The 57,671-nt window shown below is 28.3% G+C and carries 61 protein-coding genes (1 of these 61 running past the window's edge); 46 read left to right on the top strand and 15 right to left on the bottom strand.

The genetic code is table 11. The annotated features are described in order from the left end of the window. The 5 genes in view from scpB to RYK99_RS00285 are tightly spaced (at most 19 nt apart) and all read left to right on the top strand, a layout consistent with a single transcriptional unit that may run on beyond the window. Positions 1–157: the 3' end of an SMC-Scp complex subunit ScpB gene (scpB, locus tag RYK99_RS00305; RefSeq protein ID WP_271987304.1), read on the top strand. The gene continues 392 nt to the left of window position 1, outside the view; only the last 157 of its 549 coding nucleotides appear in the window; its start codon lies beyond the left edge, outside the window; the stop codon is at positions 155–157. A gap of 9 nt (positions 158–166) precedes the next feature. Further along, a complete protein-coding gene (locus RYK99_RS00300; RefSeq protein ID WP_003145977.1) occupies positions 167–898 on the top strand; it encodes a pseudouridine synthase in 732 nt (243 codons plus the stop codon). Between the two features lie 19 nt (positions 899–917). Continuing rightward, positions 918–1,634: a response regulator transcription factor gene (locus RYK99_RS00295; protein ID WP_314989075.1), complete on the top strand. Its 717-nt coding sequence runs from the start codon at positions 918–920 to the stop codon at positions 1,632–1,634. 11 nt (positions 1,635–1,645) lie between these two features. Next, on the top strand, positions 1,646–2,947 hold the full coding sequence (locus RYK99_RS00290; RefSeq protein WP_314989073.1) for a MurT ligase domain-containing protein: 1,302 nt from the start codon (positions 1,646–1,648) through the stop codon (positions 2,945–2,947). 4 nt (positions 2,948–2,951) lie between these two features. Continuing rightward, positions 2,952–3,680, top strand: coding sequence for a type 1 glutamine amidotransferase (locus tag RYK99_RS00285; RefSeq protein ID WP_204642257.1), 729 nt, complete (start codon positions 2,952–2,954; stop codon positions 3,678–3,680). Between the two features lie 79 nt (positions 3,681–3,759). Here the strand turns inward: RYK99_RS00285 and RYK99_RS00280 are convergent, their stop codons facing one another. After that, positions 3,760–5,001: an aminotransferase class I/II-fold pyridoxal phosphate-dependent enzyme gene (locus tag RYK99_RS00280; RefSeq protein ID WP_314989070.1), complete on the bottom strand. Its 1,242-nt coding sequence runs from the start codon at positions 4,999–5,001 to the stop codon at positions 3,760–3,762. 321 nt (positions 5,002–5,322) lie between these two features. On the opposite strand from RYK99_RS00280, the gene clpX reads away from it, so the two are divergent. The 11 genes from clpX (at position 5,323) to prmC (ending at position 15,446) form a co-directional block, all read left to right on the top strand. Continuing rightward, complete coding sequence (clpX, locus tag RYK99_RS00275) at positions 5,323–6,531, top strand: ATP-dependent Clp protease ATP-binding subunit ClpX (protein WP_314989068.1); 1,209 nt, start codon at positions 5,323–5,325, stop codon at positions 6,529–6,531. 22 nt (positions 6,532–6,553) lie between these two features. Continuing rightward, positions 6,554–8,851, top strand: coding sequence for an endopeptidase La (lon, locus tag RYK99_RS00270; protein WP_314989066.1), 2,298 nt, complete (start codon positions 6,554–6,556; stop codon positions 8,849–8,851). 2 nt (positions 8,852–8,853) lie between these two features. After that, complete coding sequence (gene yihA, locus RYK99_RS00265; RefSeq protein ID WP_314989065.1) at positions 8,854–9,450, top strand: ribosome biogenesis GTP-binding protein YihA/YsxC; 597 nt, start codon at positions 8,854–8,856, stop codon at positions 9,448–9,450. A gap of 359 nt (positions 9,451–9,809) precedes the next feature. Further along, on the top strand, positions 9,810–10,082 hold the full coding sequence (rpsP, locus tag RYK99_RS00260; protein ID WP_003145074.1) for a 30S ribosomal protein S16: 273 nt from the start codon (positions 9,810–9,812) through the stop codon (positions 10,080–10,082). Between the two features lie 132 nt (positions 10,083–10,214). Continuing rightward, complete coding sequence (locus tag RYK99_RS00255) at positions 10,215–10,859, top strand: amino acid ABC transporter permease (protein WP_314989062.1); 645 nt, start codon at positions 10,215–10,217, stop codon at positions 10,857–10,859. 3 nt (positions 10,860–10,862) lie between these two features. After that, positions 10,863–11,492, top strand: coding sequence for an amino acid ABC transporter ATP-binding protein (locus RYK99_RS00250; RefSeq protein WP_314989060.1), 630 nt, complete (start codon positions 10,863–10,865; stop codon positions 11,490–11,492). A gap of 12 nt (positions 11,493–11,504) precedes the next feature. Beyond that, complete coding sequence (locus tag RYK99_RS00245) at positions 11,505–12,338, top strand: amino acid ABC transporter substrate-binding protein (protein ID WP_314989058.1); 834 nt, start codon at positions 11,505–11,507, stop codon at positions 12,336–12,338. A 253-nt stretch (positions 12,339–12,591) separates the two neighbouring features. Further along, complete coding sequence (locus RYK99_RS00240) at positions 12,592–12,837, top strand: type B 50S ribosomal protein L31 (protein ID WP_003145327.1); 246 nt, start codon at positions 12,592–12,594, stop codon at positions 12,835–12,837. A gap of 85 nt (positions 12,838–12,922) precedes the next feature. Continuing rightward, entirely contained in the window at positions 12,923–13,501 is a 579-nt protein-coding gene (locus RYK99_RS00235; protein WP_314989056.1) for a thymidine kinase, read from the top strand. A gap of 14 nt (positions 13,502–13,515) precedes the next feature. After that, positions 13,516–14,604 (top strand): peptide chain release factor 1, encoded by a 1,089-nt coding sequence (prfA, locus tag RYK99_RS00230; protein WP_003145535.1) that lies wholly within the window; start codon positions 13,516–13,518, stop codon positions 14,602–14,604. Continuing rightward, positions 14,604–15,446: a peptide chain release factor N(5)-glutamine methyltransferase gene (prmC, locus tag RYK99_RS00225; RefSeq protein ID WP_314989053.1), complete on the top strand. Its 843-nt coding sequence runs from the start codon at positions 14,604–14,606 to the stop codon at positions 15,444–15,446. Before prfA ends, prmC begins: the two co-directional genes overlap by 1 nt. Before the next feature lie 48 nt (positions 15,447–15,494). Here the strand turns inward: prmC and RYK99_RS00220 are convergent, their stop codons facing one another. Beyond that, the gene (locus RYK99_RS00220) at positions 15,495–16,127 is read right to left on the bottom strand and encodes a S24 family peptidase (protein ID WP_314989051.1); all 633 of its coding nucleotides are present in this window, start codon (positions 16,125–16,127) and stop codon (positions 15,495–15,497) included. Between the two features lie 562 nt (positions 16,128–16,689). Between RYK99_RS00220 and gpmA the strand changes: the two genes are divergently transcribed. Both gpmA and RYK99_RS00210 read left to right on the top strand, forming a co-directional pair. Next, positions 16,690–17,376 (top strand): 2,3-diphosphoglycerate-dependent phosphoglycerate mutase, encoded by a 687-nt coding sequence (gpmA, locus tag RYK99_RS00215; protein ID WP_314989049.1) that lies wholly within the window; start codon positions 16,690–16,692, stop codon positions 17,374–17,376. A gap of 6 nt (positions 17,377–17,382) precedes the next feature. Further along, positions 17,383–18,141, top strand: a complete 759-nt coding sequence (locus tag RYK99_RS00210) for a hypothetical protein (protein ID WP_314989048.1) — start codon at positions 17,383–17,385, stop codon at positions 18,139–18,141. Between the two features lie 62 nt (positions 18,142–18,203). On the opposite strand, the gene RYK99_RS00205 is transcribed toward RYK99_RS00210, so the two are convergent. After that, the gene (locus tag RYK99_RS00205; protein ID WP_314989046.1) at positions 18,204–20,540 is read right to left on the bottom strand and encodes an ATP-dependent RecD-like DNA helicase; all 2,337 of its coding nucleotides are present in this window, start codon (positions 20,538–20,540) and stop codon (positions 18,204–18,206) included. A 274-nt stretch (positions 20,541–20,814) separates the two neighbouring features. On the opposite strand from RYK99_RS00205, the gene RYK99_RS00200 reads away from it, so the two are divergent. The 26 genes from RYK99_RS00200 (at position 20,815) to RYK99_RS00075 (ending at position 42,003) form a co-directional block, all read left to right on the top strand. Next, positions 20,815–21,591 carry a Nif3-like dinuclear metal center hexameric protein gene (locus RYK99_RS00200; protein ID WP_314989045.1) on the top strand — a complete coding sequence of 259 codons (777 nt, stop codon included), beginning with the start codon at positions 20,815–20,817 and terminating at the stop codon, positions 21,589–21,591. Between the two features lie 15 nt (positions 21,592–21,606). Then, entirely contained in the window at positions 21,607–21,996 is a 390-nt protein-coding gene (gene mntR / locus RYK99_RS00195; RefSeq protein ID WP_271965333.1) for a transcriptional regulator MntR, read from the top strand. A 12-nt stretch (positions 21,997–22,008) separates the two neighbouring features. Continuing rightward, the gene (locus tag RYK99_RS00190; protein ID WP_314989044.1) at positions 22,009–22,941 is read left to right on the top strand and encodes a thymidylate synthase; all 933 of its coding nucleotides are present in this window, start codon (positions 22,009–22,011) and stop codon (positions 22,939–22,941) included. Positions 22,942–22,951: 10 nt separating this feature from the next. Continuing rightward, positions 22,952–23,443: a dihydrofolate reductase gene (locus tag RYK99_RS00185; protein ID WP_314989043.1), complete on the top strand. Its 492-nt coding sequence runs from the start codon at positions 22,952–22,954 to the stop codon at positions 23,441–23,443. Between the two features lie 3 nt (positions 23,444–23,446). Continuing rightward, a complete protein-coding gene (locus tag RYK99_RS00180) occupies positions 23,447–24,286 on the top strand; it encodes a DegV family protein (RefSeq protein WP_314989041.1) in 840 nt (279 codons plus the stop codon). Between the two features lie 15 nt (positions 24,287–24,301). Continuing rightward, the gene (locus tag RYK99_RS00175; protein WP_003146016.1) at positions 24,302–24,556 is read left to right on the top strand and encodes an IreB family regulatory phosphoprotein; all 255 of its coding nucleotides are present in this window, start codon (positions 24,302–24,304) and stop codon (positions 24,554–24,556) included. Further along, on the top strand, positions 24,557–24,985 hold the full coding sequence (gene ruvX, locus RYK99_RS00170) for a Holliday junction resolvase RuvX (RefSeq protein WP_271965337.1): 429 nt from the start codon (positions 24,557–24,559) through the stop codon (positions 24,983–24,985). 24 nt (positions 24,986–25,009) lie between these two features. Continuing rightward, positions 25,010–25,315, top strand: coding sequence for a DUF1292 domain-containing protein (locus RYK99_RS00165; protein WP_003146018.1), 306 nt, complete (start codon positions 25,010–25,012; stop codon positions 25,313–25,315). A 3-nt stretch (positions 25,316–25,318) separates the two neighbouring features. Further along, a complete protein-coding gene (gene mltG, locus RYK99_RS00160) occupies positions 25,319–26,449 on the top strand; it encodes an endolytic transglycosylase MltG (protein WP_314989036.1) in 1,131 nt (376 codons plus the stop codon). A 167-nt stretch (positions 26,450–26,616) separates the two neighbouring features. Further along, positions 26,617–27,366 (top strand): RsmE family RNA methyltransferase, encoded by a 750-nt coding sequence (locus RYK99_RS00155; protein WP_314989035.1) that lies wholly within the window; start codon positions 26,617–26,619, stop codon positions 27,364–27,366. Between the two features lie 13 nt (positions 27,367–27,379). Then, on the top strand, positions 27,380–27,703 hold the full coding sequence (locus RYK99_RS00150) for a DivIVA domain-containing protein (protein WP_314989033.1): 324 nt from the start codon (positions 27,380–27,382) through the stop codon (positions 27,701–27,703). A gap of 32 nt (positions 27,704–27,735) precedes the next feature. After that, on the top strand, positions 27,736–28,914 hold the full coding sequence (gene coaBC, locus RYK99_RS00145; protein WP_314989191.1) for a bifunctional phosphopantothenoylcysteine decarboxylase/phosphopantothenate--cysteine ligase CoaBC: 1,179 nt from the start codon (positions 27,736–27,738) through the stop codon (positions 28,912–28,914). Between the two features lie 32 nt (positions 28,915–28,946). Next, the gene (gene priA, locus RYK99_RS00140) at positions 28,947–31,310 is read left to right on the top strand and encodes a primosomal protein N' (protein ID WP_314989031.1); all 2,364 of its coding nucleotides are present in this window, start codon (positions 28,947–28,949) and stop codon (positions 31,308–31,310) included. Positions 31,311–31,473: 163 nt separating this feature from the next. Continuing rightward, positions 31,474–31,797, top strand: coding sequence for a YlxM family DNA-binding protein (gene ylxM / locus RYK99_RS00135; RefSeq protein ID WP_003146027.1), 324 nt, complete (start codon positions 31,474–31,476; stop codon positions 31,795–31,797). A gap of 11 nt (positions 31,798–31,808) precedes the next feature. Further along, positions 31,809–33,161 (top strand): signal recognition particle protein, encoded by a 1,353-nt coding sequence (gene ffh, locus RYK99_RS00130; RefSeq protein WP_048802637.1) that lies wholly within the window; start codon positions 31,809–31,811, stop codon positions 33,159–33,161. Positions 33,162–33,164: 3 nt separating this feature from the next. Next, a complete protein-coding gene (gene trmL / locus RYK99_RS00125; protein WP_314989189.1) occupies positions 33,165–33,641 on the top strand; it encodes a tRNA (uridine(34)/cytosine(34)/5-carboxymethylaminomethyluridine(34)-2'-O)-methyltransferase TrmL in 477 nt (158 codons plus the stop codon). 191 nt (positions 33,642–33,832) lie between these two features. Continuing rightward, entirely contained in the window at positions 33,833–34,306 is a 474-nt protein-coding gene (gene ybeY / locus RYK99_RS00120) for an rRNA maturation RNase YbeY (protein ID WP_314989028.1), read from the top strand. A gap of 2 nt (positions 34,307–34,308) precedes the next feature. Next, entirely contained in the window at positions 34,309–35,217 is a 909-nt protein-coding gene (era, locus tag RYK99_RS00115; protein WP_003146031.1) for a GTPase Era, read from the top strand. Beyond that, positions 35,201–35,932 carry a DNA repair protein RecO gene (gene recO, locus RYK99_RS00110; protein WP_314989026.1) on the top strand — a complete coding sequence of 244 codons (732 nt, stop codon included), beginning with the start codon at positions 35,201–35,203 and terminating at the stop codon, positions 35,930–35,932. Before era ends, recO begins: the two co-directional genes overlap by 17 nt. 13 nt (positions 35,933–35,945) lie before the next feature. Further along, a complete protein-coding gene (gene racE, locus RYK99_RS00105; protein ID WP_314989024.1) occupies positions 35,946–36,740 on the top strand; it encodes a glutamate racemase in 795 nt (264 codons plus the stop codon). A gap of 9 nt (positions 36,741–36,749) precedes the next feature. Beyond that, a complete protein-coding gene (locus tag RYK99_RS00100; protein ID WP_314989022.1) occupies positions 36,750–37,334 on the top strand; it encodes an XTP/dITP diphosphatase in 585 nt (194 codons plus the stop codon). Then, positions 37,324–37,536, top strand: a complete 213-nt coding sequence (locus RYK99_RS00095; protein ID WP_314989020.1) for a ferredoxin — start codon at positions 37,324–37,326, stop codon at positions 37,534–37,536. The genes RYK99_RS00100 and RYK99_RS00095 overlap by 11 nt, the downstream gene beginning before the upstream one ends. Positions 37,537–37,738: 202 nt before the next feature. After that, positions 37,739–39,856 (top strand): DNA translocase FtsK, encoded by a 2,118-nt coding sequence (locus tag RYK99_RS00090; RefSeq protein ID WP_399543929.1) that lies wholly within the window; start codon positions 37,739–37,741, stop codon positions 39,854–39,856. Positions 39,857–39,920: 64 nt separating this feature from the next. Next, positions 39,921–40,712, top strand: a complete 792-nt coding sequence (locus RYK99_RS00085; protein WP_314989017.1) for a hypothetical protein — start codon at positions 39,921–39,923, stop codon at positions 40,710–40,712. A gap of 116 nt (positions 40,713–40,828) precedes the next feature. Next, entirely contained in the window at positions 40,829–41,398 is a 570-nt protein-coding gene (gene pgsA / locus RYK99_RS00080; protein WP_204644351.1) for a CDP-diacylglycerol--glycerol-3-phosphate 3-phosphatidyltransferase, read from the top strand. Between the two features lie 56 nt (positions 41,399–41,454). Next, positions 41,455–42,003 carry a GrpB family protein gene (locus RYK99_RS00075; protein ID WP_314989016.1) on the top strand — a complete coding sequence of 183 codons (549 nt, stop codon included), beginning with the start codon at positions 41,455–41,457 and terminating at the stop codon, positions 42,001–42,003. 20 nt (positions 42,004–42,023) lie between these two features. Here RYK99_RS00075 and RYK99_RS00070 read toward each other — a convergent pair whose 3' ends face one another. From RYK99_RS00070 to RYK99_RS00030, 9 genes are all read right to left on the bottom strand, one after another. Beyond that, entirely contained in the window at positions 42,024–42,266 is a 243-nt protein-coding gene (locus RYK99_RS00070) for a hypothetical protein (protein WP_314989015.1), read from the bottom strand. Between the two features lie 62 nt (positions 42,267–42,328). Further along, positions 42,329–43,375: a tyrosine recombinase XerS gene (xerS, locus tag RYK99_RS00065; RefSeq protein WP_314989013.1), complete on the bottom strand. Its 1,047-nt coding sequence runs from the start codon at positions 43,373–43,375 to the stop codon at positions 42,329–42,331. A gap of 479 nt (positions 43,376–43,854) precedes the next feature. Next, positions 43,855–44,043 (bottom strand): 50S ribosomal protein L28, encoded by a 189-nt coding sequence (gene rpmB, locus RYK99_RS00060; protein WP_003144993.1) that lies wholly within the window; start codon positions 44,041–44,043, stop codon positions 43,855–43,857. A 117-nt stretch (positions 44,044–44,160) separates the two neighbouring features. Continuing rightward, positions 44,161–45,561, bottom strand: a complete 1,401-nt coding sequence (locus RYK99_RS00055) for a gluconate:H+ symporter (RefSeq protein WP_314989010.1) — start codon at positions 45,559–45,561, stop codon at positions 44,161–44,163. A gap of 78 nt (positions 45,562–45,639) precedes the next feature. Beyond that, the gene (locus tag RYK99_RS00050; protein WP_314989008.1) at positions 45,640–45,828 is read right to left on the bottom strand and encodes a hypothetical protein; all 189 of its coding nucleotides are present in this window, start codon (positions 45,826–45,828) and stop codon (positions 45,640–45,642) included. A 270-nt stretch (positions 45,829–46,098) separates the two neighbouring features. After that, the gene (gene efp / locus RYK99_RS00045) at positions 46,099–46,656 is read right to left on the bottom strand and encodes an elongation factor P (RefSeq protein WP_003145634.1); all 558 of its coding nucleotides are present in this window, start codon (positions 46,654–46,656) and stop codon (positions 46,099–46,101) included. A gap of 156 nt (positions 46,657–46,812) precedes the next feature. Continuing rightward, entirely contained in the window at positions 46,813–47,454 is a 642-nt protein-coding gene (trmB, locus tag RYK99_RS00040) for a tRNA (guanosine(46)-N7)-methyltransferase TrmB (protein WP_314989006.1), read from the bottom strand. Positions 47,455–47,466: 12 nt separating this feature from the next. Further along, positions 47,467–50,334: an insulinase family protein gene (locus RYK99_RS00035; protein WP_314989005.1), complete on the bottom strand. Its 2,868-nt coding sequence runs from the start codon at positions 50,332–50,334 to the stop codon at positions 47,467–47,469. A gap of 24 nt (positions 50,335–50,358) precedes the next feature. Continuing rightward, positions 50,359–50,871: an adenine phosphoribosyltransferase gene (locus RYK99_RS00030; RefSeq protein ID WP_204644343.1), complete on the bottom strand. Its 513-nt coding sequence runs from the start codon at positions 50,869–50,871 to the stop codon at positions 50,359–50,361. A gap of 278 nt (positions 50,872–51,149) precedes the next feature. On the opposite strand from RYK99_RS00030, the gene RYK99_RS00025 reads away from it, so the two are divergent. Then, a complete protein-coding gene (locus RYK99_RS00025; RefSeq protein WP_314989002.1) occupies positions 51,150–51,527 on the top strand; it encodes an iron-sulfur cluster biosynthesis family protein in 378 nt (125 codons plus the stop codon). A 66-nt stretch (positions 51,528–51,593) separates the two neighbouring features. Continuing rightward, entirely contained in the window at positions 51,594–52,127 is a 534-nt protein-coding gene (locus RYK99_RS00020) for a VanZ family protein (protein WP_314989000.1), read from the top strand. 87 nt (positions 52,128–52,214) lie between these two features. Here the strand turns inward: RYK99_RS00020 and RYK99_RS00015 are convergent, their stop codons facing one another. From RYK99_RS00015 to RYK99_RS00005, 3 genes are all read right to left on the bottom strand, one after another. Continuing rightward, on the bottom strand, positions 52,215–56,351 hold the full coding sequence (locus tag RYK99_RS00015) for an NEAT domain-containing protein (RefSeq protein WP_314988998.1): 4,137 nt from the start codon (positions 56,349–56,351) through the stop codon (positions 52,215–52,217). A 218-nt stretch (positions 56,352–56,569) separates the two neighbouring features. Beyond that, the gene (locus RYK99_RS00010; protein ID WP_314988994.1) at positions 56,570–57,196 is read right to left on the bottom strand and encodes a thioredoxin; all 627 of its coding nucleotides are present in this window, start codon (positions 57,194–57,196) and stop codon (positions 56,570–56,572) included. 20 nt (positions 57,197–57,216) lie between these two features. Then, positions 57,217–57,671: single-stranded-DNA-specific exonuclease C-terminal domain-containing protein (locus RYK99_RS00005; RefSeq protein WP_314988992.1), on the bottom strand; the 455-nt coding region annotated here is incomplete at its 5' end.

Genomic DNA, 57,671 nt, shown 5'->3' with positions numbered 1-57,671 from the left:
TATAGTATCGAATAAGACTTTGGATACTATTGGAAAACCTAAGTTATATGAAACTACAGACATTTTTTTAGATGTTTTTGGGTTAGAAAGTTTAGAACAATTACCAAAATCGGAAATTGTTAGTAATGAAGAGATTAATAAATTTTTACAAAATTAGGAGGATGACATGGCAGAAAGACTGCAAAAATTAATAGCTGCATCAGGATATACTTCAAGAAGAAAGGCAGAACAATTAATTCTTGATGGAAAAGTAAGTGTTAATGGTGAAGTCGTAAAAGAACTAGGTGTAAAAGCAGAACCAAGTGATATTATTATCGTAGAAGGTGTTCGTTTACTAAAAGAAAATAAGAGATACTATCTATTTTATAAACCTGAGAAGGTTATTACATCAATGTCAGATGAAAAAGATAGAACATGTGTAAAAGACTTCTTTGAGGATGTTAATGAACGTGTTGTACCTGTTGGAAGACTAGACTACGATACGTCAGGGGCACTTATAATGTCAAATGATGGTGAGTTTATTAATTTAATAACGCACCCTAAACATAAGATTAGAAAGACATACGTTGCGAAAATTAATGGTAAATTAGAAGATAATCACCTTAGAATTCTTCGTAATGGTGTGAGAATCGATAATTATAAAACTGCTAAGGCAGAAGTGAATATTGTAAAAAATAAAAATAAGAGTGGTAATACTTTAGTTAGATTAACTATCCACGAAGGGAAAAATAGACAAGTTAGAAGAATGTTTGAAGCTTTAGGATATGAAGTTATGAAACTTAAACGTGAATCTATTGAAGACTTAACATTAGAAGGTTTGAAAAAAGGTGAATATAGAACCCTTACAATTCACGAGGTTAAAAGACTTATTAATAAAGCTAAGAATGGTGAGAAGTAAAATTAGGAAGTGATGTATTGTGGCAGAAAGAATATTAATAGTAGATGATGAGGAAAGAATTAGAAAATTATTAGTAATGTATCTAGAAAAAGAAGGATATATTGTAGATGAAGCTAGTAATGGTCATGATGGTTTAGAACGTTTAAAATATATGGATTATTCTTGTGTGTTATTAGATGTGCAATTACCGATGTTAAATGGTAAGTCTATTCTATCTGAACTTAGAAAAACTAAGGCTACTCCTGTAATAATAATGTCTGCCCAAGCAGATGAACAAAGTAGGGTTGAAGGTTTTGAATTAGGTGCAGATGATTATGTAATTAAACCGTTTAGCCCGAGAGAGCTTATGTTAAGGATCAATGCTATTCTTCAACGTACAAAACGTAGTGTATTTTATACTCCGGAGCTATATACGAAGGATGTGTTAGTTTTCCCTGGTTTAATTATTGATGTTAATTCACATAAAGTAATTGTTGAGGATAGTGAAGTATTACTAACTCCAAAAGAATTTGATTTATTATTATTTTTAGCTAAATCTCCTGATAAAGCTTTTAAACGTAATGAAATATTACGCGCTGTATGGGATTATGATTTTTATTCTGATCTAAGAACTGTAGATACTCATATCAAGCGTGTAAGAAAAAAATTCGATAAAATTTCTCCAAAGGTTTCTCAGATGATTGTTACTGTTTGGGGAATAGGTTATAAATTTGATACATCACAAAATAGTCTATAAAAGGAGAAAACATGCTAGGATTTTATAGAAATTTAGCGAAATTAACTAGAACTGCTAGTAAAATTGCAGGGAAAAAAGGAACGGATCTACCGGGTAAAGTATTAAGAAAAGTAAATGATAAGGTACTAACAAAACTGGCTAGTGATTTTGATGAAATTGTATTCGTAACTGGAACAAATGGAAAAACAACTACATCGAATCTTATTGGACATACTTTAAAAACTGCTGGAGAAAATTTCATAAACAACTTTGAAGGAGCGAATATGTTGGATGGAATTATTTCAACTTTTGCTATTCAAGCTAAAAATAATACAAAGTTAGCAATTATAGAGATTGATGAAGGTTCAATTAGAAGGGTAATGAAATATATTACTCCTACTAAGTTTGTTATCAATAATTTCTTTAGAGATCAGATTGATAGATTCGGTGAAATTGATACTTTGATAGCGACAATAGGAGAACAACTAGAAGGAAAAAATATTCAACTTATATTAAACAGTGATGATCCTTTCGTTACAAGGCTTTCAAAATATGGTGAAGATAATATATACTTTGGCATTTCAAAAAATGCTTATAAATTTTCTGATTTTGGTATTTCAGAATCTAAATTCTGTCCTAATTGTGGAATGGAATTAATTTATGATCATGTTCACTATAGTCAACTTGGTTTTTACCACTGTTCTAAATGTGATTTTAAACACCAAGATGTTAAATATGAAGTAACTAATGCTACTGTAGAACCATTTATTAATATGACTATTAATGAAGATACTTTGATTGAAACAAAACTAGCTGGTGATTATAATATATATAATTTACTTGCAGCTTATTCACTTTTAAAAGAACTTGGATTACAAGATGAAAAGATAAAATACGGTTTAGAATCATATACTGCGACTAATGGACGTATGCAGAGTATTTCTTTAGCTGGTGGTTCAACAGTTTTATTAAATCTGGCAAAAAATCCTGCTGGATTGAATGCTTCTTTAGCAATTGCTAATTCGATAAAAGAAGAAATAAACTATCTATTAGTATTAAATGATAATGGTGCTGATGGTATCGATATATCATGGATTTGGGATACTGACTTTGACATACTGAACGGACAAAAGATAAATAATATTGTCTGCTCTGGTAAACGAGCAAAAGAATTAGCGTTGAGATTGAAGTATACAGGAATTAATGCTAATGTAGTTATTTTAGAAAGTATTTCAGAAGCAGTTGAAAAAATAAAAAGTTATAAAGAGAAATATGCAATTGCTATTCCGAATTATACGGCTTTAGTAGAAACTCAAAAAGAATTGGAGAAATAATTCTATGGATTTGAAATTATATCATTTTATGCCAGATAAATTAAATTTATATGGTGATATTGGAAATGTTATTGCGCTAAAAAAACGTTGTGAATGGAGAGGTATTAATTTAGAAATTGAGAATATTACTTCGACTGATGGTGTAAAACTTACAGATTGTGATATGTTTTTCATCGGTGGTGGTTCTGATAGGGAACAATGTATAGCGACAGAACAATTTAGTAAAATTAAACATGAATTTAAATCAGCAATTGAAGATGGGATACCAGCTCTTACAATCTGTGGTGGATATCAATTCTTAGGAGAATATTATAAGACTGTTGATGGTGATAAATTACCTGGTTTAAATATTCTTGACTTTTATACAGAATCAAAAAAAGATGCACCACGTTTAATTGGTAATATACTTGTTGAATCTGAAAAATTTGGTAATATCGTAGGTTTTGAAAATCATGGTGGAAGAACATATCATAATTATGAAACATTAGGAAATGTAGTAGTAGGATATGGAAATAACGACGAAGATAAAAAAGAGGGTATTTTATATAATAATTTGATTGGTACGTATTTACATGGTCCTATCTTACCTAAAAATCCAAATGTTACAGATTATTTAATTAAAGCGGCGTTAGATAATAAGTATGGAACATATGATTTTATTGAATTAAATAATGATATAGAATTAAATGCCAATAAACATATGGTTGAATTATTGAAAAAATCAATTAAATAAAATTTAATGTTCAAAGATTATAAAGAAACGGCTTAAAAGTATGATTATTATTAATCAAACTTTTAAGTCGCTTTTTGTATTAAAATTGTTTAATGCAGTGTTTGAATTTATTTATAAGTTCTGGAATTAATTCTTTATCTAGGCATGAGAATGCAATTCTTATGTGTTCATCATCCATTGAGTAAACTCCATACTTATATTCGTTTAGGAATTTAAGTCTGAACTCATGTGCATTTATATTCGATGGTAATTTTATAGTGAAGAAATAACCAGAATTAAATGGTAAAATTCTAACAAGAGAATCTAATTGTTCTACGGAAATAGCTTGTTTTAATTCGTTATAACGTTCCTCGATAATTTTATCATTTATTTCTTTTTCTTTAAGAGCTGTTTTATTATCTAACAATCTAAGTGCAATTTGTTGCGATAAGTTAGAAGGTGATGAAGTAGTACTTCTTAAAAACCCTTGAGTTTTTTCTAATAAAAGTTGTCTTAATTTATCATTTTTTGTGTAGTATGTAATGAAACCTATACGTAATCCCCAACTGTAAAATTCTTTAGTGATACCATCTAGTTTGACTATTAAACAGTTTTCATTTTCTGCTAATTTATATGTAGCACTTAATGTAGGAGTTTTGTGATTCTTTTCAAAGAATAGTCCAAAATATGCATCATCAGAGACAATAATAAGTTGTTTATTTTTATTTTCTTTTGCATACGTACTTATTACATCAACTAATGAATTCAATTCAACATCAGAAGGTGTATAACCAGTTGGATTATTTGGGAAGTTTAAAATTAGCGAAATTTTATCTTCTTTGATACTATAAAGAGTTTCCTTGAAGTTTGCTATACTAAACTCATTGTTTTCGTCGAATTGATTGTATTTATAAATCTTGTTTCCTAACTTAATTGTATAAATCTGAGCATAGTTTTGCCAAAAAAGATTTGGTAGTAATAGAGCATCTCCACTTTCGCTAAATAGGTTTGCTGCTATATCGATTCCTTGGGTAATTCCTGTTGTAACCATAGGTAATGATAAAAAGTCTTTATTAATATTAGGGTTATCAGCTAAGATTTTTTCTTTCCATAATTCTCGCATTTTTGGTAATCCAGGTGTAGGAGAATAAGGTAAGTATTCTGAATTATTAATTTCTGTTACTACTTTATTTATTGAAGGTAAAGCCATAGCTTTTTTATTAGATGTAGCAATTCCAATTGTAGCGTTAATTGCACCTGGAATAGCTGCTGTTTCTTTTGATTGAATTAATACGTCTTGAGGTAAAATTATATTTTCACCTAGTTTTGAAAAAAATGACATAGTATTCCTCCTGTTTTCTATATAGAATTATTATACCATTAATATGACATTACTAAAAGGGAGAATTATAATTAAGAAATTGAATAACATATAAAATTTTAAGAATTGAATTATAATAGGTGAAAAATTTTAAAATATTAAATTTATTATAGTCCACGATTTACTATAAAAGGTTTAATATTAAATATTATATGATAGTCTTTGCTAGAAAAAAAATGTATTGTGTGGTATAATAATGTGTATCTTTTTGGGCTTTAAATAGATTAGATAATAAAAAGATAATAAGATATAAGATAAAGTTCAATAATGTGAGGTGTAATTATGGTAAAAAATAAAGAAGAAGTAAGATGTTCTTTTTGTGGAAAAAATACTAACGAAGTTTTTAAAATGATAGCTGGGAATGACGTGTTTATCTGTGATGAGTGCGTTGATTTATGTTCAGATATAATCGAAGAAGAAATTGAATATAGAAATGCAAATAATAAACCAGCATTTAAATTATTAGAACCTCAAAAAATAATGGAGCATTTAAATGAATATGTAATCAGTCAAGATAAGGCAAAAAAATCTGTTGCAGTTGCTGTTTATAATCATTATAAGAGAATAAAAGCTGCAGAGAATCATGATATAGAATTACAGAAAAGTAATATTGCCTTAATAGGAAGTACTGGATCAGGAAAAACATTGATTGCACAAACTTTAGCTAAAATGCTGGATGTACCTTTTGCTATATCAGATGCAACTACACTTACTGAAGCAGGTTATGTAGGAGAAGATGTTGAAAATATTTTACTTAGATTAATTCAAAGTGCTAATTATGATATTGAAAGAGCTGAAAAAGGAATTATATATATTGACGAAATTGATAAAATTGCCAAAAAGGGTGAAAATGTGTCAATTACTCGTGACGTTTCAGGAGAAGGTGTTCAACAAGCACTTCTTAAAATTCTAGAAGGTACTGTTGCTAGTGTTCCTCCTCAAGGTGGAAGAAAACACCCTGGAGAAGAAATGATTAAAATCAATACGAAAAATATTCTATTTATCATTGGGGGAGCTTTCTCGGGTATAGAAGAGATAATCAAACGCCGTCTAGGAGAAAAAGTTATAGGTTTTTCTAAGAGTGATGAACTAAAAGATGATGAAGATATTATTTCTAAAGTAAAACATGAAGATTTAGTTAAGTTCGGTATGATTCCTGAATTTATCGGACGTATTCCGGTAGTTTGTTATTTAGAAGAACTTGATGAGAAGGATTTAGTTAGAGTATTAACTGAACCAAAAAATTCAGTTGTTAAACAATATGAATATTTATTTGATCTTGATGGTGTTAAATTAATTTTCGAGGAAGAAGCGCTTGAAGAAATTGCTAAAGAATCTATCAAGAGAAAAACAGGTGCACGTGGACTTCGTTCTATTATTGAAGAACTACTACTTGATGTTATGTTTGAAATACCAAGTAAAAAAGGTATTAAAACTTGCACAGTGACACGTGATAACGTAATTAATAAAACAAAACCAATTTTAAAATAAATAGGTTAGAGAGGAGTTCGTTTTGACAAAATATTATTTATTAGAGAATAGAGATTTATTCTTTCCGTCTAATACTTATACAATAGATGTAACGGACAAAAAATTTTTAAAAACAATTAAAACTATTAAGAAAGATAAAATACCAGTTTTTGTAACATACAAAAGAAAACCAATAGATAGTTATGATGATTCATTTTCTGAAGAAGATGTATTTGATAGTAATGGTTTTAATGTGTTCTTTGGGACTTATGGTCAATTAACAATTGATAAAAAGAATAAAAAATATGAGTACCAATGTTATGGAATCGCAGAGGTGAAAAGTGGTGTTTATAATAATAACCATGTTGAACACCTTGAGATTAATATTAGAGAAGTTGTGGATAATGGTTTTGATAAAACAGGTTTATTGAACAGTATCAGAACAAATTTCTTGAATTATTTAAAGAGAGAAAACTTCGATATCGATTACTATAAAACTGATGATTTAGAGAAATTTATTAATAAAAATATTAAGTTTTTCCCAATTGATAAAATGCTTAAACAACGTGTATTATTCTTGTTAGATTTAGAGAAAAAGGCTATTTTCTTAAATAGAAGTCTAGAAGCTTTCTTAGTTGGAAATAGCTTCAAACGTGAGATTGATGAAAAGGTTCGAGCTAATATTGATACTCAACAAAAGGAATACTTCTTGCGTGAACAGATGAAAGTTGTACAAGATGAGTTGAAGCAAATAGCTCCAGAAGACGACGATATTGAAAAGATTCGTCAAGCTATTAATGATATTGAATTATCTGAAGAGGATAAAGCAGTGTTATTAAAAGAAGTTGATAGGCTAGAAAAAACACCAGTAATGAGTCCTGAACATTCTATCATTAGAACTTATTTAGATACTGTTGTTGCGCTTCCGTGGAATACACTAACAGCTGATGAAATAGATATAAAAAATGCAGAAAAAATTCTTAATGAAGATCACTATGGTTTAGAAAAAATCAAAGAGAGAATTTTAGAATTTTTAGCAGTTAAAAAACTAAGAGATGATATGAAATCTCCAATTTTATGTTTATCAGGACCTCCAGGTGTAGGTAAGAGTTCATTAGCTAAATCAATTGCCGCTTCTATGGGAAGAAGTTTTGTTCGTATTTCTTTAGGTGGGGTACATGATGAAGCTGAGATTCGTGGACATAGAAGAACTTACCTTGGTGCTTTACCTGGTAAAATTATTCAATCATTGAAGAAAATAAAAACTAAGAATCCAGTTATTTTATTAGATGAAATTGATAAAATGGCTTCTGATATAAAAGGTGACCCTGCAGCAGCTATGCTAGAGGTAATTGATCCAGCTCAAAATAATGAATTTGTAGATCATTACTTAGACATTCCATTCGATTTATCAAAAGTATTATTTATTGCTACAGCTAACAATTTGAGTTTAATTCCAGCTCCACTTAGAGATAGGATGGAAGTAATTGAACTTGAATCTTATACGATTAAAGAAAAAGAAAATATCGCTGCGAAATATTTAATACCGCGTCAAATTAAAGAAAATGGTCTTAAAAAAGGTCAAATTACCTTTAGTAAACAGGCGATTAATAAGATAATAAATGGATATACTTATGAGGCTGGTGTAAGGAATTTAGAGAGAGTATTTGGTTCTATTTGTAGAAAGGCAGCACTAAAAGTTCTTCAAGGAGAGGAGAAAATCAAAGTAGGTGTTACTAACCTTGAGGATTTTGCTGGACCTGAAAAATATAGTTTAAAAGATAAAAATATTAAACCCGAGATTGGTTTAGTTAATGGTCTAGCTTATACGGTTGTTGGTGGAGATACTCTAGAAATCGAAACAAGCGTATCTAAAGGAAATGGTAAGATTATTCTTACAGGGAAACTAGGGGATGTAATGAAAGAATCAGCACAAATGGCGATTTCTTATTTAAGATCTAATGCTGAAAATCTTAATATTGAGGATATTAATTTCTCAGAAATAGACATACATCTACACGTTCCTGAAGGTGCTGTTCCTAAAGATGGGCCATCTGCTGGTATAACTATTACTACTTCGGTGTATTCTGCATTAACTAAAAAACCGGTTGATAATAACATAGCGATGACTGGAGAAATGACTTTACATGGAAAAGTTTTACCAATAGGTGGAGTTAAAGAGAAGATTTTAAGTTCCGAAAAGATGAATATAAATACAATAATTATTCCTACTAAGAATAAAAAAGATCTAATTGATATTCCGAAAGAAGTACTTGAAAAATTAACTATCTATTCAGTTGACAGTATTCAAGAAGTATTTAAAATAGTATTTGGAGAATAAAGATGAAAAAGTTAAATACACATAATGTTGATCTGCTTATAAGTGCAGTTTCAAAAAAACAATATCCTGAACATGATAAACCAGAAGTAGCGATGTGTGGTCGTTCTAATGTTGGTAAATCATCTTTCATTAATACAATATTAGAAAGAAAAAACTATGCTCGTGTTTCATCAAAACCTGGTAAAACTCGTACATTAAACTTCTTCGATGTTGATAATAAGTTAGTTTTAGTCGATGTACCAGGTTATGGTTATGCTAAATTATCTAAACCGGAAAAAGAAAAACTGTACGATATGATTGTAGAATATTTCACTAATAGTGAAAATTTAGGATTTGTCTTACACTTAATAGATAGCAGACATAAACCGTCTCAAGATGACATAGAAATGAATGAATTTCTTAATTATTATGAAATTCCATTTGTTATAGTTATGACTAAAATTGATAAAATATCTAAAAATGAACTTGCTAAAAATACAGGAATAATTAAACGTGAATTAGATTTAACTAATAATATGGCTATTATTCCATTCTCTTCTGTTACTAAAATAGGGAAAGAACAAGTTCTAAATGAAATAGCTAAAGTATTAGAAGATTAATATTAAAATAGGAGTGGGGGATTTAAAAATCATGATTTCAAAAAAATCGATTTTATAGTCATCCCCATTCCTATTTTCTTAGTTATTATTTTTTTAATTCACGAGGAGAATGAGAAGTATTTTTTTATAAATATTTTATCTTTACATAGTATAGAAAAATTGATATAATAGGGATTAGACGAGTCAACAAAAAAAGTTGACATTTTTCGTCGAAAAGTATTGACATACTTTTATTTTAATGTTAGAATAATATCTAGCTTAGAAAACTTAGCGTTATAGATTCAACTTTTTCATTAAAACACTTCATAAACACACACACATAAAATTAATAAAAAAGTTGAAACATAAGGAGTACAAACATGGCAGTAAAAATCCGTTTAAAAAGATTAGGTGCTAAAAAATCACCTTTCTACCGTATCGTTGTTGCTGATTCAAGATCTCCACGTGATGGACGTTCTATCGAAACTATCGGTACTTACAATGCTGTTAAAGAACCAGCAGAAGTTAAAATCGATGAAGAGTTAGCATTAAAATGGTTAGGTAATGGAGCTCAACCTTCTGACACAGTTAGAAGTTTATTATCAAAAGAAGGAATTATGAAAAAATTCCACGATTCAAAATTAAATAAATAATGAATATTTAGCCCCTTAATTATTAAGGGGTTTTTGTTTTTATAAAATTGTGTTATAATTAGATTTAAAATTCAAAAACAACCAACTACATAGCTATCGTGTGTAGTTATTGAATATAAAAGGAGGAAATATATGGAATATTTAATGGAAATATTACCTAGTTTAATTAAAGGTGCTTTAATAACTTTAGAAGTATTTTTCCTAGTTTTAATTTTATCTATTCCGTTAGGTGTAATTATAGCTTTTATTATGCGATTTAATATTAAGCTATTAAACTATTTTATTAATATATATATATGGATAATGCGTGGAACACCGTTATTATTACAATTAATTTTTATATATTATGTACTACCTTCAGTAGGAATACGATTTGATAGACTACCTGCTGCTATAATTGCATTTACATTAAACTATGCAGCTTATTTTGCTGAAATTTTTAGAGGTGGTATTGACTCAATTCCAAAAGGTCAATATGAGGCTGCTAAGGTATTAAAATTTACTCAATTTCAAACTATTAGATTTGTTATTTTACCACAGGTTATTAAGATTGTATTACCGAGTGTATTTAATGAAATAATGAGTTTAGTTAAGGATACTTCTTTAGTATATGCATTAGGAATAAGTGATTTGATTTTAGCTAGTAGAACAGCTGCTAACAGAGATGCAAGTTTATTGCCGATGTTTGTTGCTGGAGCAATTTATTTACTACTTATTGGTATTGTAACAATAATATCGAAACGAGTAGAAAAGCGTTATAACTACGATAGGAGGTAACACATGTTAGAATTAAAAAATATAAGTAAGAAATTTAAAGATAGACAAATTCTTGAGAATTTTAATCTAACTGTAGAAGAGAATAAGATTCTAGCAATAGTAGGGCCTTCTGGTGGAGGAAAAACTACGTTGTTAAGAATGCTAGCAGGTCTAGAAAAAATTGATTCTGGTGAAATTATTTACAATGGAGAGTCACTTCCAATTGATGAATTAGAAAAAAGAAATTTATTAGGATTTGTATTCCAAGATTTTCAATTATTTCCACATCTTACAGTTCTTGAAAATTTAATACTTTCTCCGATTAAGACTATGGATATGTCTAAAGATGATGCCGAAGAAAAGGCGCTCACTTTATTGAATAAGCTTGGGTTAGATAAGCAAGTAAACAGTTATCCAATCTCGTTATCAGGTGGACAAAAACAACGTGTTGCTTTAGCAAGAGCAATGATGATTGATCCTAAAATAATAGGTTATGATGAACCTACTAGTGCATTGGATCCAGAGCTTAGATTAGAAGTTGAGAAGCTTATTTTAAAAAATAGAGAATTAGGTATTACACAGATAGTTGTAACTCACGATTTGCAATTCGCAGAAAATATTGCAGATAGTATTCTGAAAGTAGAACCAAAGTAAGAGGTGATTATAATGAAAAGATTTAAATTACTTATTACTCTTCTTATTAGTGTTTTAATAATTAGTGGTTGTGCATCTGGTGGAAAAGATAAGCCTAAACAAGATAACTGGGAAGACTTTCAAAAAGATAAGAAGGTTGTTATAGGTTTTGATAATACCTTCGTTCCTATGGGATTTCAAGATAAGGGTGGTAAAAATGTTGGATTTGATATAGATTTAGCAAACTCAGTTTTTGAAAAATATGGAATAAAAGTTGAGTGGCAAGCAATTAACTGGGATTTAAAAGAAACTGAGTTAAAAAATGGTAATATAGATTTGATTTGGAATGGCTATTCAAAGACTAAAGAAAGAGAAAGTGTTGTTCAGTTTACAAATCAATATATGATTAATGAACAAGTTGTAGTAGTGAAAAAATCTAAAAAAATTAAAACTATATCTGAACTAAAAGATAAGGTACTTGGTGCTCAAAATGGTTCATCAGGATATGATACTTTTAATGAGAAACCAGAAATTCTTAAAAATATAGTGAAGAATAACGACGCTACTCAATATGAAAGTTTTAATGAGGCGTTAATTGATTTAGAAAATGATCGAATTGATGCATTATTAATTGATAAAGTGTATGCAAATTACTATTTAAAACAACAGAATAAACTCCAAGATTTTGATATTTTAAATGCAGGATTTGATAGTGAAGCATTTGCAGTAGGAGCGAGAAAGGCGGATGTTACACTTGTTAATAAGGTGAATGAAGCATTTAATAAATTATATGAAGAAGGAAAATTCCAAGAAATATCAAATAAATGGTTTGGAGAAGATGTTGCTACTGATGAGATAAAAAAATAACTTAAGATTAGGAGATGAACTATTAAAGGAGAATATAATAGTTTGTCTCTTTTGTATTTTTTAACTATAAATAAAAGAGAGGTTTTATAGAGTAAATATAATACAAGGTGTCAACAAAAAAAGTTTACAAATATTAATAAAAGTACTTGATTTTTTTAAGATTATTATTTATAATAATAAGGTATGTGATTAACTCACTGAAAAATAACTCTGTTCGTATTAAAAGCGTTCAGGGCAGAAGGAGACGATAATAATGAGAGAAGGAATTCACCCAGATTACCGTAAAGTTGTATTCATGGATACTACAAGTGGTTTCAAATTTTTAAGTGGTTCAACTAAACCATCTAAAGAAACTATCGAGTGGGAAGACGGAAATACATACCCATTATTAAAAGTTGAGATCTCTTCAGATACACACCCATTCTACACAGGGCGTCAAAGATTCGCTCAAGCAGATGGACGTATCGAACGTTTCAACAAAAAATACGGTATCAAGTAAGAAAAATAAAACAGACATTTCTTTATTGGATTGTCTGTTTTTATTCTATTAGTAATTGTATAATATAAGTCCGAGGGGATTAATAATGATAGAAAATAGAAAATTCGGATGGATAGAATGTATTTGCGGAAGTATGTTCTCTGGAAAATCAGAAGAATTACTAAGACGTATAAAACGAGGGGTAATAGCCAAACAAAAAGTACTTTTATTCAAACCGTCTATAGATAATAGATACAAAGAGAATATGGTCTCTACACATAATGGAAATAGTTATGAGTCTGTAAATATTGATAAAGCTGAACAAATTTACGACTATATTATTGATAAAAAATATGATATCATAGGAATTGACGAAGTACAGTTCTTTGATGAAAAAATTGTAGAAGTCATTAATAAGCTTGCTGATGATGGTATACGCGTTATTGTGGCAGGTTTAGACATGGATTTCAAAGCAGAACCGTTTCACCCGATGCCTGAAATAATGGCTGTAAGTGAAATGGTAACAAAACTTCATGCTGTTTGTAATAAATGCGGTAAAGAAGCTAGTCGAAGTCAAAGATTGATTGATGGTGAACCTGCTAGATATGATGACCCAATAGTAGTTATCGGTGCTAGTGAATCGTATGAAGCTAGATGTCGCCATTGTCATGAAATTAAAAGATAAATTAGGAGGAAGAAATGGAAATTTTTGGACAACTTGAGATAGTTGAAGAACGTTATGAAAAGCTAAACGAATTACTTAGTGATCCAGATGTTGTAAGTGATACGAAAAAACTTATGGAATATTCTAAAGAACAACGTTCTATTGAAAAAACTGTAGCTGTATTTAGAGAATATAAAGATATAGTTCAACAAATTAAAGATACTAAAGAACTTCTTGAAATAGAAGAAGATAAAGAAATGAAAGAAATGATGCAAGAGGAAATCAAAGAATTAGAACCAACTCTTGCACCTATGGAAGAAGAATTAAAAATCTTATTATTACCAAAAGATCCTAACGATGGGAAAAACGTTGTTGTTGAGGTTCGTGGAGCAGCTGGTGGAGATGAAGCGCAATTATTTGCTGGTGATTTATTACGTATGTACACTAGATTTGCTGAATCTCAAGGATGGAAAGTTGACGTCTTAGAACGTTCTGAAACTGGTATCGGTGGTATTAAAGAAGCGATCTTTATAATTTCTGGTGAAGATGTGTATTCTAAGATGAAATTTGAAAGTGGTGCACACCGAGTTCAACGTGTTCCTACAACAGAATCAAGTGGACGTATTCACACATCTACTGCAACAGTTGTAGTATTACCAGAAGCAGAAGAGATTGAAATCGACATTAATGAAAATGATATCCGTGTTGATACTTTCGCATCTAGTGGTGCTGGAGGACAATCGGTTAATACAACGATGTCAGCCGTACGTTTAACTCATATTCCAACAGGTGTTGTAGTATCTATGCAGGATGAACGTTCTCAGATTAAAAATAAAGAAAAAGCTATGAAAGTTTTACGTGCTCGTGTTTATGATAAATATCAACAAGAAGAGCAAGCTAAATTTGATGCTGAACGTAAATCTAAAGTTGGAACAGGGGACCGTTCTGAACGTATTAGAACTTATAACTATCCTCAAAACCGTGTTACTGACCACAGAATTGGTTTAACTATTCAAAAATTAGACCAAATTATGGAAGGTAAACTTGATGAGGTTCTAGAAGCACTTCGTATTGCTGAACAAGCTGAGAAGATGGCAGAACTAAATAAAGGTGAAGAACTATAATGAACAGAAGGCAAGCTATAACAAGAGCTTGTCTTCTTTTAAGAAGACAAGGAAAAGAAGAATCATTAGCGAGATTTTTATTAATGTATATGTTGGATGAAAATGCTCAACAACTTACTAATAACATTTCTGAGCAATTATCAAAAGAAAAAGAAGAATTGTATTTTTCTTTAATTGATAAACATATAAAGGAAAATGTGCCATTAAGTCATCTTGCGGGATTTGAGTATTTTTATGATAGGAAGTTTAAAGTTACTAAGGATGTGTTATCGCCTAGAATGGAAACAGAAGAACTTATATATAAGGTTATTGAGTATATAAAATCTATTAATAAAAATAACATAAAAATTCTAGATTTATGTACAGGTAGTGGTATTATCGGAATAACTTTAAGAAAAGAACTTGAGTCTAAGTCACTAGAGGTGGTTGCAAGTGATATTAGTGAAGAAGCTCTAAAAGTTGCTAAAGAAAATGCAATAATTAACGAGGCAGAGGTTAAATTTATACAATCTGATATTTTTGAGAATATAAATGAGAAATTCGATATCATAGTTTCAAATCCTCCATATATAGCATATAGTGATAAAATAACAATGGAAGATAATGTTTTAAATTACGATCCGCACCTTGCTTTATTCGCAGAAGAAGATGGTATGTATTTCTATAGAGAAATAGTAGAAAATGCTAAAGAATATTTAAATCATGATGGTATGATATTTTTTGAAATAGGATATGATCAAAGAGAAAAGATACTGAAACTAGCCAATGATAATGAATTTAAAGCAGAAGTATATAAAGATATAAATGGTCGAGATAGAATGGCTATATTAGAAAGAATATAAAATAAGAGTTTCTTAGGAATTAATCTAAGAAACTCTTATTTTATAAAATTATAGTTCTCTATATACACCTACACATTCACCTATTATTTCAACATTACGTGTTACGATAGGTTCATAGTCAGGATTACATGGATAAAGAATTACGTTGTCATTTTTAACAAAAATTTTCTTTAGAGATGCTTCGTTCCATTCGGTTAATCTAACAGCAGCAATTTTACCGTTTCTAACAGAACTTTGTTGACGAATGAAAACTAGGTCACCATCGAATATACCAGCTTCTATCATACTATCTCCTTTTACACGTAGTGCAAAATCAGCACGCATACCTTGATCGATAAAAATATGTTCATCATATTCTTCTTCAATATAAACACCATCTCCTGCACAGATTGTACCTAATATAGGAAGTTTAGAAACATCATCTAAATACTCATTATTAGAATTTAAACTATTATCTAGAGATTCTGCGTCCATTATATCACTTTCTCCCATAAGCCAAGCAGGATTTACAGATAAATATTCGGCTATAATTTGCAACTTATCTCTTTTTGGTGTGTATTTTCCTTTAGACCAATCGCTAATTGATGAAGGTGTAATTTTTGTAGAACGAGCTAGTTCAGCTTGTTTTATATTTTTTTCTTTTAAACATTTTTTAAATCTAATACTAAAAGTTGTAGTCATAATATTATATTCCAATCTATTTTCTATCTATACATTGATTATAAAGGAAACCGTATATAAAATCAAGGGTATATAATAAAAAAATTAAGAAATATGAATTTTACTCTTGATTTTCGGTTTTCCGTATGTTATTATATAAGTACAAAGAAAATTAAGTTTTACGTATTAAATGAAAGAAGGTAATAGTATGTTTATATATTGGATAGTTATACTAGTTTTATTAGCTAAAGTCTTTACTTTTTTTGAGACTAATAAGTTAAAAATTGTAAAAAGGGGTAAAGTGGAGCACAAAGTATTTTAAAAATACAGAATTTATTATAAATTCATTATAAAGTCATTATGAACAGAAAATATTATTTATTATTATAAGATTAGATGGAAATTATTATTCAGCTAGTCTTATTTTTCTTAATATATATCAGAAAGTGAAAAATATATGTAATTTATCAAAATCAGCATACCTATAACGTTTTCAATATGTTTTTTATAATAAAAACTATGTACTAATACTAAAAAATATTGTATAATTAAAATATAATAATAAAACTAGGAGGATTTCTTAATGAAATTAGTATTAACTAGACACGGTGAAAGCCAATGGAATCTAGAGAACAGATTTACAGGATGGGTTGATGTTGATATCACAGATAAAGGAAGACAAGAAGCTATCAAAGGTGGTCAAACACTTAAAGAATTAGGTCTTACTTTTGACGTAGCGTATACTTCTTACCAAAAGCGTGCTATCAAAACTTTAAACTTATTCTTAGAAGAATTAGATTTATTATGGATTCCAGTACACAAAAGCTGGAGATTAAATGAAAGACACTACGGTGCTTTACAAGGATTAAACAAAGCTGAAACAGCTGAAAAATACGGTGATGAACAAGTTCATATTTGGAGAAGAAGTTTCGATGTAGCTCCTCCTGCATTAGATAAATCTAGTGACATGTACCCAGGAAACATCGATAGATATAAAGAAATTCCTGAAAATGAAATTCCATCAGGAGAAAGCTTAAAACTTACTATTGATCGTGTATTACCATACTGGGAAAGTGATATTTCTAAACAAATTAAAGCTGGTAAAAACGTACTTATTTCTGCTCACGGTAACAGTTTAAGAGCGTTAATCAAATACTTATTAAACATCTCTGATGAAAAAATCTTAGATCTTAACTTACCAACTGGTACTCCATTAGTATTTGAAATTGACGAAAACTTAAACATTATCTCAGCGCCAGAATTATTCTAATAAGTAATGAAAAAGCTGATAATATTACTAACAACCTTGCTAATTTTGCAAGGTTGTAGTTCTAAGTCTGACATAACTACAGAACAATTACAAAATCTTACAAATTCTGTGACTCTAAACCAGCTAGAAAAAACTGAATTTGATAAAAAAGATAATAAGTTAATAATTACTACTAATGATGAAGTTATTAACAAAGAAGGTTTTGAATCTTTATTGAAATCATTAAAACTTAATAATTTTAATGGAAAAACTCTAAATATTGATAATATTAATTCAAACGAGTTTAATAGTAAAGATTTCAATATTGAAATTGTAACTAAAAATAATAATTCAGTTGCATTTAATTTAAAAGATAGTGCTAACAAAAACTACAATATTTCACAAACAAAATATTCAAATGAATATATGAAGAATAAACTAAGTTTATTTTCAAAAGAATTAATCACTTTTGACGAATTAGCAGGAACTATTGAAACAGATCTTGATAAGGGACGTCCTTTAGGTGATAAAGTAGAGAAGTTTAAAGAGATGACTGATAAGGTAAACTCTTCAATAGCGACTCTTAAATCGTTAAATAATGAAAATATTGAGTATGCAAAATTAGATGAGGTTAAGGCTAAATTAGTCCGTTTAGATGCATTAACTAAAAATATGATTGCAGCAGTAAATAGTTCTGTTACAGCAAAAAATGGTTCTGCAATAGCAGCAGCATTTTTAAATATTAATGATATAGATAAAATTGCTCGTGATTTAGCAGCGATGTAATAGACAAAACCTGGATATAGATTTTCTATGTCCAGGTTTTTGTATGTATGTAATTGTGGATACTACAGAAAATCCGTAGGTTTTATATTTTCCATACCAATCATAGGGTCAATAGTATTTATATTTTGAAAATCTAATATATACGTTTTAAGCTCTTCATCAATTTCAATGTCTTCAATATTTGCTTCTCTGTCTGTTGTAAAGAACCATTCTAGAGCTGTTTGCCTATTGACAGTATTTGTAGGCTCGATTGATTTATAAAAAACATTATGATTTCCACATAGTATTAGTTTTTTCTTTGCACGTGTGATAGCAGTATAAGTTAAATTTTTATTGAGCATAAAGTTATAATTATCAATAAATGGAATTATAACATTTTCAAATTCTGATCCTTGTGCTTTATGTATAGAACACGCATATGAAAGGGTAATTTGGTTTAATTCCTGCTTTTCATAGGTAACATAGTTGTCATCATAATCTATGACTATTTTTAATTTATTACCTTCTTTATAAACTTCCTTAATGTAACCAATATCACCATTAAATATATTATCCTCGGGTCTATTAACAAGTTGCATAACTCTATCGTCGACTTTATATATCAGTTCTCCATATTCAATTTGTTCTTCATTATCGTTAAATCTTGATTGAATAGCCGTATTAATTTCATTTATACCACTAGTTCCTTTATAGATTGGAGCAAGAATTTGTATATTTTCCTTACTAGTGTTTTTAAGTAAATCGTCATATACCGCTGAGATTACATTAATCATTTCATTTTTATTAGCTGAAATAAATTCCTTATCATCAAAATTTTCTAATATATCAAAAGGAATGTCATTTTTAATAGAGTGAGAAATATTAATGATACTTGAGTGTTCGCTTTGTCTAAAAATTTTATTCAACTTAACAGTTGATATGGCTTTAGAATTAATCAGATCATTAAGGACATTACCAGGAGCGATTGATGGTAATTGATCATTGTCACCGACTAGAATGATTTTCGCATCTTTATGAATAATCTTTAATAAGTTATACATTAAGAATACGTCAATCATACTTGATTCATCTATTATTACTAATTCAGATTTAATACTTTTATCACTGACAAATTCTTCCATATTTTCGTCCTCTGTGCTCCAACCAATGGCCTTATGTATTGTTGATGCATAAAATCCTGTACTTTCTGACATTCTTTTGGCTGCTTTTCCAGTAGGTGCGCATAAGGTAATAATATTTCTAGTTTCATCCAATAAGTCGTGAATACTATAGTTATTAATTTTTTGGAATATTTTAATAACTGCTAGTATAATTGTTGTTTTACCAGTTCCAGGACCACCGGTTAAAATAGAAAAGTTATTTTGTATACAGTTTTTTATCGCAGCAATCTGAACTATATCGTATTCTATACCTAATTCATCTTCAACTTCTTCTATATATTTATCTAGAAGTTTTTCGCTAATATCTTCAGTTTTTTTCATTTCTAATCTTCTACTTATGTCACTATAAATAGAATACTCTGAATAGTATATTTCTGGTAAGAAAACTCTATCTTCAATTTCTATTAGTTTTGCAGTATCTAGAGCATAAGTATATGCTTTTAGTATGTCTTCTTTATCAACTGCTATATTTCTTGAAGAATATAAAATATTAAAAGTATTGTATAGTAGGTTATTTTTTGAAATATATGTATTACCAGTAGAAAAACAATATGTATTTATAGTATAAATAAAACCGTATAGTATTCTTTCTTGATCATTCGCAGCAATTTCATTAGTTTCTGCAATTTTATCTACTGTTTTAAAATTTATACCTTTTATGTCTTTAATTAGAGAGTAGGGATTTTCGGTAATTGTACGTAATGTGTTATGTTTGTAAAAGTTATAGATTTTCAAAATTAAATTATTGCTGAGATTATATTCGTTTAGCTTTAAAATAATATCTTGAGTTTGTTTATTTGCGACAATTGTAGCATAAATAGTATCTTTACGTTGTGTAGGGATACCCTTTATTGCGAATAATGCATCCTTATCTTCATATATTTTATCTAGTGCATCAACTCCTAAACTTTCTACTATTAATTCAGCAGTTTTTCTACCAACACCTTGAAAGATAGAACTTGATAAGTAGGATACAATAGCTTCTTTATCTTTTTCGATTACTGGTTCAACTACAATCGCGGATAGCTGAGTTCCGTATTTTCTATGCTGGACTATTTCGCCTTTGAATGAATATAATTCATCTTCAACGAAGTCGAAATCATTAAATGTCCCTACAACGCTTAAATAATCTCCTTCAGCAAAATCATATTGATCATTTAAAAATATAGATAAAATATAGTAATTATTTTCTTTGTTATGAAAGATAATTTTATTTAGATAACCTTCTACAGTTTGCATAACAATCTCCTACGAATTTCTTTATAAGAACAATGATAATATATTATAAAGAAAATGTCTAGTATTCATAGGATGGGAGTAAAAATTAAACTTATTTATTACGAATATATAGACTTATAGGGTGAAATAATTTGTATAGTTATATTTTTATAGAATAAGAAAAAATATTGTATGGAATAAATATGTTATTTTAGTTACAAAATAAGTTTCGTAATGGCAATATTTTTCATAAAATGTTATAATAATATGATAATAAGAAAAGGAGGTAGGTCTTGTGAGAACGGTAAAAGATGTATTTATTCACTTAAATAAACTAGCTGATGTTAAGTTAGCAGAAAATTGGGATAATGTTGGATTGTTGTTAGGAAACAATAATAATGAGGTAAATAAAGTGTTAGTATGTTTAGATGTAACTACTGACGTCGTAGAAGAAGCTATAGCTAATAATGTTAATCTAATAGTTTCACATCATCCTCTTATCTTTAAACCATTAAAATCTTTAGATTTTACTTCTGATTTTAAATCGAAAATTATTCGTGATTTGATAAAAAATGATATCTCAGTTATTTCATTTCATACAAATTTAGATTCTGCGACTTTAGGCCTTAATGATTATTTAGCTAAACTTCTTAAATTAGAAGATATTCAAGTATTATTTGAACATAATTTAGATAAAACAGCTGGTTTAGGAAGAATTGGAAAATTAAGTAGTTCACTGAAATATAGTGACTTTATTACTTATTTAAAAGATAAATTTTCATTAGAAAATGTGGCGGCTGTTATTGGAGATGAAAAGGAAATCTCTACTGTTGCATTATTAGGAGGAAGTGGAGCTGATTTTATTTATACATTACCGGAAGTAGATGTATATTTAACTGGTGATGTAGGTTATCATGCAGCACTTGATGCAATAGAAATGAAAAAAAATATAATTGATATTGGTCATTTTACTGAAAGTCTTGTAAAAGACTTGCTTTTAGATTATATCTCAGAATTAAATTTAGAGGTAATAAAATCAACAGTTGAAAAATCACCATTTACAATACTATAAAGGAGGTAACGATTTATGGCAAAAGCAACACCAACGATGGAAGATTATATAGAAGTGATATATTCATTAGTAAAGAATAAAGGTTATGCTAGGAGTGCTGATATCGCAGAAAAATTAGAAGTGTATCCTTCTACAGTAACTAAAATGTTAAAAAAGCTTGATGTCGAAGGATACATCGTGTACGAAAAGTATAGAGGAATTGCACTTACTGAACAAGGTGAGAAAATGGGCGAATATGCCTTAACTCGTCATGAATTATTAGAAGATTTCCTTAGACTTATTGGAGTAGACGAAGATAAAATATATGAAGAAGTTGAAGGAATTGAACATCATTTTGGTAAGAGTTCATTAGAAAAAATAAAAGACTTAATGAAATATTTAAAAGAAAACAACTATAAAGCGTAATGGAGAATAATTGTGGTAGATAAAGAGTATTTAAAATTATGTCAGCACATTCTAGATAATGGAATAGAAAAAGAAGATAGAACTGGTGTAGGTACGAAAAGTGTCTTCGGTTATCAGATGAAATTCAATCTTTCTGAAGGATTTCCTTTATTAACTACTAAAAAAGTGAATTTTAATTTGGTTTGGTCAGAATTACTGTGGTTTATAAAAGGTGATACAAATATCAAGTTTTTATTAGAAAATAAAAATAACATATGGAATGAATGGGCATTTAAAAAGTGGATAGAAAGTGAAGAATATACTGGTCCCGATATGACGGATTTTGGTCATAGAACATTGGTTGATGAGGAATTTTCTAAACAGTACAAGGAACAAATGGCGATATTTAAAGAACGAGTACTTACAGATGAGAGCTTTTCAGAAAAATATGGTGATTTAGGTAATGTTTATGGAAAACAATGGAGAAACTTTAACGGTGTTGATCAACTTAAAAATGTAGTGGAGCAGATTAAAACTAATCCATCTTCACGACGTTTAATAGTTTCATCATGGAATCCAGCAGAAGTAGATACTATGGCTTTACCACCATGTCATTCACTATTCCAATTTTATGTGAATGATGGTAAATTAAGTTGTCAATTATATCAACGAAGCGGAGATGTTTTCTTAGGAGTTCCATTTAATATTGCATCTTATTCACTTCTCACTATTTTAATAGCTAAAGAATGTGGTCTTGAGGTTGGAGAATTTGTTCATACGCTTGGTGATGCACATATTTATAAAAATCATTTTGATCAAGTAAAAGAACAAATGTCTAGAACACCATATTCTTTACCTGAATTAAAGGTAAATGACTTTGAAAGTATCTTTGACCTTAAGATTGAAGATGTTGAAGTTGTTAATTATGAAAGTCATCCATTTATTAAGGCACCAATAGCTGTTTAGGAGGGGTAATATGTTATCGCTAATAGTTGCATATGATAAGAATAAATCCATAGGTCAAGAAAATACTATTCCTTGGCGTTTAAAGAGTGATATGTTGCGAGTTAAAGAGTTAACTACAAATCAAACAATCATCATGGGACGTAAAACTCTAGATAGTATAGGAAAAGCTTTACCTAATCGTATAAATAGAGTTTTGACTCGGGACAAAGATTCTTTAAATCATTATTCAAATATAGAAATCTATTCAGATGATTCAATTTTAGAAAATATCGAAACTGAAAAGGCATATATATTTGGTGGTGGAACGATTTATAGTAAATTTTTTGATAAATGTGATGAAATGTTTATCACTGAAGTAGATACAATAGTAGAAGCTGATACAAAGTTTCCTGATTTTGATGAAAATGAATGGGACTTGTTAAGTCGAGAAGAATTTAAGAAAGATGATAGTAATGAATTTAACTATTCATTTTTACACTATATAAGAAAAAGGAAGGAGTAGAAAATGGAAAAAGTAAAAATTATTATTGATTCATCAAGTGATTTAACGTTTGATGAAATAGAAAAATATAATGTTGAAGTAATTCCTCTTACAATTAATATTGATGGAAATGAGTATGATTACCGTACAATAAGTAATGATGAATATATAGAAAGAATGAGAACAGCTACTACTTATTCAACTAGTCAACCAGCAATTGGTAAATTCTTAGAAGCTTATGAAAGATGGACGAAAGAAGGGTATAAAATTATTGTTTTAACTCTTTCATCTGCCTTAAGTGGAACTTATAGTACTGCTGTTACTGCAAGTTCTGAATTTGAAGGTGTTTATGTTGTTGATAGTAAAACTACAACTCGTGGGATGGTATTTTTATTAAAAGAATGTCTAAAACAATTAGAAGAACAGGTAGCTGTTGAAACGATTGTAGAAAGCTTAAGAGAAAAAGCTAAGAATATTTTGACATACGTTACAATCGATAAACTTGACAATTTGGTAAAAGGTGGTAGACTAAGTAAGTCACAAGCTTTAATCGGAGGTCTTTTAAATATAAAAGTTTTAACTCAGTTAAAAGATACAGAATTAGTTGCTTTAGATAAAGTTCGTGGTAAGAAAAAATTAGTTCAGACTTTAATTAAACATATTCAAGAAGAAAAACAAGATAAAACTATAAAAAGTATAAGTTTACCTAATTCATTAGCTGATGAATATGTAGCTTTAATTAAATCAGAACTAAAAGAAACATTTGGTTATGAAGTAAATGAGGATGAAATATTTACAACAACACCAATTATTTCAACACATACAGGAGAAAATGCAGTAGGTATCTTAGTAGAGTTAGTATAATCGGAGGTAATGATTATGACAAATTTCGATGAAACAAGATTATTTGATAGCAATTTTTATGATAAAAATGATATTCACAACATATTAAAAAATGTTGTTGAAACAATAAAACAGCGTGGATATGATCCTATTAATCAATTAATGGGATATATTAAAACTGCTGATCCAGTATACATTCCTAGAGATAATCATGCAAGGGAGCAAATAAGATTAATAGATATGGATGATATACTAGAGTACTTATTATACTTTTTTATACAGGAGTCGTAGATGTTAGATAAGAGAATAATGGGCCTTGATTATGGATCAAAAACTATAGGTGTTGCCGTTAGTGATTTGTTAGGCTTGACTGCACAAGGTATTGAGACTATTAATATCAACGAGCAGATAAAGGATTTTAAAATTAAAAGGATTAAAGAATTAGTTCAAGAGCATAATGTAGGAAAAATTGTTGTTGGCCTTCCTAAAAATATGGATAATTCTGTAGGTTTTAGAGGTGAAGCCACATTATATTTTGTAGAAGTTTTGAAAAAGAAGATAAAGAATGTTGAAATAATTCTACAAGATGAACGTTTAACTACTATGGGTGCTGAAAGAGTACTTCTTGAAGCGAATGTTTCAAGGAAGAAAAGAAAAGATGTTATTGATAAAATGGCTGCAGTATTAATATTACAGACATATTTAGATAAATTAAATTAATATATATTTCAGGAGGAAAATAAAATGCAAGAGAAAGATTTAAAAAACATTAGTATTGATAATACTGAAGAGGTGTATACACTTAGTACTTTAGAAGGTGAAGAAAAAGAATACCGAAAAATTTTAGAATTTACTAACCCTACAAATGGTAATCTTTACTATATCTTCGCTGAGGAAGAAACAATTGATGAAGAGGAAATTAGTATTTTCCCAATGGTATGTATAGAAGATGGAGAAGATGCTGTTCGTTTTGAACCAGTAGAAACAGATGAAGAATATGATATGATTTCTGAAGTTTTAGATACTTTTTATTACGACGAAAGTGAGTAAGTAATGAGAGAAGATAAGATAAGAAGAAGTAAAGAACTTAGAAAGAAAAATAAAAAAAGAAAATCTATCATTCCTATAATACTGACAGTATTTGTTGTTGTAGGTATAGCAGTACTATCAATATTTTATTACATGACAACACCAGTTGATAAAAGTAATAATAAGGATATTACTGTAGAAGTAAAAGAAAATTATGGAAGTGCGAGAATAGCACAAGAATTAAAAGCTAAAGGTTTAATCAAAAACGAAGAGGTATTTAAAATATATTCTAGATTAACACCGAATACAACTTTTTATGTTGGTAGCTTTAAATTAAAACAAAGCATGAGCTTATCTCAAATTATACAAGAATTAGGAGCTAAGAATAAAGGTAAAACAGGTAATACGTTTGCTTTAATCGAAGGTGACAGTATTTTGAAAATTTCTAAGAATTTAGAAAAGACAAAACTAGATCCTAAAGAATTTTTAGAAAAAGTTAATGACGGCGTATTTATTAAAAAACTACAAGCTCAATTCCCTGAGTTAATAACAGATGAGATTTACGGTAAAGATATTAAATATGCTTTAGAAGGATACTTATATCCAGCTATTTATGATTTAAAAGATGATGAAACAGTTGAGAGTTTAATTACTAAGATGGTTAAATTATCTAATGAAAAAATAGTACCGTTATACAAAAAGAATAATAAATCATGGAACATTGGTGGACAAAATAAACAAGTGTCTATCCATCAATATATGACGCTTGCTAGTATCTTGGAGAAAGAGTCTACAAAATCAGATGAGAACAGATTAATTGCTAGTGTATTCTTGAATAGACTTGCACAAGGTATGAGATTACAAACTGATCCATCAGCAAACTATGCTGCAGATAAACTTACAGGTGCACCGACGCAAGCAGAATTATCATTGAATTCTCCATATAATACTTATACTAATATCGGTTTACCACCTGGTCCAATTTCTTCAATTGGTTCAGAATCATTCGAAGCGTTAAATAATGCAGAAAATACAGATTATGTTTATTTCTTACATGCGACAAAAGATGGAAAAGCATATTTCTCTAAAACATATCCAGAACATGAGAAATTAGCTAAGGAACATATTGAAGGTTATATTCCATCGGGTAGTTAGAAAAGTAAATAATATTTATAATTTAACATATTAGAGAATAGTCTAATTAATCACTTTAATTGTTGATTGATTAGGCTGTTCTCTTTTTATGTTTGTAATTAGCTACTATTGAATAAATAACAAGATTAAGGTAAAATTAGATATAAGATAAAATTTTAGGAGAAATTATGCAACAGTATTTTTTAAATGAAGAATTGAATGTTGAATCAACATATGAATTATCAAAAGATGACAGCAATCATATTGTCAGAATAATGAGAAAAAAAATTAATGATAAAGTATATGTAGTATTTAATAATGAAGTTAAATACATTTGTAATATTATAGATAATAATGTAGATAAAGTTCTAATAACACCATATGAACAAGTAGACGGTAGTAATGAACTTCCAACAAAAATAACGGTGGCTATTCCGCCTTTGAAGAATGATAAAATAGAGTATTTAATTCAGAAGCTTACTGAACTAGGAGTAAGTAATATTGTTTTATTTAACTCTGAACGTAATATAGCAAAAATTAAAAAAGATAAAGTAGATTCTAAATTAAATAGATGGAATAAGATTATAAAAGAAGCGGCTGAGCAATCAAAACGTAATATTATACCTGATATAACTTATGTGGATAGTTTGAAAGAATTAATTTTATTTAGTGAAAATTACGATTATAAAGTTGTTGCCTATGAGAAAGAATCTGTAAATGAAGATAATGTTAATCTTAAGAAATTATTAAATTCTGATTTAAATAATAAAGACGTTATTGCGGTTTTTGGTAGTGAAGGTGGGCTTTCAGAACAAGAAATCGATAATTTATTAGATGGTAATTTTGATGTAATCGGTCTAGGAAAAAGAATATTAAGAGCTGAGACGGCACCTCTGTACTTTGTGAGTTGCGTTAGTTATTTTAGTGAATTCAAGTAAAGGAGTTTTAACTATGAGTATTGAATTAAATTTAACAGCAAAAGAAATATACGAGAAAGAATTTAAAAAAACGAGAGTAAAGGGTTATAGTGAAGAAGATGTTAATGATTATTTGGACTTAATAATTGAAGACTATATGAAACTTGATAAACTACTTACTCGTTTAAAAGAATTAGAAATTGAAAATCAAAATCTTAAAATTAAAATTGAGGCTATAAAAAACGCTAGTCGAGAGGATAAACCAGTCCAGGTTACTAATTTAGATATATTGAAAAGATTATCTAAACTTGAAACAGCAGTTTTTGGTCCTAATCATACAGAGCATGATTTATATTAATATATTATTATAAAAGATTAAATAAGGAGAATATCATGAATATTTTACTGATAGTTTCTGGTGGAATTGCGGCATATAAATCGATTGATTTATCTAGTTCTCTAGTGAAGAAAGGTCACGATGTTAGGGTTATACTTACAGAAAATGCAAAGAACTTTGTGACAGAACTACCTTTTCAATCATTAATTAAAAATAGAGTATATACTAATACTTTCAATGAATTAAATGAAAATGAAATCCAACATATTGATTTAACTAAATGGGCAGATAAAATAATTGTAGCACCAGCTACAGCAAATATAATTTCAAAATTTTCGTGTGGAATTGCTGATGACTTAGCAACTTCTCTTATGTTAGCTGTTCAGGATGTAACAAAAGTACATATTGTTCCTGCAATGAACACAGTTATGTATAACAACCCTATTATTAAAGAGAATATAAGTAAGCTCTTGAAACTAGGTTTTAATTTTGTTGAACCAGATAGTGGATTGTTAGCTTGCGGTGATATTGGAAAAGGAAAATTTCCAACAGTAGAAAAAATTGAAAAAGCTGTTTTCTCTGAGACAGAGTTAGACTTGAAAGGGAAAAAAGTTTTAGTAACTGCCGGTCCTACTAAGGAATTCATAGATCCTTTTAGATGCCTAACGAATCCATCTACTGGGAAAATGGGAATTGCTATAGCAAACGAATTTAAGAAAAGAGGAGCTGAAGTAATTTTAGTTTCAAGTGTGAAGAATGATACTATTTTAAATGGTATAAAGGTATTAGATGTTGTAAGTACAAAGGATATGTTTGAAGCGGTAAAAAATAATTTTAAAGATTGCGATTATATAGTTAAGGCAGCTGCAGTATCTGATTATACCCCTGTACTTGTCTTTAATAAAAAAGTAAAAAAACAAGATGGAAATCTTACAATGGAGTTTGAGAGAACTCAAGATATATTGAAATATGTTGGTGAAAATAAAACAGAAGAACAAATTGTTGTAGGATTTGCTGCTGAAACTAACGATCTTCTTGCATATGCTAGAGAAAAAATAGTTAAGAAGAATTTAGATTATATAGTGGCAAACGATATATCTCAAAAAGATATCGGTTTTGGAAGTGATAATAATGAGGTGTGTATTATTGACAAATTCAATAATATAACAAAAATTGATAAATCTAGTAAGACAAACATAGCTAAAGAAATTGTAGATACTATTACTAAGTAAGCTTGAAACTTTAAAGAAGGTGAGGTGAGATTATGTATGCTGAAGTTATTGTCGATGTAAATAATCATAGTGTCGATCAGAGTTTTTACTATTTGATTCCTGATGGAATTAAGGAATATGATCTTGTAGGTTATAGAGTGGAAGTTCCTTTTGGCACTCGTGTAGTTCAAGGTTATGTTGTTAATGTTAGCGAAAAGTATAAAGGGGTATACGATAAAGATAACTTTAAAAGTATAAAAAAATTAAAAGATGACTTTCCAATTTTAACTAAAGAAATGCTTCTTTTATCTAAAGTTATGGCAGATGAACTTTTTTGTACTAGAATTCAAGCTATAGAAACGCTAATTCCGACGATATTAAAAAATAAATATGTCGAGTATTACGAGTTGATAGATGCGAACAAAACTTTACTATTTGATTATGCTAAGTATTTTGATAGGAATAACTTAGCTGAAAAGAAAAAGTTTGAAAAAATTTTTTCAATCGAACAAATTGGATATTTAATCTCGCTAAAAGCCATAAAACTTATAAGTAAAGTCAAAGAAATAAATAATAACATTACGGAAGAATTTTATATTCTAGGTGATATAAGTAATGTAAAATTAACAAAGAAACAACAGATAATTGTTGATTATCTAAGTAAGAATAAGAAGATTAAGAAATCAGATGTTAAAGAAATATTAAATATCGGCCCTTCAGTAACGAAGAAGTTATTAGAGCAAAATGTTATTTTTATCATTGAAGAAGAAGTAATTCCTGAAATTGACACGACTATTTTACAAAATGAAACAAAATTAAGTAAGTATCAGCTGGAAATATTTGATAAAATTGTAAAAAATTATAATTCAGGTAAATTTAATGAATACCTTCTCCATGGTGTTACAGGATCTGGGAAAACTGAAATATATATTAAATTAGTTGAAGAAACATTAAAAAATGGAAAAGATGCTATTGTTCTTGTTCCAGAAATAATTTTAACACCGCAAATAGAGAGAAAATTCAAGAAAATTTTTAATGATAATATTGCTGTAATACATTCTAGATTAAATACTAAAGAGAAATATAATGAATGGAAAAAAATTAAAGACGGTAAGGTTAAAATCTGTCTTGGGACTAGATCAGCTATTTTTGCACCTTTTGAAAATCTTGGTATTATAATTATCGATGAAGAACATGAAAATAGTTATAAGCAAACTGAATCACCAAGATATGATGCTAAAGATATAGCAAAAAAACGTGGTGTATATAACAAATGTACAGTAGTATATGCTAGTGCAACGCCATCGGTTGATTTATATTATAATTTCGAGAAGAATAATTCGAGTAACCTTTTGACTCTAACGCATAGATTTAATAATAATTTACCAAAAATTAGTATTGTTCATACAGAAGATAAAGAAAAAGTTATAGCTGATGAATTGCTTTTTAAAATTAAGGAAAAAATTGATAAAAAAGAACAGGTATTATTGTTAATGAATAAAAGAGGATATACTAATTTTATTCGTTGTTTTACCTGTGGTCATTTATATAAATGCGAGAACTGTGATATAAGTTTAAATTATCATAAACACGACAATTCATTACGTTGTCATTTTTGTGGATACCATAAAAAAATTTCAAATATAAAAAAATGTTGCGAACATCCAGAGTTAGTTTCAGGTAACTATGGAATTCAAAAGGTAGAGGAATTTTTGATTCAACATATTCCGGATGTCAGAATAACAAGGATGGATTCAGATACAACTAGTCGAAAAGGAGCATATGAAAAACTATTAACTGATTTTAAAAATCATAAGTCTGATATACTATTGGGAACACAGATGATATCAAAAGGTCTGGATTTCCCCAATATTACTCTAGTTGGAGTACTATCAATTGACAGTATGATAGCTATACCGAGTTTTAAAGCGAATGAGAAGCTATTTCAGTTATTAGTTCAAACAGCAGGAAGAGCTGGAAGAAGTGAAAAAGAAGGCGAAGTTGTCTTTCAAACAAATATAGCGAGCAATATATTGGATTATGCAATTAATCATAGTTATGAGAGATTTTATAAGTACGAATTAAATAGACGTAAACTTATTGATTATCCGCCGTTCTGTAAAATTTCATTTATTATGATAAAAGGTTATGATGAAGTGAAAACAGAACAGGTTGCAAAGATGATTTATAACTTTATAAGTAAAAAGCTTAGTGGTTCATCGATTCTTGGTCCGAATAAAAGCTTATTCTATAAAATTAATAATGAGTTCAAGTATAATTTGGCAATAAGGTATAATGATGAGGAATATAGTAAATTACATCCTCTTTTGAAGTATATAAATGATTATTTTGCAGACAGTTTTTCAAACGAGAAGATAACTATAACAATAGATAATTCAGCTTTAGATTTTATGTGATTTCATGTAAAAATTAATTTAATAGATTCAATTAATCAGCTTGTAGAAATTGCTTTACAAGTTGATTTTATTTGTTTAGAAATACGATAAAAATTTGAAAAAATAGCGATTTTATCGTATAATATAAGGATGTAGATTTATATTTTATGACTGGAGGAAGATTGTGGAAATAGAACAAGTTATAAAAATTTCACAACTCTATGATTTTTACTCTGAATTACTTAGTGATAAACAAAAACAATATTTAAATGATTATTATTTTAATGATTTATCATTAACAGAGATATCGGAAAATTACAATATTTCAAAACAAGCTGTTTCAAATAATATTAAAAGAACAGTGTTAGAATTAGAACAGTTTGAGGAGAAGTTAAATTTAATAAAACTAAACAATCAAAGATTGTTTTTACTAAATGAAATAAAAAAATCAACGAATGATACAGAAGTACTGACATATGTTGATGAATTGATAAAATTAGAAAACTAGGAGAATCTTTTATGGCATTTGAAAATCTATCGGAAAGATTACAAAATACAATAGCGAAGCTTACAGGAAAAGGAAAAGTTTCTGAAGCTGATGTTAAAGAAATGATGAGAGAAGTTAGGTTGGCATTACTAGAAGCCGATGTTAACTTTAAAGTAGTAAAAGAATTTGTTAAGAAAATTAGTGAAAGAGCAGTTGGAACTGAAGTTATGAAATCATTAACTCCTGCTCAACAAATTGTAAAAATAGTAAATGAAGAACTTGTTGAATTACTTGGTGGTTCTAACGTTGAATTAAATCAAGGTGGTAAGATTACAACAGTAATGATGGTTGGTCTTCAAGGGGCTGGGAAAACAACTACAGCAGGTAAGTTAGCTCTTAAAGTAAAAAAAACTATGAAGAAAAAACCGCTTCTTATTGCAGCTGACGTTTATAGACCAGCAGCGGTTCAACAATTGAAAACTTTAGGAAAACAACTTGATATTGAAGTTTTCTATGTTGATAAAGATCCTGTAGATATTGTTAAAGAAGGATTAGCCTTTGCTAAAGAAAATTACTTTAACTATGTAATTATCGATACTGCTGGGCGTCTTCACATCGATGAATTATTAATGGATGAATTAAAAGATATTAAAGCGGCAACAACTCCAGATGAAATTTTACTTGTAATAGATGCAATGATTGGACAAGAAGCTGTTAATATTGCAAGTTCATTTGATGAACAACTAGATATCACTGGATTAGTACTAACGAAACTTGATGGAGATACACGTGGTGGGGCAGCCTTATCCATTAAATCTATCACTGGTAAACCGATTAAATTAGTTGGTATGGGTGAAAAGATGAACGACCTAGAGATATTCCATCCAGAACGTATGGCTTCTCGTATTTTAGGTATGGGTGATGTCCTTACTCTAATAGAAAAAGCTCAAGCTTCTATTGATGAAGATGAAGCTAAAAAAATGCAGGAAAAAATCCTTAATCAAAGTTTTACCTTCGAAGACTTTTTAACTCAACTTGAACAAGTGAAGAAACTGGGTAGTTTAAAAGATATTTTAGGTATGATTCCAGGTATGGGGAAACTTAAAAATATGAATTTAGATGCAGTTGATGAGAAGCAATTTGTTTATATTGAAGCTATCATCAAATCTATGACTATTGAAGAAAGACAAAATCCAGATATCATTAATGTACCACGAAGAAAACGAATTGCACAAGGTAGTGGTAGACCAATTAATGAGGTTCATAAGTTAATTAAGCAATTCGAAGAAATGAGAAAAATGATGAAACAGTTTGGTGGACTTATGAATGATAAATCTAAGAGAAAGGGTCTAGGAAGAATGTTTGGTGGCAAACTTCCATTTTAATAAATTATGAATAATATAGTTTTATTTCAACCAGAGATACCAGCTAATACAGGTAATATCGCACGTACATGTGTTGGTACTAATACAAGATTGCATTTAATTAGACCTTTAGGTTTTTCTATTGATGATAAACATGTTAAACGTGCAGGTTTAGATTATTGGGAACACTTAGATTTAGTTGTTTGGGATAGTTTTGATGAATTTCTTGAAGCGACTAATGATAAATATTATTATCTTATTACTAAATTTGGTTCAAAGAATTATTGTGATTTTGATTTCTCTAATGAAGAAAATGAAGATATATATTTTATTTTTGGAAGGGAAACTAAAGGATTGCCTAAAGAATTCCGAGAAAAATATAGTGAGCAAGCATTACGTATACCTATGAGTGAAAATGTTCGTTCATTAAATTTATCTAATACAGCGGCATTAATAATTTATGAAGCACTTAGACAACAAAGTTTTAATAAATTACAATAATATGATTGTAATTTATTAGATCCTAAATTAATGAGAACTAATAAGAATAGAGGTTTATTTATATCTAAATTTTTTATAAAAGCTTTTTAGATATCTAGTAAATATTATGGGAGTAATCGACAAAATCGAATTCTTCAAAATCTTGATTTTGATTTACTCCCTGCGTATTAATAATATAAAAGGAGAACAACATGACATTTGTTGATATTATAGATGATAACAACTTAGTAGAAGACAGCACTAAAGATATGTTATTAAAATTGTTAGAATGTGCTGCGGAGTATGAAAATGTTGATACTGAGATTACTGAGATGTCATTATCTTTTGTTAGTAAGGAAGAAATTCAAGAAATTAACCGTGATTATAGAGGTAAAGATGTTCCAACTGATGTTATTTCTTTTGCATTAAATGATGAAGTAGGGGACGAGATTGATATTATTGGACTTGAAGATGAAATTAATTCTATTGGAGATGTTATTATCTGTGTAGATATTGCACATGAACAAGCAAAAGAATACGAACATAGTTTCGATAGAGAAATTGGTTTCTTAGCAGTACATGGTTTTTTACATCTACTTGGTTATGATCACATGACTGAAGAAGATGAAAAAGAAATGTTTGGAAAACAAGATGAAATTTTAGAAAAATTTGGTTTAAGGAGATAAGCATGTTTGAAGAACAAATTAAAACTGGATTTGTCACTATTATTGGCCGTCCTAATGCTGGTAAATCTACGTTATTAAATAATATACTACAACAAAAAATTGCAATCATGTCAGATAAACCACAAACTACTAGAAATATTATTAATGGTGTATATACTGATAATGATTCACAAATCGTTTTCATTGATACTCCTGGAATCCACAAGCCAAAGCATAGGCTTGGAGATTATATGATGAAACTTGCAAGTAGTGCGATTCAAGAGTCAGAAATAGTTTATTTAATTATAAATGCAAGTGAAAAGTTTGGACCTGGAGATCAACATTTAATAAATATAGTTAAAGAATTAAAAGTACCAACATTTTTATTAATTAACAAAATAGATCTAATTTCACCGGAACAATTAATCCAAATTATAGAATTTTATAAAGATTTATATGATTTTGTTGAAATAGTTCCTATTTCTGCTCTTAAATCAATAAATGTAGATAATCTACTAAATACAACAAAAAAATACTTGCAACCAAGTTTTAAAATGTATCCTGATGATGTAATTACAGACTCACCTGAGTATTTTGTAATTTCTGAATTTATTAGGGAAAAAGTCCTACAATTAACAGAACAGGAAATACCACATTCTATAGCTGTTGTTATCGATAGAATTGAAAAACAACCAGGTAAGAAAAAAAATATTATTGCGACTATCGTAGTTGAGAGAAAATCTCAAAAAGGTATGATTATTGGTAAACAAGGTAAAATGATAAAAGAAATTGGTTCTAGAGCAAGAAAAGATATTGAGGTTCTTCTTGGCGAAAAAATATTCCTAGAATTATGGGTAAAAGTTATTGATAACTGGAGATCAAAACCAAATCAAATTAGAGATTTAGGCTATAGGGATGATATTTTTGACTAATAGAAATTACATAACGGGGATTATAATTAAAAAAATACGTTATAAAGATTATCATGAAATTTTACAGGTTTTAACAGAACAGGGAAATGTAGAAAGTTTTTTTTATGAGAATGTTCATAAAAGCAAAAAGAAAATTAAAGTTAGTACACCATACGAAGTGAGTATTAACTATTTTCCTACAAATGGTATGAATAAAATTACAAATTTGGAAATTGAAAATACATATTCCAATATAGTTTATGATGTTATAAAAAATAGTTATGTTTCAAATATATTGGAATACACATATTTAGTTAATGATAACTCCTTTAATATTTATAAGCTATTAAAACTTTGTTTAAATAATATTGAAAGTAATGTTTCCGAAAAGATAGTTGTAAGCTATTTTTTAGCGAAAATATTAAAAGAGCAAGGTTTTATGTTTAAATATCAAAAAACTGATTATGATTATGTAGGTTATAGTTTTCAGAAAAATAGTTTTGTTGATAAATTTAATACGGACTACAGTGTCTATGGATTGAATGATCACCTCGTAAAACTTACATACTACCTATCAATTAAAAATATCGATTTTTTGGAAAGTTTAGAAATTGAAAATAAAGATTTAATTAGACTCTTTTCATTTTTTAATATGTTGTTTAAAGAATTTATTGGAGTTGAAACGAAATCATATAAAAAAATACTAGAACTTGAAGAAATATTAGGTTCTAAATAGAAAGAGGCTATGTATGAATAATGCAATAGGAGTATTCGATAGTGGAGTGGGAGGATTAACGGTTGCTCGAGAAATAATGAGACAACTACCTAATGAAACTATTTATTATTTCGGTGATGTGAAAAATTGCCCTTACGGAGATAAAACTAGAGAAGAGATAATTAAATATACCGATAGAGCGGTGAAATATTTAATTGACAAAGGTGTTAAAATGGTTGTACTAGCGTGTAATACGGCAACGGCAGCTGCACTTAATTATCTTCAAGATAAATATGACATACCGATAATAGGAGTAGTACAACCTGGTGCAAGACGTGCAATTCAGGCTACTGAGAATAATAAGGTTCTTGTTTTAGGTACTAAATTTACTGCAAAATCAAAAGTTTATGATATTGAAATTGAGAATATTAATTCTGATATTCAAGTCGTTGATAAAGCTTGTCCTGCTTTTGTACCTTTTATTGAATCAGAAGGTAACGTTGATAAAGATGCAACAAAGAAAATTATACATGAAACTTTAGAGAATACACGCAACTTAGGTGTAGATACAGTTGTTTTAGGTTGTACGCATTATCCAATTTTGAAAAAAGATATAGAAGAATATTATGGTAATAATATTAAGGTTATTTCTTCAGGACGAGAAGCTGCTCGAGAAGTTAGCTCCGTATTAGGATATGCAAAGTTACATCAAAAGAGATTTAATAAAAAAGATCATAAGTTTTACATATCTGAAGCTAGTGAAAATTTTAATAATATAGCTTCTAAATGGTTGAATAAAGAAATTATTGCAGAAGTAGTAGATTTATAGGAGAAAGTAATGAAAGAATTAATTTTAGCATCTAATAATGCTCACAAAGTAGAAGAAATTAAAAGTATTTTAGAAAATTATAATATCTTAACTCTTAAGGATATTAACTATACAGAAGAAATTGTAGAAGATGGTGCTACATTTGAAGAGAATGCATTAATAAAAGCTCGTACAATAAGTAAATACTCTGGGAAAACAGCTATTTCTGATGACAGTGGATTAAGTGTTGACCTACTTGATGGGAGACCCGGTGTATATTCTGCAAGATATTCTAAAGAGCAAACTGATGAAAAAAATATAGAAAAAGTGCTTTTAGAATTAAATGGACAAAAATCAAAAGCTAAATTTGTTTCTGTTATAGCTCTTGTAAAACCTGATGGAACAGAATTAACTTTTAGAGGTGAGTGCCATGGTGAAATTATTTTTGAAAAACGTGGTACGAATGGTTTTGGATATGATCCAATATTCTATGTTCCATCTTTAGATAAAACTTTTGCAGAGTTAAGTGCTGAACAAAAAAATAGTATTAGTCATAGAAAACAATCATTAGAGAAATTTTCGCAATATTTGAAAGAAGAAAGTGATGAAAACTAGAATAATTCGTGAAGATTGTATTGCTTGTGGAAATTGTAATGCTATCTGTCCTGACATATATGATTATGACGAAGATGGAATTGCGTATTGCATTATAGATGAAAATAATATGACGGAAGCAGTTCCAGATAAATATAGAAGTTTGGTTCTTGAAGCACAAATAAATTGTCCTACTGAAGCAGTTTATGTGGAAGAGGACTAGAAAGGAGAGAAGATTGAGCAATAAAAAAACAAAAAAATCAAAAAAAACTAGTGGAACTAAAAAATCAACTAACTCCAAAGGTAAAAAAGGTGCTACAAAGAAAAATCCTAAGAAAAATATAATTCCAGTTTTAACTAAAGAAACATACAGAGGATTGTATTTTGTAATTTCTGTTCTTATTATAATTTTATCTGTTCTTCAGATGGGATTTGTAGGTAAATTTTTTGATTCATTATTTAAATATCTATTTGGTAGCTTTAGCTATATACTATATATTATTATTGTAGCTACTCCAATTTATTATATTATGAATAAAAAAATCAAAACACCTGTTATTGTAGTAACGTTCTTAGTGTTGATAGATTTCTTATTCCAGTTAATACTAGTTGGTAATGCAGAAAGTACTTATATTAGTTTTACAGAGATATATAATGGTAAAGTGTTAACTTATGGCGGTGGACTGATATCTTACTATCCAGTTAAATTTTTAATATACTTATTATCATACTATGGATCTTTATTAGTAGTTATTTCAGCAATTATTACATCAGTATTCCTATATTTTAATATTAACTATAGAACGCTTGTTTTAAGATTAAAGCATCAAATTGTTGATGCCTTTGATAAAAATGAATATGTAGATGAAGAATATGACGAGTATCTCGAATTTGACGATGAAATTATAGACGATTATAATTATGTAGATACAAAAAAAGAAAATTCTAATGAGCAAAGATATAATAATATTAAAGATAAAGATTTAGTGGTAGATATTAGAGAATTTAAAGAAGAACCTGAGGAAGAACTTGTACAAAGAGTCACAAGAAAACAAGCTAAGCAAAAAGAAGTTAAAAGTGTTGATGTTGTTGAAGAATCTTTAAATGAAGAAGTATCTGAAGAATCATATGATAATTATCAACTACCACCAATTACATTGCTTAATAGTCCAGTTAAAAAACAAACAATAACTAAGGGTGATGTAGTTGAAAAATCTAAAATATTACAAAGTACATTTAATAACTTTGGTATTGAGGTGAAAATAGTTAAAGCAATAGTAGGTCCTTCAATTACACAATTTCAAATTTTGCCGACTCCTGGAACAAAGGTAAGCAAGATTGTGAATCTGAGTAATGATATTGCGCTGAATCTTGCAGCCAAAGATGTACGTATTGAAGCACCTATTCCAGGTAAGTCATTAATTGGTATTGAAATTCCAAATACAGTAAATGAATTAGTAACAATGAAGGAAGTATTTGTAAATGATGAGGATAACTCGCCTCTATCAGTTGCCTTGGGGAAAGATGTATCAGGTGAATCAATTTTTACAAGAATCGATAAAACACCTCATTTATTAATTGCAGGATCAACAGGTAGTGGTAAATCAGTATGTGTTAATACTATAATTACAAGCATATTACTAAAAAATAAACCAGATAAAGTAAAATTAATAATGATAGATCCTAAAATGGTAGAATTATCAATATATGATGGAATTCCGCATCTATTAACATCAGTTGTAACTGATCCAATAAAAGCTGCTGATGTACTTCATAAAGTAGTTTTAGAAATGGAAAATAGATATCGAGAGTTTGCTAGAGCACGTGTTAGAAATATGGAAGGCTATAATAAAATAGCAGCAAAAGATCCTGATTATAAAGAACTACCGTATATAGTAGTAATTATTGATGAATTGGCTGACTTGATGATGGTGTCATCTAAAGAAGTAGAAGAATCAATAGCACGAATAGCTCAGAAAGCACGTGCTGCAGGAATACATATGATTATAGCTACTCAGAGACCGTCTGTAGATGTTATAACAGGTGTAATTAAAACAAATATACCTTCAAGAATAGCATTTGCAGTAAGTTCAAGTATTGATTCAAGAACAATTTTAGACAAATCAGGAGCTGAAACTCTGCTTGGTAAAGGTGATATGCTTTACTTATCTGCTGATTCAAGTAAACCTGTACGTATCCAAGGAGCTTTTCTTTCAGATGAGGAAGTAGAAAAAGTAGTAGATTATGTTAAGAGCCAGTCAGAGGCTCAATATGATCCAAATATGACACCAAGTGAAGTAAGTTCACAAGGTGGTAGTTCATCAGCGGATGATGTAGATCCACTATATAAAGAAGTATTATTATTTATAGCAAAAACACAAAAAGCTTCAGCTTCACTGTTACAACGTAGATTTAAAATTGGTTATAATAGAGCAGCTAGAATAATAGATATGCTTGAAGAAGATGGTTATATCGGTCCAGTTGATGGAAGTAAGCCTAGAAAAGTATTTTTAGAGAAGGAATTTGCAGAAGATTATGAGTAAAATAGTTTACGTAAATAATATTATGTAAACTGGAAAATGATATTATTAAGAGAGGTAAATTAAATTGAGAAAAAATAATAAAGTACTAGTTGGTTTATTGATAATCGTACTTTTAGCGGTTATCGGATTATCGGCTTATGCTTATCAAAAGCAAAAATCATTAAATAATGTTAAACCAAAAGTTACAGAAACCAAGAAAGAAGATTCTAAATTTGAAAAAATAATAAAAGAAAGTTCTAGTAACTTTAATAAAGAAAATGAATTAAGTAAGAAAATTGATATACTAAAAAGTCTATTAACTTATAAAGAAGAAATAAGTAAAGAGAATAAAGATAAACTTAACGAAAAATATAATTCTCAAGTCAAAGAGATGAGAGAAAAAATTAAAAATAGTTTAAAAGATAAAATTAGTTCTCTAACGGTAACTAATGAAGATAAAACTAATACAGAAAAAGTTACTAATGTTAAGAAAGATCTTACTGAACTGCAAACTTTAGTAGATAAAGAGAAAGAAACAATTTTTGAAAAAGGAGAGGACTACAATGAAATTTCTCAACTAATTAAAACAAATCTTGCAACTACTGAAGTAACTCAAACAGCTACAACAACGAACAATAGTAATACTACTACTGAACAGGTTCAACATACTGAAGTAATTGAAGTACCAACTCCTCAAAGACAAAGAGGAACGACTTCGTATACTCCTCCAAGAGTACAAAATAGTCCAACAGCTCCTTCTGGAGGAAACTCTGATTCAAATTCGACTGTTACACCAAGCACACCAGCTACTGTCACACCTACTACACCTGATGTAACAACTCCAGCAGTTAGTGAAACAACAGGAACAAGTGAATAAATTTTTAAAAACAGGATAATAAGAGTATTTATCCTGTTTTTATTATTGTAGCATATTACAGAATATGTTATAATTATAATGAATTTAAATTTATGCAAGAAGGGTAAGTAATAATAATGAATCTACCAAATAAAATAACATTATTTAGAACAATATTAATACCTATATTTATAGTATTTTTATTATATAATATGGGAGGAAGTATTTCTATCCTAGGTGGTCGAAATATAACCCTTAATATTTTTATAGCAGCATTGATTTTTATGTTTGCATCATTCACAGATTTTATTGATGGATATCTTGCTAGAAAATATAATTTAGTGACTAATATGGGCAAATTCTTAGATCCATTAGCTGATAAACTACTAGTCGGAAGTGCCTTTATTGTAATGGTTGAACTAGGTTTAATGCATAGTTGGATGGTAGTGGTTGTAATAGCAAGAGAATTTGCAGTTACAGGACTTAGACTTTTGGCTGTAGAAAAAGGGGAAGTAATACCCGCAGGAATTCTAGGTAAATTAAAAACTATTAGCCAATTATTAGCTATTATTCTTATTTTATTAGGTAATCCAATTTTTAACAGTATTGGTTTTAAACTAGATTATATCCTATTATGGATTTCTGTAATATTGACTATTTTATCAGGATTAGAATATTTCAAAAATTCTTTACATGTATTTAAATAATGTTAGTGATAGGATCTCCTATCCTAACATTTTTTTAATAGAAAAATTAGAAAGGTGTGATTATATTGGATAATATTCTGAAAGATGAGTGTTTTAAGAAAAGATATCCTATTATTTTAGTATGTCATAATAATAAATGGATAAAATGGTATGATGAAATGGAAGTAAAATTATCAAAATTACTTAAAGATATACCTGTACATATTTATCATATTGGAAGTTCTGCAATACCAAATATAAAATCAAAAAATATAATAGATATACTTATAGAAACAATAGATGATAGAAATTTTGATAAAATAGTTCAAATTCTTTCTAAAGAATGGGAATTACGTGGGAATGAAGATGATAGAGCTTTTTTAATTAAAGGATATGGCGAGAAAGGTTTTCTAGATAAAGTGTTTCATCTTCATATAAGAAAAAAAGGTGATATTACTGAAGTAGAATTCAAAAAAATATTATTAGAACATCCAGTAGTTGCAAAGAAATATGAGGCTTTAAAGTTAAAATTAGAAAAAGAATATAAATATGATAGAGAAGGATATACTGAAGGAAAAACAGAATTTATAGATAATATTATAAAAGAATATAGTTTACATAAATAATTTTATGTAAACTATATTCTTTATTTTACTTCTTTTTTATTGAAATAATTATATAATCCGTGAATAGCAACTATTGACCAAACACCTTCTAGTAAAACAAATCCCCATTGTTTACCAACAAAGGCATCAATACCAAGAATTAATGCTCCGATAGCATTTAGTAATAAATAACTAAGTGATGTAGTTTTAAGTTTTCCTAACTGGCTAAATACAAAGCCGATAAGAATTAATAGTGATCCTAAAACTTGTACAATAATACCCATTTTTCACCTCCATATATTTAATAACTTTTATATTTTAACTTAATTGGAGATATATTGCAATACTAATCATCTAATTTATCAATAGATTGTTTAATTATCTTTTTAGATTCATTAATATATAGCATTGAAGTATCACTGTTAGAGTGTCCCATTTGAGTCATAATGATTGGGATGTTACCGTTTGTTTTTAATGCTAGTTTAGTACCGTAACTATGTCTTAGTTTATGTGGTGACATAGGAACATTAAAGGCATCGGTATATTTCATAACTAGTTTTTGGATAGCTCTTATTGATAATCCAGTTTTATTTTTACTAATAAAGACATAGTCTTCTCTATTAAGTTTAAAAGGTAGGGAAGTTATGTATTCATTAAGTCTATCTAATGCTGATTTTGTTATTATAACTGTGTCTACTTTATTACCTTTTCTAATGACGTTTATTTCACTATTTAGAAAATCTATATCCTTAACCTTTAAATTAGCAAGTTCATTAACACGAATACCACTTTTTAAAAATAGCGTTAATATCGCAAGATCTCGTGCTTTATCACGTAAAAAGAATGTCTTTCCATGTTTTGATAAAGTTTTCTCGTACTCAAATTCAACATACTGCAAGAATTCTTCGTCTTGAGAGTCTAAGAATATCTTTTCAGAAATTTTCTTTGATCTTGATGATAATGTCTCTTTCACACGATTAATAGGTATCTTAAGCATTACATTTCGCTCAAAATAAGCTCGTCCTTGTTCATTCTCGCTTGTAACAGTAAGAAACTTATACAGGGACCTCATAGCAGCCTTATAATTGTTTACAGTCGTTTGACTTCTATATTTTCCATTAACTTGTTCACGAGAGAGACTTTTAAAATAACTTTCCATTTCTTTTTTAGATATATTTTCTAAAGTAGATAGTTGAACTTCTTTTATATTTTCTGCATCTGAAATTGTTTCTCTAATAGTCCAGTTTAGAAAATTCTTATAAGTTTCTAAATATCTATGTAATGTAAGTGGTGATAAATTATCGTAATACGTATCTATGAAGTCTTCTATATAATCTGGGAATTCAGGAAGTATTTTATTTATTTTTTGTTTATAATAATCACGTTGATTCATTGGTATTATTACATTCTCCTATAGTTTATTAATTATACATATAATATGTATTATACGAACAAATATATTATATCATATTTATTAGTTTCTTTCAATATACTTCAATCCCCTTATTTCGATAAAGAATAAAATATTTCATTTTTAGTTTCTGATAAATGATTATTTATTTCATCTATTTTGTTTTAAATTAATTTTTTCAATTTAATGAGTAACTATAATTTAATAATATATGAGTTTCACTTTCAAATTTGAAAATTCTAGAAAAAATGACCTATTTAAACACCATATAAGCTTTCTAAATTATTTTTTAATACAATTACTCCAAAATGATATAAAACCTCTTAAAATTGATTTAAATGCTTAATTTGACATTTATAGCTAATTTAGCATATGTTTTACTTGATTTCTATATATATTTTATTAATATAATGTAAAAAGCTATCTAAGTTTCCTTAGATAGCTTAAAGTTTATCGCTTAATTATACACGCTCAACTTTTCCAGATTTTAAAGCTCTAGCAGAAACCCAAACTTTTTTAGGTTGTCCGTCTACTAAAATTGTTACTTTTTGTAGATTAGCTTTGAATTTTCTTTTATTTGCGTTCATTGCGTGTGAACGAGTATTTCCTGAACGAGCTTTACGTCCAGTAACGTAACAAACTTTTGCCATGAATTAATCCTCCTTTTGGAAATAGTTTATTCATAACATTTACTACATACACAAGTATTAATATAACATACCTTAACATAAATATCAAGTAAAAATATTATTTATTTTAAAAATATTTTATGTAATCGAAGTCATAATCAATATTATAATAAATGCTACTATAGAAGCTATAGTCGTACCTAATGTCCAAGTTTTAAATGTTGTTTTAAAATCTAAATTTAAATACTGTTTAAATAACCAGAAACCAGGATCATTTACGTGTGAACAGAACATACTTCCTGCAGTAATACTCAACATTATAAATACCGGTGAATAACTGATAGTCGGAACTAAAGGTTCTACTATTGCTAACGTTGTAATTGCTGCAATAGTTGCACTACCTAGTGATATTCTTAGGATGGCAGCAACAAAGAAACTTATTAGTATTGGTGATATGTTCATACCACTAGTTATTTGAACTATCTCATCTGTTACCTTTGAATCTACTAATACCTGTTTCAAACCTCCAGCAGCACCGTTAATAAGTAATACGACTGCAATTGTTTTAATAGATTGACTTAACAATGGAGCAATACTACTAATCCTTAAATGTTTTACAATCATCAATTTCAAAATGGCTATTAATAAGCTGATTATCAATGCGGTAACTGGATTACTAATAATTGTTAATATATCTTTTAAGTAAGTTGGTAAACTATTTATACTTAATGCTACTGTAGGAATAGTAATTAATATAACAGGTAATAACATTAGGATAATAGAAAAACCAGAACTCATCAGCTGTTTCTCTATTTTTAAAACACTAATATTATTTTGTTCTGTTTGTATGATAGGTTTAGTTTGTACCATTTTTGAATTAGTTAATAATAGGCCACCGATAATTGCTGTTGGTATTGCAACTATTAAACCATAGAAGAATACTTCCGCCATATTAAGATGGAATGTTTTAGTAATAATACTTGGACTAGGATGTGGTGGGAATAGTGCATGGATTGTTAGAACCCCAATACTTGCTGGTAAAGCTAAGTATATTTTATCCAAATTTAATTCTTTAGCTACTGCTAAAATAATTGGTATTACCAAAATAAAAGCTACATCAAAAAATAACGAAAAACTAATACACATTCCAGCAATAAGAAGACCTAATTGAATCCTCTTGATTCCGAATAGACTAATCATTTTTTTTGCAGTAATTTCTACTGCTCCTAATTCTTCTAGTATTCTTCCAAACATAGCTCCTAATCCTAAGATTAGTGATAGATGCCCTAGAAGAGATCCTGTCCCCTTCTCTACTGAATCAATTATTGAACTAGGGGATAAGCCTAAAAATAATCCTAGAATAATTGCTACTATAAGTATTGATAAGAAGGGTTCAAAATGTAATTTTGTTATTAAAAATATTAGTACGCTAATTCCTAAGAAAACTAATAACAATTTATAAGAATGAATTCCTAAAAAATAAGCTAGGATCGAATATATAATTAATCCTAAGCCGATTAATATTTTATCTAATTTCATTATATTCTCCTTAATTTTTCATTAGGTAATTATATCATTATTAGCTATATCAAGTAAAGATATACGCTTACTATAGAATTAGTGTTCTTTATCTAGTAACTCAGCGATTTTCATAAAAGTTCTTCCGTTTCTAATAGTAACAGCTTTATAGAAAGATTCTTTAATTAAATATTTATGATATGCCGTTTTTAAATAATTCTTTTCATTAAATTTCCCCCAAAAAACAGCTCTTTTTCCAAAGTGAACTTGTTCGTCGTTTAAAGACATACTATTTATTCGTTCTCTGATAATTGAATAATCTATATCTTCACAATAAAATAGTACATCTTTTCTATAAAAATCATCATTCCACCAACTAGGTAGATTTTTAAGTTCTTCTATGTATTCATCTTTTGTTAATATTACTTTATTAATTTTGAATGAATAAAAATTTAATTTCTGTGATATCTTTTCATTAACTATATCTATGTTGTCAGTTTATAAAAAACTCTCTATCATAGTAATATAATAATAGAGAGTTTTTAAATTATTCATAAATTATGCTCTTGATACGTAAGAACCTTCTGCTGTATTGATTACTAATACATCTCCTTCTTTAACGAATAGAGGTACTTGTAATGTGTATCCAGTTTCTACTGTAGCAGCTTTAGTAGCTCCTTGTGCAGTATCACCTTTAACACCAGGTTCAGTTTCAGTTACAGTAAGTTCTACTGTTGTTGGTAAGTCAATACCTAAGATTTCATCACCAAACATTAAGATTGAAACTTCCATATTTTCTTTTAAGAAGTTTAATTCGTATTCTAATTGTGCTTCTGGTACTTCGATTTGCTCGTAAGTAGCGTTATCCATAAATACATAAGCTTCACCTGTTGAGTAAAGGTATGACATTTTTTGGTTATTGATTTGAGCTTTTGCTACTTTCTCACCAGCTCTGAATGTTTTATCATTAACTGCACCTGTACGCATGTTTCTTAATTTAGAACGTACGAAAGCAGCTCCTTTACCAGGTTTAACGTGTTGGAATTCCATTACTTTCCAAATGTTTCCATCAACTTCGATAGTAACTCCAGTTTTAAAATCATTAACTGATATCATTATTGTATTTCTCCTTTAAATTGTACTAATATTATTATAAATAAAATTTTTTTTAAAATCAAGGTAAAAACGATTAATTTTAAGGTAAAATGTTATAAACATAGTATATTCTAAGTATTTAATTTACATAATTAATTTTATGTAAACTAAATTTGGTTATTTTACTTTTACAGCTTCTACCATATATATTCTATTACCTTTTTTAATGAACTTATCTTCATATTCCGTATGAACATTATCTTTTTCATAAATACTGTTTGTTAGGTCTAATGATAATCTATTGAATGTAAATCCGTATTTTGCATAACTCATTAGACTATATTCAAATAAGCCTTGATTATCTGTTTTTTGTATAATAGTTTTATCTCCACTAAGTATCGCTTCATAACGAGCTAAAAATGTGTGGAATGTTAAACGTCTTTTCTCATGTCTTGTTTTTGGCCATGGATCAGAGAAGTTTAGATAAAGTTGATCAACTTCTCCTTCAGCAAAATATTCAAGTAAATCTTCTGCATTACCAGAAATTAGTTTCAGATTTTCTCTGTGAGTTTCTTCTACTTTATCTAATAGAAACGTTAATACAGTAGGTTGAGCCTCCATAGCTATAAAGTTAATATCTGGATGTTTTTCTGCTAATGTATGAATAAACTTACCTTTCCCACTTCCTATTTCTAAGTGTATTGGATTATCATTCCCAAAAATTTCTTTCCATTTTCCCTTATTATCCTTAGGTTGTAAAAATACAACTGGACTATTTTCTAGACGCTCTCTAGCATCTGCTCTATTTCGAACTCTCATTCATGCACCTTTCTATTTTAATTCAATTGTTTCATTGAATAAATCTTTATTTTCTAATACTTTTTCTTTTGAACCTAGCACACAAGTATAGGCTTTAGATTTCATATTTTCAAATACAGTTGCTAATTTTTGTATATTTTCAACTGTGGTATTTTTAATTTCATTTACAAGTTCATCATAAATATTGAATGGTGAATTTGTTAAATATTTATTAAGTGAATATGTTGCTAACGCACTTGGTGACATCAATACATCTAAAGTATTCAATGTACCTATAATATATTTATTTAGATCTTGTTCATCAGCAACAAAGTTTCGAACATAGTTATCAATATTGTAATATATATCTAATGTTTCAACTAAGTTAGGATCACGATAAGACCATAAGTTAAAATCACCAAAGTTATTAAATATTGCTCCAGCACCATATGCTCCATTTTTCACACGAACATTATTCCATAAATAATCTAAACTTAGGATATGTCTCAGTACTAAATGAGTTCCGGTATAATCTTTAATATTGTATCCAACACCTACATACTGCACAAGAGAATCAAAGTAAAATCCTTCAGAATAACCATGTTCTTCTAATTCTATTTCAAATCCTTTTTGTCTATTTGTATCTTCTGGATATTTCTCTAAGAAGTTAGTAATGACTTGTTTGAAATTATCATATTCTTTATTACTTCCAACAAAGTTAGTTAATAATCTAGATTTATTGAAAATTAATTTAGCTACATTATAAAGATTTTCTCTTATACTTTCATTGTCAGTTTCATAATTATCTAGTAACTTATCCACGAATAAGTAGAAGTCATATTCACCATGGTATGATGCTAACTTACTTTGTGGATTATAGAATCCACTAATTCGACGTGCTACAAATGCATGCCCTGAATTCTTGAATTTGTTTTCTAGCATTAATTTAACTTCTAATAGGACGTTGTATAATGCTTCTTTATCTTCAAAATCAACGTTTAGTGTTGTTTCTTCTAATATATTAGCTAATTCTTCTGATTTTTCAACAAGATTTTTAGCACTAATTATAAATTTAACTTCGCATTCGTCACTTTTATGTTTTCTAAAGACATCTACATATGAACTAACTCCACCAAGATTTGCTCCTATTTCTTTAATAACTTCTGCCTCAGTTTTATTTTTTGTATTAAAGTTAAATAATAAATATGATAAAATTGAAGCGTATTGAAGCTGTTCTAGCTCAAAATCGGTAATATCAAAAAGTAACTTAGTATAAGAAATTCCATTTGTTACTGCATTATAATGAGAGAATTTTAAATCTCTATATGTTTCAAATAATGTTTCCTCAAAAGGATTTTTTAATTCAACTTCTTTGGCATCAACACATTTAATTTTTTCAAGATCTTCTTTCTTATCTATACTATTTTGCCAGTTTTGTAAAGATTTAGTATTTTCGACTATATCTTGTAGTTCATTTTCAGATAATGAAGCTTTGTATTCAACTAGATTTTTCTCTTTTTGCTCTTTTTCTAAAGTTGGAATTAACTGTAAAACAGCTTGTTTCTCATTATTAATTAGGAAGTCTTTTGCAAGACTTTCATATTTTTTATCTTTACAATTTTCTTGTAAATCAGCTATAACTTTATCTAAATCAAATGCAGATAAAATGTTGTCTTCACTGTAAAGCCAAGTTCTTAATAATCTTATTGCGTAAGAAACACCTTTTGGTGCAGAAGTTTTGTTAATTTCTTCTTTAATTGAGAAATTTTTCTTATTGATTGAAGCTTGTACTTGCTCATAATCAAAACCTTTTTCAATGATTGACTTAAGAAGTTTTTTGTATTCAGTATCAAGATTATCTAATTTATCATCTTTAACATATTTGAAGATAATTGAATAGACAGTTTCTTTTCTATCTTTTTGAACATAACTATAAACATCTTCACAAAAATCATTTTCTATGAAATATTTTCTAAATTCAGTATTACTACTTCCTAGAAGTATATCATCTATAATATCAATATTTTCGATTCTACTGAATTCATTACTATCACCAAGGATGTAATTATATGCAACATATGCCTTATTGCTTAGCTCTTCGTTAAAATAAGTTCGCTTAACAATTTCTTTTGAAAAATTATTTTGACGTGATAAGTTATAGTCACTATAATCTTTATAATCATAGTTATTTAAATAACTATCTATATGTTCCAGATATTGGTTTACATTCAGATTACCATATAAGAAGATATAACTGTTACTTGGGTGATAATTATAATTATATGTTTCTAAAAATTCTTCTTGTGTTATTGAAGGAATAGCCTCCGGTTTTCCTCCCGAAGAATATTTATAAGGTGTATCACTAAATAAGTGTTCACTTACATATTGATCAAGAACTTCATCTACTGATGAGTATGCACCTTTCATTTCATTATAAACTACACCTTTGTATATAAGTTCATCCTCTTTATTTTCTAAATGGTAATGCCAACCTTCTTGTGCTAGTATATTCTTATTAACTTTTAAATTTGGATTAAATACGGCATCTAAATAGATGTCCATTAATATTTCTAAATCTTTCTCATTTTTAGACGATACTGGATACATAGTTTTATCAGGAAATGTCATTGCATTTAAAAATGTATTAAAAGAACCTTTAAGTAGTTCTACAAAAGGTTCTTTTACTGGATATTTCGCTGAACCACATAAAACAGAATGTTCTAAAATATGAAAAATACCATTATCATTATAAGGGATAGTTTTAAAACTTATGCTAAAACTTTTATTTATGTCGTCATTCTCAAAGAAAACTAATCTAGCACGAGTTTTAGTATGCTCATAAAGATAAGCATTTGTATTAATATTTTTTAGATATTTCTTTTCTATAAGTTCAAATGTCATATTATTTAATTATTTCATAGTAGATTACATTTTTAGTAATGTAAGAACATCATAACCTTGTAGTTTGTCCATTCCATTTAGACCATCTAGTTCGATTAAGAATGCAATACCTACTACGATTCCTCCTAATTCTTCTACTAATTTAATAGTTGCTTCAATTGTTCCACCAGTAGCTAATAAATCATCAGTGATAAGAACACGTTGACCTGGTTTAATAGCATCTTTGTGCATTGTTAAAGTGTTACTACCATATTCTAAATCATATTGGTAAGAAATAACTTCACGAGGTAATTTATTAGGTTTTCTAACAGGAACGAACCCAATACCTAATGAATAAGATACAGGACATCCAATGATAAAACCACGTGCTTCTGGTCCAACTACAACATCAACTTTTTTTTCTTTTGCATAGTTAACGATTTGATCAGTAGCATATTTATATGCCTCACCATCTGCCATTAATGTAGTAATATCTTTAAAACTAATTCCTTCTTTTGGCCAATTTTCTACGATTGAAATGTATTTTTCTAAATTCATTTATTTTTCTTTTCTCCTAAATGTTTTCTTAACTCAATTATTATACTATAAAATCCCAAAATAAGCAATTTTAAACACTATTAATACACTAAGAAACAGTAATTTATTAGATTACGAATCTACTTATAATATTCAGTATTTACTTATATAGTATTATATAATCTAGAACTCTGTGAATTTTAGTAATTTAAAATCTCCAGTTGATAAAATCAATTATTATTTGTATTCTATGTTATGTGTTAAAATATATTATAAATACGATATAAGGAGATTTTAGTATGAAAATTACATTTACTGATTCAGCTGTGAATTATATTTATAAAAAATTTGATAGTGAGGACACTAGTGCATATGATATTATTATCGACTATTTAGATGGAAATAGTCCATATTCGGATAACGTTAATGGTTGTCATTGTCAAGTATATGACAAATATAGAATTCTAATTGTTTCTAAAGAAGATAAAAATATTAAGTGGGATAAATATGATAAGGAACTATCTACAAACATAGGTACTGTTCATTATCCTTCTTATTATGAAGTGATGTTTGATAAAGACAATAAATTTGATTATAGTGAGACGAATTTTACTTTATATTTAAAAAGTGAAGCGGGAATTATTACAGAACAAGTCCAATTAATAATTAAAAAATAAATTTAAGTAAATTTTAGTAAGTTTTGCTAACATTATCATAAGTGTAATTAGAGGAAGGAGAATATTTTGAAATCTTTTCTAAACAGTAGAAAATTAACATTTTTTCTATTTTTTGTATATTTATTTATACTTTCTTGGGTAATAGTAGCTAAAATGAATTGGAACCTACTTTTAAGTAGTAATATTTCATGGATAAATAATCCTCGTGTATTACTTTATCCTGGTGTAACTTGGAGAACAATCAATCTAGTACCATACAGATTTGGAAATTTTGACATTGTGGAAGTTTTACTTAATATTATTTTCTTTATACCTTTTAGCTTTTATATCAAAATGCTATATCCTAAATCGTCTGGTTTAAGAGCTATAATTTTAGGGTTTATATTAAGTTTAATATACGAATCTACTCAATATATCTTGACTATTGGGTTCCCTGATATAACAGATTTGATAGATAATACTTTAGGTGCTTGCATAGGAGTAATAATTATCAATATTATTTCTCTAATTTTCAAAGAAAAACTTAGATTGTATATGAATTTCATTTTAATACTTCTTTCGGGATATATTATTTATGAAATAATTAATATAGTATCTTAAATAACAAATAATAACGGATATACTTGGCAATTGTTAAGTACATCCGTTATTTATATCTTATGTAATTATTATTATTAAATTTTTAAATTATTTTTTTCTTCTGAAGCCTAATGCAGCTAATCCAATACCTAATATACCTAGTAATAATGCTCCAACACTATTTTCAGTTAATCCTGTTTTAGGTAATATATTATTGAATCTTTGTGAAATTGGATTGTTTCCAACTTTAGTATTGTTATTTGTTCTTGAAACAATAGTATATGTACTGAAGTGATCTGTATAGAATGTTAATTTCCCATCTGAATATGAACTTGGGACTTTTTCTAATTTGTCACCATTTACATAATAAACTTCTAATGTTTCATTATCTTTAGCAAGAACAGCTACAGTAACTGCTCTAGTTTCACCATTTTTATTTATTACATTTCCATTATCATCTGTGAAGAATAGATCTAAAGTTTTCACAACATTTAAATTCTCATCAAGATTCTTAACTAATTCTTTTACTTCTTTTACTTTTTGTTCGTTAGAATTTTGAGCAACAAAGTGAATACCAGTAACATCTTTAGCTTTGAATTTTACAGTTACTTCTTCATCTCCAGGTAATTTAGCAACAAGTGTATCTTTTAGATTGCTAAGCTTAGCATCATGATTATCATCGTTTGTAGGATTACTTGGTTGTTCAACTGGTGGTGTTTGAGTATTTTCCTCTGATTTAGGCTGTTCAGGTGTTACCTGAGGTTTTTCTTCAACCTTAGGTTGCTCAGCAGGTTTCTCATCTTTTTTATCTTCTACTTTCGGTTCTTCTTTTTTAACATCAGCATTAACTGTAGTTATAAGTTCAACTAATTTATCATCGATATTAGTAGCATTTTTCTCGAATAAAGTTTTAGTAATTCTATATTTATCTCCTGCTTTCATATCATTATCAGTAATTTCTAATTTTTTATCATCTTCATTAGAAACACTTGAAGAACTAATTTCTTTAATTTCATTGCCACGAATACGTTCTACCTTAGTAACAATATACCAGTTACGTCCATAATCATCACTCTTAAGTAATTCTGCCATAGGTTTAGTTTGTTTACTTAGGAATTCTTTATATTTTTCTAAACCTTGTAAGATACCTTCTCCACCATAAAACTCAGAACGACCTCTATACCAGTGTAGAAGATTAAGAATTGTTAATTTCTCATCTTTAGGTTGAACTGTAATTTTGTTATCTTTTGCAACAACATTTAATTCGATAGCTTGTTTTTGTGGATAATAACCTTGTGTTACTTCAGGAGAAATTCCTAATAGTTTTGTATCAGAATCATTATATGGCAATGTTGCTGGTAAATTATTATTAGCAATATCAAGTATATGTAGACTACCATTTGCTTTAATTAATTCTAGTGGTATATTACTAATTTGGTTATTTACTAATCTTACAGTTGCTTTATTTTTAGCAAGTGTTTTCCATAATTCATCAGATAAGCTAGCAATATGGTTATTATTTAAAGCTAGAGTATTTAATTTTGTTAAATTAACTCCATTTTCTGGAAGTGATGTTAATTTGTTGTTAGCTGCGTATAACTGTGTTAAAGAAGATAAATTAGCTATACTATCTGGAAGTTTAGTAAGTTCATTATCAGTTACAGATAAGAATGTTAATCCTGTATTGTTTTTAAATAAATCATTTGGAAGTGAAATAATTTTATTATTTGATAAACTTACAGTTTTTAGCTTCTTATTATTAGCAAAAACATTCGCTGGTAATGTTGATAACCATGATTGACTGAATTCAACTGAATCTAATTCAGGATTATTTGCAAATAAGTTTTCTGGGATATTACCTAAGTTATTAGAAGACAAGTTCACAGTTTTTAATTTTTTGTTATTAGCAAATAGGTTTTCAGGTAATTTAGTAACACCATTTCCTCCTAAGTTAATACGCTCGATATTAACTGCATTTTTGAATAAGTCTTCTGGTAATTCGCCGAAGTTATTACTATCAGAAGAGAATGATTTAACTCCAGGTCCCATGTGTTTTAGTAAATCTAAATTGTATATAGCACCTTTATCAACTTTTCCATCAATCTCTAATGATCCGATGTTGATATCACCAGTGAAGTTTTTCAATTCATCTTCTGTTACTTTACCGTCTTTGTTAGTATCTACCCCATTGGCGATTAATTTTTTCTGAAGAAGATCATCACTTTTTTTACGTTCTTCATTATTTTTTTCTACTAACTCAAATCCATTCCATCCTTTTTTGATCTCAGGTTTAAATTTAAGTTTAACTGTAGTATATTTATCAAAGTTTCCTTTATCACTTTCTAAAGAACCCATATAAGAAACTATAACACCACCTAAATGTACTTGGTCTAGATCTTCTACCGGAAGAGTAAATAATGCTCTGTCATATTGACCTGCAGAGTTTTTCTCACCAAAGTTTTCTTTCACCCCTGATTCCCATTTACCTTTATTTTGAATGGCAAAATCATATAAACCATGAGCAAATAATGTATTTAACATTGTAATACTCATTTTTCCATCTTTAACTACTAATTTTACATTTTTGTCAAAGAATCCTTCTAGCATTGAAGTACCTTGTCTTCCATCAGCGTATAAAGCGTTAAATCCTAAAGTATATTCACCATCTTCTAATTTATCAGTAAGTGAATAAGTTTTTTCTTCTTGTTTTTCAGGAGTTTTTTCTGGTGTTGGTTTTTCTTCAGCTACCTTGTTTCCAGTAGTATAAGTTTTACTTTCAGTTCCATCATTTGCTTTAAATACAATTGTATTATCTCCATCAAAGTTCCAAGCTTTAAATGCTTTAAGGCTTTCTCCACCATCATCGAAAGTAACAATATGCCCTGCCCAGTTTTTACTGAATAGTGATTTATTAAATGATTTTCCATTAATAACCACTTCTTTAGTATTTTTAAGAACATCTTCTGCTTTAAATCCATCAACAAGTGTAATATTTAATTCATCACCATAACCATTCTTTTCTACTTTAGAAACTAAATCTTTTTGAGCATATGATGTGCTAGTAGCTGGCGTATCTTGTTTTGGTTCTGTAGGTTGTGCATCTTCTTTTTTATCAGTTGCCGTTGGATATGAAATTATAGTTCCATCAACAAGTTTAACCTCTAGCTTATTATCTGAATCTTTTAACGCTTTTACTAAATCTTCGTTAAAAATTCTAATTCCAAGATATTTTGATGTTTCTACTTTATCTTTGAATACATCTTTATTCACAGTAGTTCCATTTAAAGTTACACTTGCAATTTCATCAACAAAGTTATCATAAACAGAAGTGTCAGATAATTCTAAAGTTAAGTGTTTTTCATCTTTCCAGTTTTTACCTTGGTCTAGTTTTGAAATTGTGTATTTAGCATTTGAAGCAGGTTTATTAGAACTAGTATCACTATCTTTTGATGGTGTAGTCGTTTCATTACTTGGTTCTACATAACCAGTATCCTGATATGTTGTTTTAGAACCATCTTCAAATGTAAATTCAATTTTGTGCTTATCTTGTTTTTTATAATGTTCAGTAATAGCTTTATCTGAAGCAGTTACTTCTCCATTATATAATTTATAAAATTTACTATTTGTATTTTGTTTATCGAATCCGAAATCTTTTCCATCTACTGTTAGTTTAGATACTTTTGACCAGTAGTTTTTGTAAAGATCAGAACCTTCTAAGAAGAAGATTAGAGAATCATTATCTAATTGTGGTTCTAAAATTTTTAGACCTTCACTAATTAATTTTGGTTTAGCTGTTGGATCTACATATCCTTTATCTTCATATACAGCTTTTGATCCATCTTTAAAAATAAATTCTATTTTGTGTTTGTCTTGTTTATTATAATGATTAGTTATTTCACTATTATTAACATAAATAACACTATCAAATAAAGAATAGTTTTTTGAAGAAGATGCTTCACTATTAAATCCGAAATCTTTTCCATCTATTAATAATTTATCAATTTTATTCCAGTATCTCTTAAATAAAGTATCTGAAGTATCTTGACCTTCAACAGCAATCTCTAGAGATCCACTTGTTCCAATCTCTGGTTCGTAGACTTTAAAACCTGTGCTCTGTTGATCTTGTGCGTAAACTACATTAGAATCAAGATTTAGTTTAGAATAATTGAAATCTACTGAACCTATACTTAAACAGATAGGTACTGCTAATCCAATTATTAATTTATTATTATATTTTTTGTTCATGACGTTCCTCCATTAAAACAATGATAATCAATATCGATTAATTATAGCTACATTATACTACAACAGGTTAGAAGATACAAGTAAAAACATCAAAATATAAAAAAAAATAGAGCATATTTTTATGAAATCAATTTGAAAAAGGTTGATTTCATAAGCTTATACTCTACAAAATAATGTTCATATTTTTGCCACAATGAAAAAATAATTATTATTAATAATTAGAATCTTTTAGTTATTAAATTATAATGTATTTCGATATCTTCTGGTTCTGTAGCATAACCACGTAAATCGTAGTATTCTCCATCTTTTTCTAATACTGCAGTAGGATAAGATTCTATACCTAAGTTAAGTGTTCTTAGAAAATCTGGATGAATCGGATTCGTATTTTTAAAAGCAATTGTAAGTTTTAAGGCCAAATCAGAACTATCGATTTCATATTTGTCACATAGTTCTAAGTATGTTTCAATATCACTTAAACTTTTACCTTCAACAAAAAACTTACATTGTATATCATATGCATAATCTAATAATTTTGAATTTGGTATAAATTCTTTTACTGTATTTAAAGCAATCGCAGGATGAAGTGAATTTAATACCATTTCACCTTCTTCAAGTACTTTCTTATACTCTTCTCCAAACTCAATATTATACATTTCTGAAATTTGTTTATTTCCTTCTGCTATATATGTGTACTCTCCTATTTTTTTGCTGTTTTCACCAATAAATAATCCACCAGAAACAATATCGATTTCTATGTCCGTATGATTTTTATAAAACTCAGTAAATAATTTATCAAAACCATAGCACCAACCACAGTATGCGTCCCAAAAATATAATATTTTCATTTTATTCTCCTTTTTTCACCTTAATTTTTATCAAAAGCTTTGTTAATATTCGTTATGTTCTCTTTTAGTAATAACTGTTCAACTTCGAATATACTTTCCATTCTAACAAAGCTTTCTGATTGTTTTAAATCAACTTTTTTATAATTTTCATTCAATTTAATGGTATTATTCTCAAAAGTTATAAGATTTAATTCTCTAAAAATTTGAATCATGATTTTTAAACTATCCACATTTGTTTTTAATGTTGTTAACAATTTATCTAATTGCTGTGCAATATTAATTTGTTTATTTGGAATAGATAGAATAATGTTAAATAGTTTTATCAACCTATCTTTATCTATTAAATAAACGTCCGATAAAATTTGTTTTTCTTCACAAATTAAATATATTTTCTTAGGTTTTAAATTAACTAATTTCTCAATATATTCTTTACCATTTGGAATATCTAATAAGTAGATATCTTCAATATTTTCTT

Source organism: uncultured Gemella sp. (genome assembly GCF_963537375.1).
In the GTDB taxonomy this organism is placed as follows: Bacteria; Bacillota; Bacilli; order Staphylococcales; family Gemellaceae; genus Gemella.
Note: the sequence above shows the minus strand (reverse complement) of the source record. Positions and strands in the feature narration are given on the sequence as shown.

Excerpts from the sequence above, each read along its gene's own strand:
- RYK99_RS00300 (WP_003145977.1), top strand. The coding sequence starts at position 167 with ATGGCAGAAAGACTGCAAAAATTAATAGCTGCATCAGGATATACTTCA.
- RYK99_RS00290 (WP_314989073.1), top strand. The coding sequence starts at position 1,646 with ATGCTAGGATTTTATAGAAATTTAGCGAAATTAACTAGAACTGCTAGT.
- RYK99_RS00285 (WP_204642257.1), top strand. The coding sequence starts at position 2,952 with ATGGATTTGAAATTATATCATTTTATGCCAGATAAATTAAATTTATAT.
- RYK99_RS00280 (WP_314989070.1), bottom strand. The coding sequence starts at position 5,001 with ATGTCATTTTTTTCAAAACTAGGTGAAAATATAATTTTACCTCAAGAC.
- clpX (WP_314989068.1), top strand. The coding sequence starts at position 5,323 with ATGGTAAAAAATAAAGAAGAAGTAAGATGTTCTTTTTGTGGAAAAAAT.
- yihA (WP_314989065.1), top strand. The coding sequence starts at position 8,854 with ATGAAAAAGTTAAATACACATAATGTTGATCTGCTTATAAGTGCAGTT.
- rpsP (WP_003145074.1), top strand. The coding sequence starts at position 9,810 with ATGGCAGTAAAAATCCGTTTAAAAAGATTAGGTGCTAAAAAATCACCT.
- RYK99_RS00255 (WP_314989062.1), top strand. The coding sequence starts at position 10,215 with ATGGAATATTTAATGGAAATATTACCTAGTTTAATTAAAGGTGCTTTA.
- RYK99_RS00250 (WP_314989060.1), top strand. The coding sequence starts at position 10,863 with ATGTTAGAATTAAAAAATATAAGTAAGAAATTTAAAGATAGACAAATT.
- RYK99_RS00245 (WP_314989058.1), top strand. The coding sequence starts at position 11,505 with ATGAAAAGATTTAAATTACTTATTACTCTTCTTATTAGTGTTTTAATA.
- RYK99_RS00240 (WP_003145327.1), top strand. The coding sequence starts at position 12,592 with ATGAGAGAAGGAATTCACCCAGATTACCGTAAAGTTGTATTCATGGAT.
- RYK99_RS00235 (WP_314989056.1), top strand. The coding sequence starts at position 12,923 with ATGATAGAAAATAGAAAATTCGGATGGATAGAATGTATTTGCGGAAGT.
- prfA (WP_003145535.1), top strand. The coding sequence starts at position 13,516 with ATGGAAATTTTTGGACAACTTGAGATAGTTGAAGAACGTTATGAAAAG.
- prmC (WP_314989053.1), top strand. The coding sequence starts at position 14,604 with ATGAACAGAAGGCAAGCTATAACAAGAGCTTGTCTTCTTTTAAGAAGA.
- RYK99_RS00220 (WP_314989051.1), bottom strand. The coding sequence starts at position 16,127 with ATGACTACAACTTTTAGTATTAGATTTAAAAAATGTTTAAAAGAAAAA.
- gpmA (WP_314989049.1), top strand. The coding sequence starts at position 16,690 with ATGAAATTAGTATTAACTAGACACGGTGAAAGCCAATGGAATCTAGAG.
- RYK99_RS00210 (WP_314989048.1), top strand. The coding sequence starts at position 17,383 with ATGAAAAAGCTGATAATATTACTAACAACCTTGCTAATTTTGCAAGGT.
- RYK99_RS00205 (WP_314989046.1), bottom strand. The coding sequence starts at position 20,540 with ATGCAAACTGTAGAAGGTTATCTAAATAAAATTATCTTTCATAACAAA.
- mntR (WP_271965333.1), top strand. The coding sequence starts at position 21,607 with ATGGCAAAAGCAACACCAACGATGGAAGATTATATAGAAGTGATATAT.
- RYK99_RS00185 (WP_314989043.1), top strand. The coding sequence starts at position 22,952 with ATGTTATCGCTAATAGTTGCATATGATAAGAATAAATCCATAGGTCAA.
- RYK99_RS00180 (WP_314989041.1), top strand. The coding sequence starts at position 23,447 with ATGGAAAAAGTAAAAATTATTATTGATTCATCAAGTGATTTAACGTTT.
- RYK99_RS00175 (WP_003146016.1), top strand. The coding sequence starts at position 24,302 with ATGACAAATTTCGATGAAACAAGATTATTTGATAGCAATTTTTATGAT.
- ruvX (WP_271965337.1), top strand. The coding sequence starts at position 24,557 with ATGTTAGATAAGAGAATAATGGGCCTTGATTATGGATCAAAAACTATA.
- RYK99_RS00165 (WP_003146018.1), top strand. The coding sequence starts at position 25,010 with ATGCAAGAGAAAGATTTAAAAAACATTAGTATTGATAATACTGAAGAG.
- mltG (WP_314989036.1), top strand. The coding sequence starts at position 25,319 with ATGAGAGAAGATAAGATAAGAAGAAGTAAAGAACTTAGAAAGAAAAAT.
- RYK99_RS00155 (WP_314989035.1), top strand. The coding sequence starts at position 26,617 with ATGCAACAGTATTTTTTAAATGAAGAATTGAATGTTGAATCAACATAT.
- RYK99_RS00150 (WP_314989033.1), top strand. The coding sequence starts at position 27,380 with ATGAGTATTGAATTAAATTTAACAGCAAAAGAAATATACGAGAAAGAA.
- priA (WP_314989031.1), top strand. The coding sequence starts at position 28,947 with ATGTATGCTGAAGTTATTGTCGATGTAAATAATCATAGTGTCGATCAG.
- ffh (WP_048802637.1), top strand. The coding sequence starts at position 31,809 with ATGGCATTTGAAAATCTATCGGAAAGATTACAAAATACAATAGCGAAG.
- ybeY (WP_314989028.1), top strand. The coding sequence starts at position 33,833 with ATGACATTTGTTGATATTATAGATGATAACAACTTAGTAGAAGACAGC.
- era (WP_003146031.1), top strand. The coding sequence starts at position 34,309 with ATGTTTGAAGAACAAATTAAAACTGGATTTGTCACTATTATTGGCCGT.
- recO (WP_314989026.1), top strand. The coding sequence starts at position 35,201 with ATGATATTTTTGACTAATAGAAATTACATAACGGGGATTATAATTAAA.
- racE (WP_314989024.1), top strand. The coding sequence starts at position 35,946 with ATGAATAATGCAATAGGAGTATTCGATAGTGGAGTGGGAGGATTAACG.
- RYK99_RS00100 (WP_314989022.1), top strand. The coding sequence starts at position 36,750 with ATGAAAGAATTAATTTTAGCATCTAATAATGCTCACAAAGTAGAAGAA.
- RYK99_RS00095 (WP_314989020.1), top strand. The coding sequence starts at position 37,324 with ATGAAAACTAGAATAATTCGTGAAGATTGTATTGCTTGTGGAAATTGT.
- RYK99_RS00090 (WP_399543929.1), top strand. The coding sequence starts at position 37,739 with ATGGGATTTGTAGGTAAATTTTTTGATTCATTATTTAAATATCTATTT.
- pgsA (WP_204644351.1), top strand. The coding sequence starts at position 40,829 with ATGAATCTACCAAATAAAATAACATTATTTAGAACAATATTAATACCT.
- RYK99_RS00070 (WP_314989015.1), bottom strand. The coding sequence starts at position 42,266 with ATGGGTATTATTGTACAAGTTTTAGGATCACTATTAATTCTTATCGGC.
- xerS (WP_314989013.1), bottom strand. The coding sequence starts at position 43,375 with ATGAATCAACGTGATTATTATAAACAAAAAATAAATAAAATACTTCCT.
- rpmB (WP_003144993.1), bottom strand. The coding sequence starts at position 44,043 with ATGGCAAAAGTTTGTTACGTTACTGGACGTAAAGCTCGTTCAGGAAAT.
- RYK99_RS00055 (WP_314989010.1), bottom strand. The coding sequence starts at position 45,561 with ATGAAATTAGATAAAATATTAATCGGCTTAGGATTAATTATATATTCG.
- RYK99_RS00050 (WP_314989008.1), bottom strand. The coding sequence starts at position 45,828 with ATGTCTTTAAACGACGAACAAGTTCACTTTGGAAAAAGAGCTGTTTTT.
- efp (WP_003145634.1), bottom strand. The coding sequence starts at position 46,656 with ATGATATCAGTTAATGATTTTAAAACTGGAGTTACTATCGAAGTTGAT.
- trmB (WP_314989006.1), bottom strand. The coding sequence starts at position 47,454 with ATGAGAGTTCGAAATAGAGCAGATGCTAGAGAGCGTCTAGAAAATAGT.
- RYK99_RS00035 (WP_314989005.1), bottom strand. The coding sequence starts at position 50,334 with ATGACATTTGAACTTATAGAAAAGAAATATCTAAAAAATATTAATACA.
- RYK99_RS00030 (WP_204644343.1), bottom strand. The coding sequence starts at position 50,871 with ATGAATTTAGAAAAATACATTTCAATCGTAGAAAATTGGCCAAAAGAA.
- RYK99_RS00025 (WP_314989002.1), top strand. The coding sequence starts at position 51,150 with ATGAAAATTACATTTACTGATTCAGCTGTGAATTATATTTATAAAAAA.
- RYK99_RS00015 (WP_314988998.1), bottom strand. The coding sequence starts at position 56,351 with ATGAACAAAAAATATAATAATAAATTAATAATTGGATTAGCAGTACCT.
- RYK99_RS00010 (WP_314988994.1), bottom strand. The coding sequence starts at position 57,196 with ATGAAAATATTATATTTTTGGGACGCATACTGTGGTTGGTGCTATGGT.